Here is a 56,271-nt window from a genome sequence, read left to right on the forward strand (position 1 = left end):
CAGGGACCGTTCAGGCGACGATGTTATTCTCAGGCGCTGCGGATAGTGCCGGCCCCGATGATTTATACCAAAACAGCGGAAATGCGGGAAATATTGCAATCCAGCTGCAGACAATAGCAGGGCAACCTCTGGGTAATGGTAAATCCCTTACCGGAGTCATTATTAATGATGGATACCGTTACCATTTACGGGCAAGAGCCTATAGCCAGGAAGGACGGGTTACTCCTGGTACAGTGAATGCGGTTGTCACGGTCACATTTACATGGCAATAAGCCGCTGTGAGAATCTCTCTGTATGGTATTTAGACATACTGCGCTGATTATTGTTCTGCTGCCTACTTTTATCTGGATACCTCTGGATATTTTCTCGATGTGATGTTTAAAGGTAATGCCATGATATGCGTCTATGTTGAATGTAATGATTATTTTTCCCGTGTTGGGTTGCGTTTTTTACTCCAGAGTATATTTCAGGAATCGATGCTGAATGGGCAACTGATTGCTGTACATGGGATGGATAAACTTGCCGTCGCGGATATCGTTGTTGTAAATTTTGCTCCCGGCGAAGAGTTTATCTGCCACCCGGAGTTTTTATCGTGTCGGCCAGCGCTACTTATTGGTCTGATGGATGAGGTGCGTCGGGAACGAAGAGACATATTACCGTCATGCCTGAGGAATATGGTTTTTGTGCAGAAAACTGACAAGATTAACCGTACCGTAGAAAAGATTAAATATGCCCTCGATAATACCGATGAGGTGGCTCCGGCGCTGAGTGAAAATGTTTGCTGCGGTTGCCGGCACCGGACTTTTTCTCCGCAGCAGAAAATCATCGCTCAGTCGCTCCTGGAAGGCCAGAACGTAAACATGATCGCCAGTGAAATGTCGTTGTGCCATAAAACGGTATCTGCGCATAAACGGACGATCATGGAGAAGTTTAAATTGCGCAATGACCTTGAGTTGTTTCTGTTTATTAAACGTTTGCAGATGTACTATCCTGCGGTTATCTCTGAGTTTCAGCTATAGGTGGGGAGCGGACTAAGATTTTTAGCCCGCTATCATTAAGGATTAACTGAGCTTACCGTGGTTGAGCGTGGTCAATGGCTCGTTGACATCGAAAATCTTGAAGATAACTTCCTCCACGCCCAGCGGTTTCAGGCGGGCGGTGTGTTTTTTGACATACGCCATCGCGGTGTTTTCATCCTCAAACAGGTAGATACCACCGGCCTCCTGATTTGCTGCGCTCTCTGTCCAGACTTTCCAGATGAATCCCGGCTCATGGTTAATAGACTCGGCAAGTTCAACCAGTTGCTCCGACATCTCGGCACCAAACGGACCGTGAAAAGCGAAGTGCAGCTGCAGTAATTTCTTCGACATAGCTCCCTCCTGGGGTAAGACCTGAATCGTGTTGATTGTCGGGTATCCTGACACGTTTTGCGGCTAAAGGCACAAATATGCCGGGCAACATTCAGCCGTTCTGGCGCAACAGCACTTTGCCGATCAAATAAGTGGTTGCCTGGCCGCCGATGTAAACGCGGGAGCCCGCGAGCTGGCAGCGTAAATCCCCGCCGCGCTCAGCGCCCTGATGGGCAAACATCTGTGTCTTTTGCAGTTTTTCCGCCCAGTAAGGGATGAGCATGGTATGCGCCGAACCGGTGACCGGATCTTCCGCGACGGCCTCTCCCGGGCAGAAGAAACGGCTGACAAAATCGTATTCCCCTTCGCCAGGCGCCGTGACGCACACCATTTTATCCAGCGGGATCATGGCGTGGATATCCGGGCGTAATTCCTCAACCTGCCGTTGAGTTTCCAGCACCACCAGGTAATCACGCGCTACGCGCACTTCTTTGTATTCCGTGATGCCTAACCCTTCCAGCAATAGCGCGGGGGGCTCGGTGGGTTCGGTCTCCCAGGCCGGGAAATCCAGCGTCAACCATTCACCGTTGCGCGTTACCGTCAGCGGGCCGACAAAACGGGTATCGAAATGGATAACCGTGTTCGGATAATCAAGATGCTCAAAGATAACGTGCGCGGCCGCCAGTGTGGCATGCCCACACAGATTGATTTCACCGAGCGTAGTGAACCAGCGCAGCTCAAAGCCATCATCAGTGATGACGAAAAACGCGGTCTCTGACTGGTTATGCTGCTGCGCCATTTTCAATAATGTCTCATCAGGTAACCAGTCTGTCAGCGGGCATACCGCGGCGGCGTTACCTGCAAAAGACCTGTCGGCAAAGGCATCTACCATGTAAAAATCAATGTGCTGCATAGCGGAAATCTCTTGTTATTCTCAGGGTAACCCACACTCTACCACGGCCCGGTAACGCGTTTTTTTTAATTTGTATGCACTTTGGGTTATGGGGACAACGCGTACATCCTGATGTTCAGCCGACCGTCAGACACGTTTAAATTAATGAACCCATCTAATAAACCCTAGCTCATTACCCTATCTAATCGAATAAATCACTTTACGTTATGCTTTTTCGGGACAACATCTGAACGCAAACCTGAAGTTTAAGCCGCGATAAAAGAGGTATTCATTCAATGCAAAAACGTTATTTGGGTAAATCCGGACTCGAAGTCTCCGCGCTTGGGTTCGGTTGCATGGGCTTAAGCCACGGCTACGGCCCGGCGACCGATACTCGTCAGGCGATCGAGCTCATTCGCGCTGCGGTTGAACGTGGCGTGACATTCTTCGATACCGCCGAAGTCTATGGCCCTTTCATTAATGAAGAGGTGGTTGGTGAAGCTTTAAAACCGTTTCGTGACCGTGTGGTCATTGCCACCAAGTTTGGTTTTACCTTTGGTACGGACAACAAGCAGCAGGTTTTAAACAGCCGTCCTGAGCATATCCGTGAAGCTGTGGAAGGATCATTACGCCGCCTTAAGACAGATGTCATTGATCTGCTGTATCAACACCGCGTCGACCCTGATGTCCCTGTTGAAGACGTTGCGGGAACCGTCAAAGACCTGATAGCGGAAGGCAAGGTTAAACATTTCGGTCTGTCCGAAGCGGGTGCGCAGACCATACGTCGGGCGCATGCGGTACAACCGGTCACTGCCCTGCAAAGCGAATACTCGATGTGGTGGCGCGAGCCTGAGCGGGAGATCCTGCCGTTGCTGGAGGAGCTGGGCATTGGTTTTGTGCCCTTCAGCCCACTAGGTAAGGGCTTCCTGACCGGAGCGATTAAGCCAGGAACGACGTTTGGCAAGGATGATTACCGAAGCACCGTGCCGCGCTTCGCCGAACAGGCAATTGAGGCCAATGAAAAGCTGGTTTCTTTGTTAGGTGAACTGGCGGCCGGGAAAGGGGTGACGTCTGCGCAAATCGCGCTGGCATGGCTGCTGGCACAAAAACCGTGGATTGCTCCCATCCCTGGCACCACGAAACTACACCGGCTGGAGGAAAACCTGGGGGCTGCCGACATCATCCTTTCGTCGGATGACTTGCGACAGATAACTCGGGCGCTTGAAACGATTAACATTGTCGGCGAACGCTACTCCCCTGAGCACCAGGCTCGCGTGGGCCGTTAATACCGGCACGGGTCCACGGCGAAGGGTGGACCCGTTATTCCGAGTAGCGAAGGGCGTCGATCATCAGCGCAAACGCGGGCGGGTGCTGCTTACGGCTGGGGTAGTAAAGATAATATCCGGGGAAAGAAGGGCACCAGTCCTGCAAAACCTGAATAAGTTCTCCTGACTTTACCCCCTCCTGCACGCTGTCTTCAGGCACGCAGGCGAGACCAAAGCCGGATAAAACCGCATCAATCCTTTCTTCCAGCAGATTAAATGTCAGCTGTCCTTCAACCCGAACCCGTAACGGTTTTCCTTCCCGCTCAAACTCCCAGTGGTAAAGTCCACCGGCGGTTGGCAGGCGCATGTTGATGCACCGATGGTGCTGTAGCTCGTGCGGCGTTTCAGGAACGGGGAACGCGGCAAAATATGACGGTGAGCCCACCACGGCCATTCGCATATCCGGCCCAATCTTCACGGCGATCATATCCTTATCCACGCTTTCGCCCAGACGGACCCCGGCATCAAAGCGCCCCTCAACAATATTGACAAAGCCGTTATCAACCACCAGTTCGAGATTAATTTCCGGATATTCCCGGAGGAAGGGTTTTAGCTTCGGCCACACCAGACTGCGCGCGGCATGCTCCCCGGCAGATAAACGGATATTGCCGGAAGCGATGCCGTTCAGTTGCACCAGCGATTCCAGCTCCTGCTCGAGGGAGGCGATACGGGGTTCAAGGCAGGCAATAATTCTCTCACCGGCTTCTGTAGGCGCAACGCTTCGGGTCGTGCGGGTCAGGAGGCGGATGTTTAGCCTTTCCTCCAGAGCCTTCATCGCATGGCTGAGTGTAGACTGAGAAACACCCAGTTTGCCCGCTGCTTTGGTAAAACTTCGCTCCCTTGCCACCACAAGAAAGATTTGCAGTTCGTTGAAGTTTTCTTTGAGCATCGGCGATTTCCTTATTGAAGCATTCCCTTCAATGCGCACTTATGAAGGGTGTTCATAGACACAATCATTTTAGCCCCATTACTGACAATAATGACAATTGATATTCTGATGGTATCGGAAATAATTCTGAGTTATCAGAGGGTTTATCATGAAAATACTCGTTGCCGGGGCGACAGGAAGTGTTGGTCTTCATGTTGTGAATACCGCTATCGAAATGGGCCATCAGCCCATAGCGCTGGTCAGGAATAAGCACAAAGTAAAATGGCTACCTTGTGGAACGGATGTTTTTTATGGCGATGTTGCAATGCCCGAAACCCTCACCCATTTACCGAAAGATATTGATGCCATTATTTTTACGCTGGGTTCCGATGGTCAGGGACGTATTGGTGCCAGAGCGATAGATTACGGCGGCGTGCGTAATATTTTGCAGATATTCAAGGATACGCCGGTTCGCATCGCCTTAATGACCACCATTGGCGTGACCGAGCGGCTTGGTAGCTGGAATCAACGCACTGAGGTTCATGACTGGAAAAGGCGCGCCGAACGTCTGCTCAGAGCGAGTGGTCACCCCTATACCATCGTCAGACCCGGCTGGTTTGATTACAACAATGAGGATGAGCACAGAATCGTGATGCTGCAGGGCGATCGACGCCATACCGGTACGCCGGAAGATGGCGCGATCTCCCGGGCGCAAATCGCCCGGGTTCTGGTTAGTGCCCTGACCAACGACAAGGCCAAAAATAAAACGTTTGAGCTGGTGGCGATACGCGGCGAAGCACAGCAGGATCTTACTCCACTGTTTGCAGTCCTGCAGAGTGATGATCCACAAAAGAATGATGGAGTTTTAGATACAGACAATATGCCCCTCAGTGAAGAGCCTGAGTGCATTATTAACGAGCTGAACCGGTATTCAAAAAACTTAACGAATCTGATATCGTGAAAATCTCGTCTTATCGCAGCCAGCCTTAATATAAGCGCCCATCCTGGCGGGCCATTAGGTGACTAACCTTGCATATCGAAGCCTGATTTTTGAAAGTCTCGATATACCTCCGGATTAGCGAAGGCCGGGAATTTGGCATTCCGGGCCGCTGATTTTAACGCATCGCAATAGGCTTTATTACCGTTACTGGTTGATATGTTTGAAGCCGTGCCATCCTGTTCAAATTCGATATGCAATCTGCATTTCTTCCCCTTCCAGTTTTGTGGGGCAACAATTTTGGCATTGATTGCTGCTCTGATTGCACGCGCCTGCGCCCCCCATTCATCCTGATCGTCCCAGCGGCCAGAACTGCAGCTTCCAGTTGCCGTGGTCTTATGGCAGCCGGAAGGAGATAACGGTGCACAACCCGCAACCAGGCTGCCCACAACGGCCAGCATAGCGATTTTCTTTACTGTTTTAGACGGTCCCATGTCTTGCTCCCTCTGTCCACGCCTGTGGTATCTATCTTAGTAATAACTGAAGCAGCTGAACTACGATATACACCGTCGCTGCCGCTTGTATTGCCCGAAACCCCCATCTCAGATAGCGCCATTGATGGCGTTCTCTGGTATCAGCTTCTTCAATGGCGGGTTCATCCTGTTTTTTTTTCTTTGTCCTGAATACATCTATTACCCACAGGACGAGAATAACGATAATGATGGTTTTCTGAAGTAAGGGATTGACCACAAAGAGTGACTCCAGTCCGCTCCTGACGAAGGCAGAATAGATGAACCACCTTCACGTAGCTACCACCAAATGTAGGGGGAAAATTAATTTTTGTCCTGACTGGGCTTTGAAGTGAGTCAGGCCTTAGCCGGTTGCTCCGCTGCTGATGTACAGCACAGCACTGCAGTGCAAAACTTTTTATCGGGAGGTATGAGCGAACAGCGGACGTACCATAATCTTATCAGCTAACCTGACGAGCATTCCATTCATCACGGGTGATTTCCCAGAGTTCAGTATCCAGCAATCCGCTTACATACTCTTTCTTTTCAGTCCTGATGAGCCGCATGCCACTGCTCTGTGAAATACGTTTGGAACGGTTATTGAGAGCCGCTTTCGGCGCACGCAACACCGTCTTATGTAAGGAATTAAACCAATAATCTGTAGCTGCATTACAAGCTTCACGCATAAAGCCTTTGCCCTGATACTCCGGAGCTAACCAAAACCCTCGGTTATTATCCTCAACATCATACAGACAGATTAAACCTATCAGGTTGTCAGGCGTTTCACGATGTCTGATAGTCCAGAACCAGGCGATTCCATTTGCTATATCAGGCAAAGCAACGTTATTGACATAATTCTCGGCGCCATTATCCGGGTAGGGCCATGGTACTGATGAGACCATGTACCGAACAATCTCCCAGCGAGGATAGAGCATCTGAATTTGTGAGGCATCTTCTGAGGATAATGGTTTTAACAGTAAGCGTTCTGTATAGAGTATAGGTATTGGCATCCGCGCTTTCCCTTTCTGAGCTTGATGTCTATTACTGTTTTAGCCGTTCAATAGCTGTCTCAATGTATCCTGATGTACAGAGAAAATCCATGCAATTGAAAGTGTAGTTATCAAACGGTCAGGAGCAGCTTTTGGCACGAAGCGGTCATCTGACAGACCTGAAGGTCCGCTGTGAGCGAGGAGCGGACGTCGGTATGAAGTAAACAGACGCCCGTTAATATTACGCGGAAAGATTACTTAACCCGTTTCCCTGTTTCGTCAATGACCTTTTCGCCATCTTCTTTGGTAAAAGCGCTTTTCTGACCTTCAGGTAGAATATCCAGCACAATTTCTGAGGGACGACAAAGACGTGTGCCAAGCGGCGTCACGACAATCGGCCGATTAATCAGGATCGGATGCTGAAGCATAAAATCAATCAACTGCTCATCAGAGTATTTGTCTTCATCAAGCCCTAACTGCTCATAAGGTTCGACGTTCTTACGCAGCAATGCACGTACTGAAATACCCATATCAGAAATCAGTTTGCTAAGCTCATCACGAGTCGGGGGCGTATCGAGATAATAAATAATGGTTGGTTCGTTACCGCTGTTACGGATCATCTCCAGCGTGTTACGTGAGGTGCCACAGGCCGGGTTGTGATAGATGGTAATATTGCTCATATCAATATCTCACTACAAAGTGACAGAGAGCCGCCACGCCAGCGCGGCCAGAGTGACGAAAAGCACGGGCAGGGTCATGATTATGCCGGTGCGGAAGTAATATCCCCAGGTGATGGTCATGTTTTTCTGTGCCAGCACATGAAGCCACAACAGGGTTGCCAGGCTGCCTATCGGGGTGATTTTAGGACCTAAATCACAGCCAATCACATTGGCATAAATCATCGCCTCTCTGACGATGCCGGTCGCAGCACTTCCGTCAATGGACAATGCACCAATAAGCACCGTTGGCATATTATTCATCACAGACGACAGGAACGCTGTCAGGAAGCCGGTACCGAACGTGGCAACCCATAAACCTTTGTCTGCCAGCATATTGAGTACGGCAGAAAGATACTCAGTGAGTCCTGCGTTACGCAGGCCGTAAACGACCAGATACATACCCAGCGAGAAAATCACGATCTGCCAGGGCGCTCCGCGCAGCACTTTCCCGGTATTAATGGCATGGCCACGCTTTGCTACTACGAAAAGAACCGTAGCTCCAACGGCTGCTATCGCGCTAACAGGGATCCCCAACGGCTCCAGAACGAAGAAACCGACCAGCAGTAACAGCAAAACAACCCAGCCCGCCCTGAACGTTTCAGGATCTTTAATCGCACTGGCAGGTATCCTGAGCAGTGAAACGTCATATCTGGCCGGAATATCGCGGCGGAAGAAGAGATGGAGCATGACCAGCGTAGCTGTTATGGCCGCAAGGTTCACAGGGACCATCACGGAGGCGTACTGTGTAAAACCCAGGCCGAAGAAATCCGCCGAGACAATATTCACCAGGTTGGAAACTATCAGCGGCAGGCTGGCGGTATCAGCGATGAATCCTGCAGCCATGACAAAGGCCAGAGTCGTCGCCTGGCTGAACCCCAGTGCGAGCAGCATCGCAATCACTATCGGCGTCAGTATCAGTGCGGCACCGTCATTAGCAAACAGCGCAGCAACAGCAGCACCAAGCAGTACTATCCAGGTAAACAGCAGACGACCGCGCCCGTTACCCCATCGGGAAACGTGCAGTGCGGCCCATTCAAAGAAACCGGACTCATCGAGCAGCAGGCTGATGATGATCACCGCAATGAATGCCGCTGTTGCGTTCCAGACGATATTCCAGACTACGGGGATATCATGAATGTGGATAACCCCCGTTCCCAGCGCCAGTGCGGCTCCGATACTGGCGCTCCAGCCAATGCTGAGTCCTCTGGGCTGCCAGATGACCAGAACCAACGTCAGTATAAATATACTCCCTGCCAAAATCATTACTGGTTCCTTCACATATGGTTATATGTATGTGATATAAATTCTCAGCACGATGTGCAGGCTGATTGTGACAGCCATTTACCCACATCTTCTCTCAGACACTGCCAGGACGTTGTGATCGTCTCAGCCGCCCACGCTGGCATGTGGGGAGACAGGCGGTAGTGAATCCATTTGCCTTCCCGGCGGTCAAGCACCAGCTCTGCCTCACGTAAAATAGCCATATGGCGAGAAATTTTGGGCTGTGACTCAGTCGTGGCCGCGCATATATCGCATACACATAGTTCACCGGACTCCCGGAGAAGCATGACGATAGCAAGGCGGGTTTCATCCGACAGGATTTTAAAAAGCTGAACTGGCTGTAGCATTTTATACTCCGTTCCCTTTATCATTCACATATGATAAATCATATATGTTAATTTTGAAATCACCAAGATATCCCGGAGGAGTAATAATGGAACACTTTCCCGCACTGAACGCAGATTGCTTCGATCAGCAGATTGCTGAACGCCTGCAGCTCCAGGAACCGCCACGTATTCTGATTCTGTATGGCTCGGTAAGAGAGCGTTCCTACAGTCGTTTTGCAGCAGAAGAAGCGGGTCGTCTGCTGACGGCGATGGGGGCGGAAGTCAGGCTGTTTAATCCTTCAGGTTTACCCCTGCCGGATGATGCCCCGGATACGCACCCTAAAGTCATCGAGCTTCGCGGGCTGGTCAGATGGTGTGATGGAATGGTGTGGAGTTCTCCTGAGCGGCATGGGGCAATGAGTGCGGTGATGAAGGCACAGATCGACTGGATCCCGTTAAGTGAAGGCGCGGTTCGCCCTTCGCAGGGCAAAACCCTTGCGGTAATGCAGGTTTGTGGCGGCTCGCAGTCTTTTAATGCCGTGAACCAGATGCGTATTCTTGGGCGCTGGATGAGGATGTTCACTATCCCCAACCAATCATCAGTAGCCAAAGCCTGGCAGGAATTCGATGAAAACGGGCGGATGAAACCTTCGTCCTGGTATGATCGTATCGTCGATGTCACCGAGGAGTTGTTTAAAATCACGCTGCTGCTCAAGGGGCAAACCGGTTATCTTGCCGATCGCTACAGTGAGCGAAAAGAAAGCCATCAGGAGCTTTCATCCCGCGTCAATCAGGACAAAATATAACGTCCTCTCTTATTGTGCTCAAAAACGTCCGCTCCTGGCACAGGGCTGCTGTTGCAGCCCTGACAACCTTAGACTTCAATCGATTCAGATATCTCTAACGCATCATCGACTTCGATGCCCAGATAACGGACTGTGCTTTCCAGTTTCTTATGGCCCAACAGAAGTTGGATCACCCGGAGATTCTTGGTTTTCTTGTATATCAAGTAAGGTTTTGTTCTTCTCATGGAATGTGTGCTGTAAAGCGAAGCTTCGAGACCAAGCTTTTCTACCCACCCATGAAAAATTCGGCTGTATTGTCGGGTTGATATGTGCCGGTTAGTTCCGATCCGAGACCGAAACAAGAAGTCTTTGCTGTGCAAATTGCCAAGCTTTATCAATGCAGCAACAGCTTCTCTTGTCCCTTTGGTTATCTCAAATTGCACAGGGCTACCGGTTTTCTGTTGCAGCACCGTAGCTCTGCTTGAAACCGAGCTACCATATGCAACATCAGATACTTTGAGGCTCACCAGATCGCAGCCTCGTAGCTTACTGTCTAAGGCCATATTGAACAGAGCTAAATCACGCGTTTTACCTTCCAGTTCAAGCCGGATTCGAATCCCCCAGATATGAGATATCTGAAGTGGTCTTTTTTGGCCTATGATACGGTCTTTATTCCACGGTGACGTGTTCATACTCAAATCTCCTGCAATGTGGGAGATTTGAGTATGGTTGTCCCTTATGAGCGAACAGCGGACTTATCCGTACAAGGCTTACCATCCAGAAATGGAAGTTCCCCCAAAAGGAAAACACTCGCAAACCTTCTAGACAACCTTTTCCCGAGCATTTAGCCTGAATTAAAATTTTAATATCTGTCAGGCTAGTTCATTATGAAAAATGATATCAGAACCCTCGACCTTAACCTTCTTAAGGCACTTAATGCGTTACTGGATGAGGGAAGCGTGACTCGGGCTGCACAGCGGCTCTCCCTGACGCAGCCTGCCGTCAGTGGTATGCTTACCCGCTTGCGTGATTATTTTGGCGATCCACTCTTTGTTCGCACCAGTCACGGTATGGTCCCCACTCTGCGGGCCAACGAACTTGCTATGCCGGTAAAACAAATCCTCACCGATATCGCTATCCTGCTGAAACCAATGCAATTTGATCCCATGACGGCGGAACTGACTTATACCATCGTCGCAACGGACTATGCGCTTAAGGCCGTTGTCGTTCCGTTGATGGCTGCGCTGAAACAACGTGCGCCGCATATTAAAATTGCCGTGCGGCCTGTGGACAATGAGCGAATGTATCAGCAGTTGTCTCGGGGCGAAGTGGATCTTGCTTTGGTTACTCCGCAAACAACCCCCGATGACCTGCACGGAAGATCGCTCTATGAAGAAGCGTATGTCTGCGTAGCGCGAAGTCATCATCCTCTGGCAGCGAATTCGGAAATGACGCTCGAACAATTCTGCAAGCAGGAACATATTCTGGTGTCGACAGAAGGTCACTTTACCGGTGTAACAGATGAAGCACTGGCTCAGCTCAATCTGACACGACGAGTGGGCATGTCGGTTAATAGTTTTCAAGTGATACCGGATATATTGCGATTGACCGACATGATTGCCGTTGTGCCTCACCGCATGGTCCTGACTAACAACGATCTCATCATTCTCCCTTTGCCCCTGAAAGTACCTGGTTTTACCAAGAGCATGGCCTGGCATGAACGAACCCATCGTGACCCGGGTCATCAGTGGATTCGTGCTTTATGCGTAGAAGTTAGCCAACACCCTGGCCCCTGATATAATTTATCTTATTAAGAATATAAGTAATGACAATTAGTCTTATAACTCCATTGCGCCAATAATCACTGCCATCACGTTGTTGCCGTAACGGCACACGCAGTGCAATTCACTATCGCAATGGGAGAAATTGATGAACGCGATTAACTGGCCAGAAGGCTTTGTTCCGGGTTTTACCGATAACTTTGTTTCTAATGAAATGATCATCTCAGGTCTGAACGTCAATGATGTCTGGCCGCTACTGAGTCAGCCATTGCTATGGCCGGAATACTATAAAAATTCCGCCGATGTGCGCTTTTATGACAACAAAGGTCCAGAATTGGAAAATGGGGTTCGCTTCTACTTCAGCACGTTTGGTTTCCCAGTTGAAGCTCAGGTTGTGGAGTTTGTTCCACCTTCTGAAGGTAAACCTGCTCGTCTGGCATGGCACGGATGGGCCGGTGAAAAAGATACCGCTCAACGACTCGATGTCCATCATGCGTGGCTACTGGAGGACCTTTCCGGTCACAGGGTCCGTATCCTAACGCAGGAAACACAGAACGGAGTCCCGGCAAAAGATCTGGCAAATACCCGCCCGAACCCAATGCTTAATGGTCATCAGGAATGGCTTGACGGCCTGATTCGAGCAGCAAAGAAATAATAAACCGCTTTCCACAGTCATATCACTGAGGCTGCACTTCCCCGCAGCCTCAAGAATATTTGCCCGTTTGCTATTGCACTTGATTACAGGTAAATCATGTAACCCCCGCAAGTGACACCGCGCGGCCATATCTGTAATGTCCCCTCCTGGCACGAAGCGGACTAGTTATACAAGCAGAAGGTCCGCTGCGAGCGAAGAGCAGACCTTCTGCATCCCTGCTAACATTGGCTCTGAGCAATCGGAATTGAACTTAGCGATTCATTCTGAATTACCGACCACTTTTGCAGCAAGACTGATTTACCGTAACCCATTATCATAATTAGCCCTCCTCAAGGTACAAGCTAGAGGACTAATTTTAATGAAAGCTAGTTCTTGGTGACACTAATAGTTGTTGCAAACGGTGGATACGTTGATGTTGAATGAATTTCAGTATATGAAGCGACAACATTGCCGTTTTCATCTAATTGATTAAAAATATACTCATCATCGTCCCTTCCTTTTTTTGCACCTTTCTACTCCATAGATACCTGAACTAAAGAATGATTATCGGGTACAGCATATTCACGTTTGATGGTATCTGACATAATTTCACCATGAGGTATTTATTTCTGATGTACTGACAGCAAGCTATTTAGTAATGGGGGTAAAGTTAATTTTCCTTTTACCTAACTCTGCCTCCAATTCATCAACATATACAGGCCAGTCTGAGAAATAATCAGTGCCATAATACGCATACCCATTACCAAACTGCTGTGCAGCTTCCTTTTCTGTAGATGTCAGGCCACGATCGCTTTCATAAGCATTTGTAGCTGACTCATGGAATTTAGTTAGAGTTTTATCGCTGAAAGCTTTAAATTTATCTATAGAATTGCTCATGGTTCACATCTCCATATAATATTTAAAAAACACCACAAATAACCCACAATAACCTTACACCTATGGTTATAAAAAATCGAGATTTTTTACACATTTTTTTGATCACTACTGCCTAGCAGTGATGCACAGAGTATTTTCAATACCAATATTTTCAATGTACATCGCAATGATATTGAGTCTACGTTGAGCATCCCGCATGGATCCGTTTGGGAAACGGGCAATAATTCACGGTTGTCTTATTTATTGAACCAGATTACCTGTCGTAATGGGGTCTACTCCCGCGCTATAGACTAACCCTGGCTAGCATTTTTAGCCAATGTCATAAACTAAATGCAATACAGAATGCGCGATAATTTAAATGCGATAACCGCTGATGCAAGATCAATAAATTACTCACCAACGTTGGTAAAAGAATGCGCTTAACGAATGGAAGGGACTTCCCCTGAATATGCACCTGATTAACTCTTGTGCAATCATGAGGTAAACATATCCCCGGAGGGATTCGTTATGACCATTGCCACAATCGGTATTGATCTTGCTAAAAATGTGTTTTCTGTTCATGGTGTTGACCACAATGGCAAATCAGTTCTGGTCAAATCCAGAGTAACCCGTGCAGCTCTTCCCGGACTGATTGCTGATTTGCCTGTGTTATCCCCCAGATATGAGATATCTGAAGTGGTCTTTTTTGGCCGATTATGCGGTCTTTGTTCTACGGTGACTTGTTCATACTCAAATCTCCTGCAATGTGGGGGATTTAATTATGGTTGACCCTAATGAGCGATAAGCGGACATTTTCCTCCAGTCTGGTACATTTATAAATTACATGGTGCAGTTTTCACTGATACTTACAGTGTTAACTTGGTAATAAAGATTGCCACCACTTATTCAAAATGGAATGGGTCATAAAGTTGAATGTGTTTAAATTAATTGGCACATCTTCATTCAACCATGTTCCACCTAAGGTTGAACATGCTCTCGCTCGCTCAGCAGGATACCCATCCCATACTTCAGGATGGGAGCACATCGGCTCAGGAAATGGTTGTCCTCCATGTAATGCCTTAGAACGGTAGTTATATATTTTTTTAAAAGTTGCTGATAACGATTCTTTTCCCCAATCAATTCTTCCTGCTTTTGGCCTCACATGAGGTTCATCTGGAAGGAAATAGAGGCAAAAATCCACAAACTTCTTTGTTGCTCCAAATGAATCTTTAAACTCATTAGCAATAATAGAGATTAAATGTCTAAATTCATTGGTATCCAATTTTTCATATAATTCAGGCTTGGCATGTTTAAATCTATCTTCTTTAGACGCATTGGATTTTGCCCATTGACTGGCCGCGCATTCTAGGGCTGACACCATCAATAGCCAACTCATATTTGGAGATGACTCGCAGATCCATAATGCATTTTGATAGCTTCTGGCTGCTCTAATTAAATGGTTGAAATTCTTTTCACTTAAGAGATGTAAATTGTTAAGTACTTTAAGGTTAGTTATATCAATTTCTTTGATAGCATTAGGAACTATAGGTTTGTTATGTTTAAACTCTAAAACAGGAGGAAAAGAACTCTCCGCTTGGATCCTTCCGAAATCACCTGTGTAGTAATCATAGTGACGAGTAATTGACCCAGCATGAAAACGGACACCAAGCAATAAACTTGAAAGCGCAGCTATTTCATCATTATACCACCCACCATGATAATCCTTTGTATGACTCTGAGAACTAGAAAGGATCATATTGTTTAAGTCACTATACCACTTTGTGCGCACTGTAATTGAAGATGCAACAGTGGATTGTTTGGTTATCCTGGGCAACATATTCAGAAAACAATAAACTGAATCATCATCAACCGCCCCAATTGGTTGACTATCTGAATAGAGAGAAAACTCAGTAATAGACCGTAAGTCACTTCCTTGATGTGCCATCTTTAAGTTTTTGTAAGACAGTAGACTTGCATACATATGATTACTGGGCATTTTCACTTGATAAAATGTTAGTAGATAGTAGGAGAGAATCTAAGGGATTGTGTTTATAAACGCAAACAGTTGAGGAACTCATTCCCCCAAAAGTGAGCAGCTCCCCACAGATTTATGCAGATAGATGGCAACAATGTCCGTTCCTGGCACATTGCGGAAGGGCTAACTGCCCGGAGTAAGTGAGTAACGGATGTTTGCAAGCACTCTTACTGCTGACAATGATCGCATCCAAGATAAGATAGTTGGTGTCACTCAATCTATCCAAGGTACAGGTTCACCAATATAAGTGTGTGTGCAGCAACGACATGTCACCTTAACGTCATCTCTTGTGATTGAAAGGTTTACCTGTTGCAGAATTCCATTCTCATCAACAAACAGACCTGGGTAAAAACTGCTTTCACCAATGCAGACTAGATCCCTTCGCTGATGCTCATGTAGCGCGACCAACCAGAATACCGGCTCGGTGGTATCAAGACGTCCACATACTTCGCTGAATATTTCATTCCACGGCTTGCCAATCTCTTTGATCAGAAAATAAAACAATGGTGTGTAGTCTCGGCCACGCTTCTGTCTGCTATGCATTGTCTCGCGCTTTACCAGTAGCTCATCTCCGACTTTTTTACGATTGCGTTCCCAGCGATACTCAGCACCAGGATTATTAGAATGGTGCCGCGTAGTCGTGTTGACGCTGCGATACAGTTTACGGGACTTATTCAGTTGGTGAGTACGCATAACTCGATCTCGTGCATCCATTATTCTGTGAGTCAGTAACCCCTGCCGGAGCTAGATTCAATAGCTTATGACTGCATAAAAAATGGTCATGTTTATAGGCAGTCTCATTCTGCTGAAATATCTTCCCGCTGACAACTACCAAAAAGTCTGCTCTTGGCACGGCGTGGACGGATTCACTGAGCAGAAAGTCCACTGTGAGCGAAGAGCTGTCATGCTTCCCTATGGAACAGGTTCTCAATGATGGCATCACTTAATAATGAAGGGAAGCAAGCCGAATCATAACAGGAAAGCCCATTATACACGTGTATAATGGGCTTTCCTGTTATGACATGGCGAACTTAGCTGGAGGTCCGCAGTGAGCGAAGAGCGGAAGTTGCCATTATTCTTACATCTGAGCACTATATGACTTAAATTTTGATCAATAGATCAACTGGAAGCAGGTCACCACCTGCCAATGTTGCAGGTGATGAATTAATATATTATTAACAATACTTTATTGACTAAGGTATTTTTGAAAGTTCAACTTCAAAAGTTGAACTTTTAATTTTTAGAACATGGTCAACACTTTTATATAGTTGTCGCAATTTACTTACTGCGTTTGTGTCAACCCCTGACCAAGAATACGACTGGGTAAGGTTGATGAAAATTGCCTCGGAGTAAAAAGACTTCTTATTTTGATCTAGGGAGTTCATTCTTTCAATGATAATTTCCAAAAGATATGTTTTCTGTTTCTTCTGCAATTTGTCTGAAGTAATAATCAGACGCATCATTACCCCCAAGGTAATAGACGCATGATACTCTGGAGATTGCTTTATTTCATCCGTTGTCCAGCCATTATAGCAAAGGTATTCAGTTGCACCTACCCATGTATTGCAATTATGAATTAATTCATATATTAGATAATCAAATCGCGTGGGGAATTCTCTATTTATATCTATATCTTCTGATGTTTCATGGCTCTCAATGATTCCCTCAAGAAAATAACGATAGTACATGAGCCACATATGATCTTTTGAACGTTTGAATATGGCTGTTGATATCATGACATCGAAAAACACCAATCCAACGAAGATTGGGCATTCCCAGCGCTCATCGCTACTTGAAAAATAATTATCCGGTTGATTGTAAAAGTTAGAATTTCCTTTCTGCTTCTTTATATAGCTAACTACGTAATCACCTACAGGTTTCCATATTCCTATACTTATCGCCGTACGAATGTCATTTAAATAAAAATTAAGCAAGGCGTTACTCTCGTCGAGTGCATACTCCCCGGTATGTGAGCGATTTTGATTATCGCGCAGTTCCCTATACATAATGCTGTTTGGGTTGCATATTAAATAAGTAAAGAAATTTGTGTTATATTCATCCCTATCCCTAAACCATAAACAGGTAGCCTTCATTGCTATGTGAGGGTGAGTATCAATTAAATAATGGACGAAGGGTTTTGATTTTAGAAGTTTAGAGATATTTAATTGAATGGTTTCCTGATTTTTGTCTTCACAAGGGAAAAGCTTTGACAGAAATCTTCTGCTTTTTTTGAATCGTATTTTTTTTACTTTTTCCTTATCTATTATCATGGAAAATAACGAAGGGTTTAAGAAATTATGCACGCGAACATACCATTTTTTATTACTAATTATATCGAACAACTGCTCATGGTATTTATCAAAAAGATATCCAAGTTGTTCCATTTTTTTTGCGCGCATATACTTTTCTGAAACGCGGATCCAATTAGTAAGGTTTGCTTTTGGTATTCTTTTACCTAGGATCTTAAACCCAAAAACTGCAATTATAATGCAAAGGCAAGTAAAAGCCAATGTATCTTCGTTAAAACCTAGCACCCATGGGATCGGTTTTATCGGGAATATGCTTAGCAAAACCTTGGAATATATAACCACCAAAATTGTCGATATAAAAAAAATAATAAATATAATATTAAGTTTAGATAGACGTAATTTTAAATCAACTCGTCTCTCATCTGTTAAGAGAGTGTACCAGGCAATAAGTATGGCGAAGACTGCTAGTAAACCATTGGCACCCATTATAACCTCTGAATTAAGCTACATTTAAAGATTCATGATTTTTTAAAACTAGATGCTTATTGTAACAAATTCTGGTCGTTCACATCAGAATTATCTGCAGCATCCTGCACCATTAGTTTTAGTACTTCGCTGATACCTTCAACGTCCGCTCCTGGCATAGAGCCGACATACACTTCAAAAAAAGAACCCCGTATTTACGGGGTTCTGTCATTCAGTTCACAACGATGCGCCGTTGCTGGAGATCCGTTAGCAGATACCGCGACAGGTCGGTGAGGGCAGGGACCAGATGGCTGATGGCGCTCAGGGTATGGGCAATCTCCTGCGGTGAGGTGACTTCAGCAGTGGTTTTTGCGTTGCTGAGCACATTGCTCAGGACGGAAAGGCAGTGGCACAGGCCGTTGCGGCTTTCGTCGCAGCAGTACATTAGCGTCAGGCAGTCTTCATCGCTCATGTCATCAAAGCTGATGCCGGCAAGTGCGCCCGCCATCATGGAGTAGTGGATGTCTGAAGCAGGGAGTAAATCCGGGCAGGCTTCTGTGGTAGTATCGGCGTTAGCCATGGCATTACCTCGTTTAATGGTGTGGTCAGAGACCCGGTATGTGTTGCTGCACTGCCGGGTTTCGTTTTTTATTGCATAACACTGCGTCAATGCGGTGTAATTACAACATGACCATACTACGGATTTTGTAATTACAATGTCAACTGAAAAAAGTAAAACCGATCAGTATCAAATCAGACTGTCACATGAGTTCCGTGCTCAGCTGGAGGAGCAAGCTCGCATCGATGGCGATAAAACGCTGGCGACATGGCTGAAACGGATCCTGCGCAAAGAGCTGCACTCTCGCGGCATCGAGCCGAAGGGATAAACCACGCCCAAAGAGACTTCATTACTGCACCTTCCTTATGCGCTTGCGGTCCCAATCGTTATATAGTTGAATGCATAACGAATTGGCGCATGAAAGAGAGTCTCTATGAACCTGTATATGTTTTATGTCGGCGGGAATGCCGGAAAATCTAACATCGAAGTCCATGACATTCAGTTTGTGGCGGCCCGTGAGCCGCAAGAAGCCTGGCCTGCGCTAAGAGAAGCGTGGTTCGGCGATAGCGATAAGATTCATATCGATGGCTACCGCCGCGTGACGTGGGTTGATGGCCATGCGGTTACGCTCTCAGCGGAACCACCTGCATCAGCAAACCGGTTATTTTTTGTGAACGTCGGCGGCTACCGGCCCGATACGCTGGCAGAGTTACACGAATTTGACCTCTTTGTGGCAGAAGACGCGCAGCAGGCGAAGCAAAAAGCGCTACAAACCCTGCTGTGCGGCACTTCGCAGCAGCATAAAGACAACCTCAAAGACGTTGACGACTGCCTGCTGCTGGAAAAGGTGGGGGAGTTGTTCATTCATTTAACACCCTGTGCAACAGGGCAGCGTGATGAGCCAGAGTGGCAGGGGTATCAGCCGATTGGTGAATAACACCGGCGATGCCGTAAAGCCTGCTAACAGGCAGGGATGATGTGATAATCTACGCCAATCACTTTTTCACAGGTAATCCCGGCAATGGCTCTGATCCCTAAAAACTACGCGCGGCTGGAAAGCGGCTACCGCGAGAAGGCACTCAAAATCTATCCATGGGTATGCGGACGCTGCGCTCGCGAGTTTGTGTACTCAAACCTGCGTGAGTTAACCGTTCACCATATCGATCACGATCATACCAATAACCCGGAGGATGGCAGCAACTGGGAGCTTCTGTGCCTGTACTGCCATGACCACGAGCACTCGAAGTACACCGAGGCGGATCAATACGGTACAACCGTGGTTGCGGGTGAAGATGCACAAAAAGATGTGGGTGCCGCCACCTATAATCCCTTTGCCGATTTACAGGCGATGTTGAATAAGAAGAAGTAAATAAGGTCTGCCAGCCTCGTAATATTGAGCCGAGCAATTTACCCCTGTCTGAGCCTGCTTTCACGCAGGCTTTTGCTTTTATTTATGTGTTTAATGTTCCGGGTTTTTTATTATTCCAGGTTGAACATGTTAAACATTCCTAAAACATCCAGTGTAAATGCTTATCAATTGCTTTTTGAGTGGTGCATTATAATATTGCACTCCGTCGCCATGAAGGCGAACGGTCAGGAAAATACACTCAGTTAATTAAGGGAATTATATGAAACTTTCTACTGTTGTTGCATCTGCTGTACTGGCTGGTTTTAGCTTTGCGGCGAATGCGTCTGCGATTGATAACGTTGCCGTCTATGCGACCGAGAAAGCCAACGGCTCGATGTTCGTTGCAGGGAAAAGTGCATTTACTAAAACCTTTGATGTGACGATTGCTAACCTGTCCTCCGAAGAGGTGGACCTGTCCAGACTGTGCCTGAAAGCGTATACCGCGGATAACAAAGTGTTCAAGCTGGATACCGTTGATGAAACGCTCACCGAGGGTAAGCTGAAGGAAGGTAAACCGGTGAAGGGTATCGCGGTCTTTGCATCTGAAAAAGAAGATGTGATGAAAGCGGGGCTTATCAAGCTTACCGCTGACTGCAAATAATCGTAAGTCAGGGGCAGGCGTTTAGCCAGCCCCTGCCTGTTTACTGCACCTGCCAGACTCCCGTCGCGGCGGCTGCGGTGGTGTAGCGATTAAAATCGCGCGGTGCGCGGCCAAGCCCACGCTGCACGCCGTCGGTCAGCCGGGCGTTGCGCCCGTCCAGTACGGTGCTGAAGAGATAATCCAGCAGCGCCACCAGGTCTGCAGGCAGCTGCGCTTCACGCAGGTATGCCACATAATCTTCTACCGGTACCGGCTGATAGTGGATCTCACGCCCGCTCGCGGCGGCGATACGTGCGACGGCCTGCCTGAAGGTCAGCAGCTCCGGCCCGGTCAGTTCATACAGCGCGTTGCGATGCCCCGGCTGGGTGAGGGCGGCGATCGCCACTTCGGCAATATCATCCGCATCCACGAACGGCTCCGGGATCTCATCCGGCGGCAGCACTACGGTGCCTTCCAGCAGCGAATCCAGAATAAAACTCTCGCTGAAGTTCTGCATAAACCAGCTGGCGCGCAGCACCGTCCAGTCGGCACCGCTTTGCTGCACCACCTGTTCTGCCTGCTGTGCTTCCTCTTCTCCGCGCCCGCTCAGCAGCACGATTTTCTCCACGCCGCCGTCCACCGCCTGGCGACAAAACGCCTCGACGGTGGCCACCGCCCCCGGCACCGCCAGGTCGGGCTGATAGCTGAGATACACCTTTTTGACTCCCGCGAGGGCGGCAGGCCAGCTGGCGCTGTCTTCCCAGTCGAACGGAATGGCGGCGCCACGATGCCCCGGGCGCACTGCGAAGCCTGACTGCTGCAAACCTTCCACCACGCGACGACCTGTTTTGCCGGTGGCACCCAGAACCAGAATCGGTGAAGCACTTTCGTTACTGTTCATACCGTCTCTCCAGATGTGAGCATTGCTCATGTTTTTAAAATATGATAAACACTCATATTACTGTCAAGGTGGTTTTTGGCCGGGTGAGGGGATGCTGATGAATGACAAGCAAAAAAAAATTACGCCGCTGAGGCGTAAGCCCAGCCAGACGCGCAGCCGCGAGAAGGTGAAGCTTATTCTCGAATGCGCGGTGGCGCTGATTGCGCGTCAGGGCAGCGATGCGATGCGCATGAGCGAAGTGGCGCAGAACGCCGGGATCTCCATCGGCGCGCTGTATCAGTACTTTCCTGATAAAACCGCGATCGTGCGGATGCTGGCGCAGCGCTATAACCAGGAAGCACGGGTGTGCATTGAGCAGGGGCTGGCGCAGGCCGAAACGCTGCCGCAGCTGATGGCCGCGTTTAATACTCTCATCGACGAATATTACGCGCTGTTTATCGCCGAACCGGTGATGCGTGACATCTGGGCGGCAACCCAGACCAGCCAGGCACTGCGGGAAGAAGAGGTGGCGGAGAGCCGTTTAAACGGGGCGCTGCTGGCGGCGGCGATCCTGCGCCTGCGGCCTGAGGCCCGCCGCGAACAGGTGGAGCAGGACGCCTTCCTGCTGATGCACCTCGGCGAAGCGACCATGCGTCTTGCGGTCAGCACCGGCCCGCAGGAGGGACAGACGCTGGTGGAAAGCTATAAGCGAATGGCAGAAACGATGCTGGCGGAAACCGGAAGGTAACCGCCAGCGGTGAGATTATCCCACCTGAATCGGCGCGGTGGCCTCAAACAGCCACGGGCGCGCGCTGCTCTCCACGCGCGGCGAGAGGGTTTCCCGCACCTGCAGGTGATAGTCGTTGATCCAGTGCTTCTCCTGAGAGTTCAACAGGTTGAAATCAACCTGGCTTAAGTCAATCGGGATAAGCGTCAGCGACGCAAAGCGGCAGAATCCCGGGCGTGAGGCGACAATCTCTACCTGGTTTTCAATGCGGATCCCGTACTGATCTGCCAGGTAATAGCCCGGTTCGATGGTCATGATATTACCGGCGGTGAGCGGCCACGGACTGACCTTCTTCGCAATACGCTGCGGGCCTTCGTGGATAAGCAGCTGATGCCCCACGCCGTGCCCGGTACCGTGGTCGAAATCGAGACCCAGCTCCCACAGCGGGCGGCGGGCGAAGGCGTCAAGCTGGTGGCCCTGCGTACCGTCCGGGAACTGCAGGGTGATGAGCGACAGGAAGCCCTTCAGCACCGCGGTATAGTGCAGACGGCGCTGCGGCTCCTGCGGGCCATAGGCCAGCGTACGGGTGGCGTCGGTGGTGCCGTTGCTGTACTGGCCGCCGGAGTCGTTCAGGTAGAAGTTAGCGCTGGTGATGGCGGCGTTGGTGGCTTCGCTTGAGTGGTAGTGGCACATAGCCGCGTTGCTCGCGGAGGCGGAAATAGTGCCGAAGCTCTGCTCGATAAACCCTTCCTGCTGTTCACGAAACGCCAGCTGTCTGGCCTGGGCTTCAAGCTCGGTCAGCGGGTTGCCCGCGGCTTCACGGGCCGGAACCTCATGCGCCAGCCAGGCCAGAAAATTCACCCACGCCGCGCCGTCTTTACGGTGGCTGTCGCGATAGCCTTCCAGCTCAACGTCGTTTTTGTGCGCCTTGATGAAGGTCACCGGGTCGTGCTGCCAGATAACGCTGCCGCCGTGTTCTTCCACCGCAAAGCGCAGGGCCACCGGCGAGTAGTCGGTATCAAGGCAGATATGTTTACCACGGGCGAGGGCGCTGAGGCGCGGCACAAAGTTGTCCATCGGCAGGATAGTGAGCGACGCGAGCAGGCTTTGCGGCAGGTTCGTGGTTTTTTCTTCGTTGACGAACCACTCCACGTCGCCGTTGCGGCCGAGCAGCGCGAAGGAGAGCGTCACCGGGCTATGGGTGATATCCGCGCCGCGAATGTTCAGCAGCCAGGCAATGTTGTCCGGCTGGGTGATGGCGAGGTAGTCTGCACCGCTCTGCTCAAGCTCCACCGCGACCCGGGCGCGTTTGGCACTGCTGCTTTCGCCGCTGATGCTGTCCGGCATCAGGCGGAATGGGGCCTTTGGCGGTGCCGGGCGGTCGTGCCAGATGGCGTTGAACGGGCACTCGGCCAGCGGAACCAGCTCGCAGTGGGTCTCTTTCAGCCCTTCATACTGGCTGTTGACCATTAGCATCGGGTCAAAGGCAATGCGGCTACCGGCAGGCACGAGGGTGTTGAGAAGCGCTTCCAGCGGCTCATTATGCAGATGGTGGATCTCCCAGGCGCTTAAATCCACCTCATTGCGCACCTGTACCTGATAGCGGCCATCAACAAAAATCAGCGCTTTGTCGCGCAGCACCAGCGCCTGCCCGGCAGAGCCGGTGAAACCGGTAAGCCAGGCCAGACACTCGTCGTGCGGCGCGCTGTACTCACTTTGAAACGCATCGGCGCGGGGAACAATCATCCCGTCCAGATTCTGTGCCTGTAGCAGAGAACGCAGGGCGGAGAGCGGGCTCGTTGTTGTCATTATTTCTCCAGTGGATCAGCGGAACGGTGGTTCGTTAAAGGTACGTAATTTACGGGAATGCAGGCGTTCACCCTCGGCGCGCAGCAGATCGATGGCACGAATGCCAATCTGCAGGTGCTCGGAAATCGCGCCTTCATAGAAACGGTTAGCCTGGCCCGGGAGCTTAATCTCCCCGTGCAGCGGCTTATCAGAGACGCACAGCAGGGTGCCGTAGGGGACGCGGAAGCGATAACCCTGAGCGGCGATGGTGGCGCTTTCCATATCGATTGCCACCGCGCGGCTCAGGTTAAAGCGCAGCGCCGAGGCCGAGTAGCGCAGCTCCCAGTTGCGATCGTCGGTGGTCACCACGGTGCCGGTGCGCAGACGTTGTTTGACCTCTTCGCCCGGCATGCCGCTGACCTGTTTGGTGGCGTCGTACAGCGCGCGCTGCACTTCGGCGATGCTCGGAATCGGGATATCCGGCGGCAGTACGGCATCCAGTACGTGGTCGTCGCGCAGATACGCGTGCGCCAGCACGTAATCGCCAATCATCTGGCTCTCACGCAGGCCGCCGCAGTGGCCAATCATCAGCCAGACGTCCGGGCGCAGCACCGCCAGATGGTCACAGATCGTTTTCGCGTTCGCCGGACCCACGCCGATGTTAACCAGAGTGATACCCTGACCGTCTTTGGTGATGAGGTGCCAGGCGGGCATCTGGTGTTTCTTCCACGCCAGATCGGAAATCGCCTGTTCGGGGGCTTCGGTTTCAGCGGTTATCCAGATCCCTCCGGCGCAGGAAAGCGCAATGTACGGACTCTCCGGATCGAGGATTTGGTTACAGCCCCAGCGCACGAACTCGTCGACGTAGCGGGTGTAGTTGGTGAACAGTACGAACGGCTGGAAATGCTCGACCGGCGTGCCGGTATAGTGGCGCAGGCGCGCCAGCGAGAAATCAACGCGGCGGGCATCAAAATGCGACAACGGATAGAACTCACCTGGATGGAACAGGCCATCCGCCGTTTCATCACCAATCTGTGAGAGTTCGGTGGTCGGGAAATGGCGGGTCAGCCCGGCGCTCATCGAGCGGTCAAGGGCCAGCGTTGAGCCATCAATCACATACGGGTAGGGGATCTCGTGCTGAGAAAGTCCGACGGAAATGTGCGCGCCGTAGTCCTGGTACAGCAGGTTTAACTGCTCAGCGAGATAGGCGCGAAACAGCGCAGGGTGGGTGATGGTCGTGGTGTAGCACCCGGCGTGGGTGAAGCGGGCGAAGGCACGGGTTTTTTGCGCGCTGCCGGCGGAGCCATCCCAGGAGACGGAGAGCTCAGGGTAGACAAACAAACCGCGGGCGCGGGCGTCGGCGTCCGGCAGGGTGCTGTGATTAATGTAGTCGCCGATGGCGCTACGCAGCGCACTGACCGATTTATCATACAGCGCTTCGAGTTGTTCCAGCGCTTGCTCAGGGGTCAGACTGGCACCCAATGTGTTCATCATTCACTCCTTGTTTTCAGCTGTGCTGCTCTACCGATAGTATGTCAGCGGCGGGCGAAACAAAAGCTGAGAGAAGGAAGAATCAGAAAAGGCGAATCAGCCCGACAGAGGAGGTTATCGGGCCTGAAAAGTGAGTGGGAATTATTGCTCTGGCGCGGTTTCTGCCAGGTTTGTTTTCTCTTTTTCCAGCAGCCGTGAAGCCAGTACGCCGGACATCATCGAGCCGTTGACGTTAAGCGCGGTACGCGCCATATCCACCACCGGTTCAATGGCGATAAAAATCCCCACCAGCGCCACCGGGAAGTTGAGCGTCGAGAGCACAATCAGCGCGGCAAAAGTACCGCCACCGCCGACGCCCGCCACGCCAATCGAGCCCAGCGCAATGGCGGGCAGCATGGCGGCTAGGAAGGTGAGAGACAGCGGATCGATACCAATAGTCGGCGCAATCATCGCCACCATCACCGCCGGATAGATCCCCGCACAGCCGTTCTGCCCCATGCTGGAGCCAAACGATGCGGCGATATTGGCAATGGTATTTGGCACCCCGCATTTTTCCTGGGCGGCGATCGCCAGCGGAATAGACGCGGCGCTGCTGCGGGAGACAAACGCAAAGGTCAGCGCGGGCCACACGGTTTTGTAATACTGCACCGGGTTCTTCCCGGCGAGGATCAGCAGAATGCCGTGGACAATAAACATCATCAGCACCGCCAGGTAGCAGGCACCGATAAAGCCGAGCAGGCTGGCGAACTGCTCCAGGCGATAGGTGGAGAACACCTTCGCCATCAGCGCCATTACCCCGTACGGCGTTAACGCAATGACGATGCGCACCATTTTCATCACCCAGAACTGCACCGCGTTGATCCCGGCGCTCAGTCTGGCCCCTTCTTCCGGCGCCTCTTTTTTCACCTTCAGCAGTGCGACGCCCGCAAGCAGGGTAAAGATGACGATCCCGATAACCGAAACGCTGCGCGCCCCGGTCAGATCAAGGAACACGTTGGTCGGGATAAGCGAGGTAATCAGCTTCGGCAGCGATACCGCCCCGGTTTTAGCAACATCATCGGCGGTGAGCGTTGACTGTAAATGCGCAAACGCGCTGGCATCAAGGCCGATGGTGTGGGCGGTCAGCAGGCCGATAAACCCGGCCACCATCACCAGGCACAGCATACAGCCCACGATGGTCAGCGACATTTTGCCGATCCCGGCGCTGTTTTCGAGCTTGTTAATAGCGGAGAGAATCGAAATAAAGATAAGCGGGATCGCGACCAGTTTCAGCAGATTCACATAGCCGTTGCCGACAACGCTGTACCACTCAATAACCGACTGGTTGTGCTCCATCGGCAGCAGATGCAGAGAAAGCCCCAGCAGGGCACCGAGGAAAATGGCGATAAAAACGCTTTTTGAGAGAGACGCGCTGCGCTTGTCGATTTTGTAAACGCCGTAGCAGCAAACAAGGAAGACCGCGATATACGCGAGAGTGATGAACATAGATGTAGCCTCTTGCCCCATTCAGCACCTGAAATGCCGGAAAGAGATTGTTTTCATTGAAGTAAACCTGAGCTGCAAACCAGCGTCAGAACCGCCAGGGATTATAAGGCGTTAAATTTCAATTCACTATCAATAGCAGGGATATTATGCGGAAAATTGTAACGAAGGGCGCATTTTCGGAGGCTAATAGCAAGCCGCATGGCGGGTAAGGGCACCTGTTACCTGTCACCACCTCCCCACGTTTATGCGGGCCGTCACGCAAAGCGATGAGTCGTTTTCAGCTTCTGTCATCAATGGCTGGAATGCGCTATCCATTTGCCAAAAATGCCACATGCATTTCCTCAGTCGAGTCGTCATTATCCCTGCTATCGATTTGCATCTATATAGCTTGTGATCTATATTATCGGGAGGGCTTGTGTGGGAGATTAAAACTACGGATTGGTTTGACGGTTGGTTTAGTGCGCTTTGTGCAACCGATCGGACTTGTGTACTGGCGGCATTACTTGTATTGCGCGAAAAGGGACCTGGATTGCCCAGACCTTATGCCGATACGCTCAAAGGTTCCCGCTACGGCAACATGAAAGAGTTGCGTGTTCAAAGCCGGGGCGATCCGATACGAGTATTTTTTGCCTTCGATCCCTATCGGACCGGTATTTTGCTTTGTGCTGGTAACAAGGCCGGTAATGAAAAACGTTTTTATGACCAGATGATCCCGCTTGCCGACCGGGAATTTACAGATTATCTGAATACGTTAGTTGACCAGGAGTAACACAATGGGCAGAACGCTCGAACAGCTTCTTGTGGATGAAAAACCGGATGTCGTGGCCGATGCACAGGCGATGGCGGTGGACATGCTGCTCAACATCCATCTTGCCGAACTGCGAGAGAAAGTGCAGAAAACGCAGGTAGAAATGGCGGAAACCTTAGGTATCCGGCAGCCTACCGTCGCCAGCATGGAAAAACCGGGGCGCGATCTAAAACTGTCTACGCTCAAACGCTACGTTGAGGCAGCAGGCGGTAAGCTACGCCTTGACGTGGAGTTGCCGGACGGCTCTCACTACGGCTTTGCTTTATAAATACGCGAGAATAGAAAAATCCCGCTTAAATTTCTCTAAGCGGGTTTCTGTGGCCGTCGGCTTAGTGCCAGACGTGGGCAATGATGCTGGTTATGTGTGGAAAGTCAAAGCTACCTGAAGGCAGCTTTGATAAAGCGAAAGCAGCAATACTATAAATTCGTTTTTATTAGATAGTGCCTTTGTGAGCCTATTTTAGGGAAGTCAGGTAATGACATTTGAAGTATGTAACCCTGTTTTTCATAAAAAGGGAGAGCCTGGAAGCTAAAGGTATCTACAAGTCCATGAACACATCCTTTCCGCAAACCTTCTTTTTCAGCCATATCCATAAGTTTGCTACCCAAACCGCTGCTCCTTGCAGATTCACTTACCCAAAGATAGTCGATGCAGAGCCACGGACCTTTTCTGTCAGCAATTAACCCGCCTACCATTTCACCGCTTTCGTTTCTGCAGTAGACCCCAAGCTGCCCATTTTTACTAAAATCGATGAACTGAGCATTGTAGCTTCTTAATCCGGTTAATAGTTCTTCTTTATCATATTCAGTAACTTGATGTGTGATTTGAATGTCCATACATATCCAATTGAACAAGTTTGCATCTGGAACTTAATGTTATAAATAAGTTAATAAAATATTTCAATGGAAGGTTTGTATTTAATTCTGGGGGGCAGGTCACGTCCGCTTCTCGCTCTCAGGTGATCTTACAACACTTCAACAGTTCGGCGTCATGTCGAAGCAGAAGTAGCTTACATCATGCTGTATTTACATATGAGATGCAGGCATATTTCACAGCTAATTTCATACATTACTTGCATGATTAATTTATACTATTGTAATATTCATCACTTGAATATCGTTTCTCAATTTTTGCTTTGTAATAATAACTTCCTATTAACTTATCGTTTAACTAAACGCCCCTCTGAGCATAAAATAAATAACAACAAGGAAAAATGTGAATATTTATATAAATGAAGAAAACATTGAAGACATTCTACAAGTAGAACACGTTATCACTGAAGCATTTGGCTCAAGGGAGGAAGCTGACCTGGTCAGCGCATTGCGCGATGATTCTGGCTGGATACCGGCTCTTTCTTTGGTTGCAAAAGATGAAAAGGGCAATATTGTCGGACACGCACTGTGTACACGATCAAGCATTGGTACACATCCTTCCCTGACGCTCGCACCTGTTGCAGTTCTTCCTGAGCACCAAGGAAAGGGCATTGGTTGCGACCTTATTAAGGCATGCATTGATATCGGCAGGAAGATGGGGGAAAAAACGATGACTGTTCTTGGGCATCCGGGCTATTACCCACGTTTTGGCTTTGAACAAGCTTCAATATACGGAGTAACTTGTAGTCTGAGCGCGGGCCCTGATGAAGCAAAAATGATAATGGCTTTGGACGAAACCCCAATCCCTGGCGGGGAGATGGGATTTTGCAAACCGATGTCCGATGCAGTTAAGGCGTATCAGCCACACGATGAGTAACCATCTGTATACATTCAGCTTTAAAACTGCCGTTCAATTTGAGCGGCATTTGTAACTTGCACAGCTTTAGCCCCCATTCTTCAGGCTGACAAATATAACGTAAGACCATCGTTCAACGTAGATAACTTCCGCTCTTCGCTCGTAGCGGGCTTAGCTGTCCTTCTACCCGACAGCTAAGCGCTATGAACGGACGTCGTTCAAATCCCATTGCATTAATACATTCGCTGCCGTGAGTGGTCAGCCATGATTTCCGGCGAAGGCCAGTCCTTCATCTTCCCATCCCGTCAGTCCTCCAATCATTATCTTTACCGGCAGGCCAAGCTGAGCCAGCTTCAGTGCGGCCCGGTCAGCGCCGTTGCAGTGTGGCCCGGCGCAGTAGACGACAAACAGCGTCTCTTTTGGCCATTTATTCATCGTCTCTGCGGTGATCATTTTGTGTGGTAAATGAATGGCGTTGGGAAGATGGCGACGGGTAAAGGTTTCCTCGCTGCCAACAACATGCAGCAGTACGAAATCCATTTCCCCTGCATTCATGGCGGCGTTGACATCAGAGCAGTCTGTTTCGGTGCTAAGGCGGCGGGAAAAATGGTCGATCGCTTCAGAAGCACTGGCGGTAGGGGTTGCTGTTACTGTACTCATGGTATTCCTTCTCGTGGTGGTCTGGTGTAGTGTGTTACGTCTTATCTCACCAGATATCCGCTAACTCCACCGCCGCCAACCATGACAGAAATCGCCAGGATTGTGACAACAGCTTCCCGCCCACTGGTCGTCGTTCTGGCTTACGACGGACTATGTACCTTTGAATTTGGCGTTGCCGTAGAGATCTTCGGTCTGCCACGTCCTGAACTGAGGGAAAACTGGTATCGCTTCGCTGTCGCTTCTATTGATGAAGGCGAATTGCGGGCCACTGGCGGGATCAGAGTGGTGGTGGATGGTGGGTATGAGTTACTGGAACAGGCGGATATGCTGGTCGTCCCCGGTTGGCGCGGAGTACAAACCCCGGTACCTGAAGCACTTTGTATTGCGCTGTGCCAGGCTCACCAACGCGGTTGCCGCATTATGTCTATCTGCTCAGGCGTATTTGTCCTTGCCGCCGCGGGTTTGTTGAACGGACGAAAGGCAACAACACACTGGCGGTATACCGAAGCGCTACAGCAGCGTTACCCGGAAATCGACGTCGTGAATGATGTGCTGTACGTCGGTGATGACAATTTGATGACATCCGCGGGCAGCGCTGCCGGTATCGACCTTTGTCTGCACGCCGTGCGCTGTGACTACGGCCTGGAAATCGCCAATAACGTGGCGCGCCGACTGGTTATCCAGCTTCATCGTGATGGCGATCAGTCGCAGCAGATAGCGCATCCTGTCGCCCGCGCTCGGGAAAGCCGGCGTCTGGGTTTATTGTTTGACTGGCTGCAAACACATATCGCCGAGCCGCATACCTTAGAAACCATGGCGAATCGAGCAGGTATGAGTCCGCGTACCTTGCAGCGCCGTTTTCAGGAAGCTACGGGGCTGACCCCAGCCCAATGGTTGCTTGAGGAACGCCTTAAGCGTGTGCAGCTGGCATTAAGAAGTAGCCGCCTGAGTATTGAACACATTGCAGAACAAAACGGGTTTGGTACCGCGGGCACACTCCGGCATCACTTCCAGAAACGATTTACCCTCAGCCCGCAAGCCTGGCGCAAACAGTTCAGGTCAGAGTGTTAACTCACTGAGTCTGGGATCCTGCGCTCTTGTCCGGCGGATAATGCCATCTTAAGGTTTTCTTCATCTTATTGAACCCCTCGGTTGCGGTTCAGGATTTTTATTGCAGCAATGTTGCCATTCGCCCTATTTCACACTGTTGTGTGGAAATTAAAATCATTATCATTATAACTATCATGTCGATGTGCTTTAATCCGCTCGCTACGCATTCAGGTGTTATGTAATCATTTCTATAAAGGATTAACGTATGAAGTTTGGTTTATCATCCCTTTGCTCCATTGCGGTGCTGACCTCATCTGTTTTGTTAACACCGTTCGCGAGTGCCGCGGACAGCAGCGGTGGGCTTGTGGTTTACAACGCCCAGCATGAAAATCTGGTGAAGTCATGGGTCGACGGCTTCACTAAAGAAACCGGCATCAAAGTGACGCTGCGTAACGGCGGCGACAGCGAGCTGGGCAACGCTCTGGTGCAGGAGGGCAGCGCGTCACCCGCTGACGTTTTCCTGACCGAGAACTCACCGGCGATGGTGCTGGTGGATAATGCAAAACTGTTTGCCCCGCTGGATCAAGCGACCCTGGACCAGGTGGCTCCGGCATTTCGCCCGCAGCACGGGCGCTGGATTGGTATCGCGGCGCGTAGCACGGTCTTCGTCTATAACCCTGCGAAACTGAACGAATCTCAGCTGCCAAAATCGTTGATGGATCTGGCGAAGCCAGAGTGGAAAGGGCGCTGGGCGGCCTCTCCATCCGGTGCGGATTTCCAGGCTATCGTTAGCGCAATGCTGGCGCTGAAAGGCGAGCAGGCGACGCTGGAATGGCTGAAAGCGATGAAAACTAACTCTGTCGCCTATAAAGGCAACAGCACGGTGATGAAAGCGGTGAACGCGGGTCAGATTGATGGCGGGGTGATTTACCACTACTACCGCTTTGTTGACCAGGCGAAAACCGGTGAAAACAGCAAAAACACCCAGCTGCACTACTTCAAACACCAGGATCCTGGCGCTTTCGTCAGCATTTCCGGTGGCGGCGTGCTGGCTTCCAGCAAGCATCAGCAGCAGGCGCAGGCCTTCGTGAAGTACATCACCAGCAAAGCCGGGCAGGACAGTCTGCGTACCAACGATGCATTTGAATATGCGGTAGGCGTGAATGCGGCGTCTAACCCGAAACTGGTTCCACTGAAGGACCTGGACGCGCCAAAAGTTGAGCCTTCAACACTCAATAACAAAAAAGTCATTGATTTGATGACGCAAGCTGGCCTTCTTTAATTGATGTAGTGGTGAGTGCCTGATGTCAGTAGTCAATATTACCCACGCGCCTGGCGTTCGGCGGCGTGGGGTGCAGCGCCGCCCGGCGTTGACGATGATTTTACTTGCGATACTGTTCTCGCTGTTCTCGCTGATCCCACCCGTCTTTGTGGTGGTAATGGGGTTTGACACCGGCTGGGAAACGGCCAGGGCACTCATTTTCCGCCCGCGTGTTGCTGAGCTTCTCAGCAACACGCTGCTGTTGGTGATTATTTCCGTTCCGCTCTGTGTGCTGGTTGGCGTTATGCTGGCCTGGCTTACCGAAAGAACGACCCTTGCCGGACGCCGCGTCTGGTCGGTTCTGGCCGTCGTGCCGCTGGCGATCCCAGCCTTTGTGCAAAGCTATGCCTGGGTCAGCGCGGTGCCATCCCTTCACGGTTTAGGCGCCGGGGTTTTTCTCTCGGTACTGGCCTATTACCCATTTATTTATCTCCCTGTCTCTGCGGTATTGCGCCGCCTCGACCCGACGCTGGAAGATGTCGCTGCGTCGTTAGGCACGCCGCCGTGGGCGGTCTTTTTTCGTATCGTCCTGCCGCAGCTGAAGCTGGCTGTCTGGGGCGGTGCCCTGCTGGTCACACTGCATCTGCTGGCCGAATACGGCCTGTATGCGATGATCCGCTTTGATACTTTCACCACCGCTATTTACGATCAGTTCCAGTCAACCTTCAGCGGCCCGGCGGCGAATATGCTGGCGGGCGTACTGGCGCTCTGTTGCCTGGTGTTCCTGACGCTTGAAGGGACCACGCGCGGTAAAGCGCGTTATGCCCGCGTGGGCTCGGGGTCGCCCCGCGAGCAGCACCGTCTGCAACTGAACCTGCCGCTGAGCGTGGTGGGGCAGCTTTTCTCGCTGGCGGTGCTGATGCTGGCATTAGTCGTGCCGCTGGCGGTGCTGTGTCGCTGGCTATGGCTGGGCGGCGTTGCAAACTGGGCGCATGCCGATCTCTGGCTGTCATTGCGCCAGACCATCATGCTGGCCTCCGGCGGCGCGTTGCTGATTATCCTGGCGGGGATCCCGGTCACCTGGCTGACGGTGCGTTATCCGCGTCCGCTGTTCCGTGCGCTTGAGGCATGTAACTACTTCACCAGTTCGCTGCCGGGGATTGTGGTGGCACTGTCGCTGGTGACGGTGACCATCCACTACTTGCGTCCGGTTTATCAAACGGAGTTCACCCTCTTTCTGGCCTATCTGCTGATGTTTATGCCGCGCGGCCTGGTGAATCTGCGCGCAGGTATCGCTCAGGCGCCCCTGGAGCTGGAAAATGTTGCCCGTAGTTTGGGTAAAACCCAGGCTGGCGCCATCTGGGGGATCACGATGCGTCTGGCCGCGCCAGGCGTGGCCGCCGGCGGTGCGCTGGTGTTCCTCGGCATTACCAACGAACTCACGGCTACGCTGCTGCTTTCACCGCTGGGAACCAGAACGCTCTCCACCGGATTCTGGGCGCTGACCAGTGAAATCGATTATGTCGCCGCGGCGCCTTACGCACTGTTGATGGTGCTTATCTCGCTGCCGCTGACCGGACTTCTGTATGTGCAGTCGCAAAAATTAGCGGGCCTGTAAGATGATTGAATTAACGAATATTTCCAAAAAATTTGGCCAGACGTCGGTGCTGGAAAATCTGAATCTCACGGTGATGCCGTCGTCCCGCACGGTGATCGTCGGGCCTTCCGGTTCGGGTAAGACCACCTTGCTGCGCATCCTCGCCGGGTTTGAATCACCGGACAGCGGGAAAATCATTCTTAATGGCAGAACGCTGTTTGACGAGCACACCTTTATTCCGGCGCATCAGCGTGGGATCGGCTTTGTGCCGCAGGAAGGGGGGCTGTTCCCGCATATGAAAGTGGGCGACAACATTGCCTACGGTCTGAAGGGAACAAAACAGGAAAACCAGCGCCGGGTGGCGGAGCTGATGGATCTGGTCTCCCTGCGTCATGAACTGGCGGGTCACTGGCCGCATGAGATCTCCGGCGGTCAGCAGCAACGCGTGGCGCTGGCCCGCGCGCTGGCGCAAGAGCCGGCGCTGATGCTGCTGGATGAACCCTTCTCTGCGCTGGACACCGGGCTGCGCGCCGCCACGCGCAAAGCCACGGCAGATTTGCTGGACGAAGCGGGGGTGGCGTCGATTCTGGTCACCCACGACCAGCAGGAGGCACTCTCCTTTGCCAGCCAGATTGCGGTTATTCGTGAAGGACGTTTTGCCCAGGTTGGCTCGCCGATGGAGGTTTATTCACAGCCGGTGGATGAAGCCACGGCGCTATTTCTCGGCGATGCGCTGATTTTCCGGGCGCAGGTGAGCGGTGGGGTGGCGAACTGCGAGCTGGGAACCCTCCCGGTGGATAACCCTGCCGCCCTGGGTGAAAAACGTATCATGCTGCGCCCTGAACAGGTGGTGATTGCGCCCTGCAAGCCCGGCGGCGATCCGACCCAGGCCGTGACCATCACCGATGTCGATTTCACCGGATACCTGTCAACGCTGACACTCGCCTCCCCGGCGTGGCCAGGGGGGCTGCAGGTGAAAACGGTCAGCCAGCAAAGATGGCAGGTGAATATGGCGGTGGTGCTGAGGGTAGAGGGTTCTGCTTGTGTGTTAGGCGGTTAATGACCGGTTACATCCGTACGCCAGTGTTTTGTCCGCTTCGTGCCAGGAGCGGACTGTTAAGTGCACGGGAAGTCTTCGAGTATGTTAATTATCAAATCGAGTGGGAAGATGATTTCATTGGTCTGTCTGAGCTCTTCTAAGCTCCACCAGTAGTGATCGCTGATGACTTCTTTTTCGTTGTTACTCCAACCTGAGCGGTCAATTTCTGATTTATCCGTAGTTATAATAAAGAAACGTTCTTCCGCAAGAACGTTCTCACCACTTGGTAGCACCATAGGGAAGGTTCTGGAGGCTATTTGTGGTCCTGTAGTTCTTCTTGTCAGGCCCGTTTCTTCAAATAATTCACGTAACGCCGCCTGCTCAAAAGACTCCTTGTGCTCGAGTCCTCCCCCTGGCGTTGCCCAGTATGTTTTTCCTTCCAGAGCATCATCTTTATGGCAGAATCTAAAGAGCAGAACGTGATTTTCAGGTGAAAGGACTATCAATCGAGAGGCTGGACGAGTACGCATGTAATCCCTCTTAAATAAAATTTAAGTCATCATTTCGGATTTTCCAATAAACATAGATTGCAGTCTACAAGTGCACATTGAGAATACCTTTTCTTACCACGTCAACTGCGCTTATCGTCCGCTCCTCGCTCGAAGCAGACCCAATGACCACGTAGCCTGTCCGTTGCGTGCCAGGAGCAGACTGTCAATCATACAATCGAACAGCAAGAAACGAGATATTTGTATATTGTGGTTATAAGGAAATGATGAGCTGTAACCTGGGATAACGTTCCAACCATTGCTTTGCAGTGACCCGTTGTTTAAAAGAGTCCATCTTTTCACGTTCAAATGCAGGAGTCGGTCGTAAACGCAGTTCAAATAAGTCATAAAGTCCATAAGGTGCAGTGATATCGAGACCTTCCTTCCCCAATCTGACAGCTACGGCCGTAGCTGTTTCAGGCCAGTGCAGTAGAGCATTTCCCGTTGAGGTATAGGGATGATCACCATTACGTTGATGCATTCTGGCTTGATTCTTCACCGACCAGTCTAACGAAGGTAATTGTTGCCTAAGCCTGTCTTCCAGGTAGCGATCATGGTCTGGGCTACAGTGCTCACAGTCAAACCAGACGACATCTACATCACCAGAAACAGGACTTAACCCATACCCATGTAAGTGATCCCAAACAGCGTCTCGTACAAATCCCGCTCCAATCCAACCATCATTGAGTTCCAGTTCTCGAACTGCATATAGGATCTTCATTCTTACAGGGTCATCTGACAATATTTTCTGCAATGACGTTTGGTATTTCATTCGTACCCCTGTTGGAAACAGTAATTCACTGCGGAAAATATTATCAGCATCCTCATGTCCATGTCCGCTCCTCGCTTACAGCGGACATCCTACTTCTGAATCTGCTCTGTCCGCTCCGTATCAGGAGCGGACGTTATGCTAATCGATGATCAGATGCTTCGGCTGGATCTTACGCTTAGCCAGTTTCTTTTGCAGAATGATAACGATAATGGGGAACCCTGATGCGGAAATTGCGCATACCGCCAGCAACGTGTTCATATTTTGTGGTGCAATGACATGTCCAGGTAACAGAAAAGCGGACAGGAAAAATGCAACCGTTGTAACCAGATACATGATTGATGTCTGTAGTGAAGAGAATCCCGCCCGTTGCCCGTCATCAGGAAACTGAATGATCAGCGCCGAAGAGGACACCAGACGACTGTAAGATGCAGCAAGAAATACAGTAATAAATAGCCCCGCATGCGGATAGCCCAGAATGGGGATTAACAAACTCAGTATAAAGACGATGGTTGACCCGGTAGCCAGAGTCAAAGCAGAGCAACGGGAAGTTAACGCGCCTGTCATTTTTGTAGATAGGTACCCCGTCACGCCCCCGGCGAAGAACAGCCAGGGCAACAGCTCTTGAGACGCGCCCAGCTGCTGGGTCATTAATGGTACCAGAACAGGAATGACCAGCATCGGGCTAAACTGCACCAGCGCATTACCGGAAGCGAACAGCAACGTATCAACGTCGAGAGGCAGTGCGTGGGGGGTATCGAAAGAGACCGGGTCCTGAGGGATGATGGAAACAATCAGTGGCAATGCCAAAAGGCACAGGGTACTGATTAACCACAAAGCGACATGCCAGCCGTAATGAGCACACAAAAATAATATCGTGGGCATGCCGACAATACTTACCATCGAAAATGATGCAATGATCGTCGCCAGCATTCTTCCGCGCAGGTTAGCCGGTGCGTGGTTTATTAATATACTGATACCCACCCCCATTGTTGTGCCTCCGACTAATCCCGCACAGAATCGTAGCGTAAGCAGAAGGCTAAAGCTGGAAGTGAATGTCGTCAAAAGCGTCAGCAGGCCGAGTAGTGCCATATTGGCGATTAGAAAACGTTTCTTGTTGAAACGAGCAATCCAGTAAAAGGCGATAATTCCCGACAGGACCGCCCCGGAGGTGTACATGCCGGATACGTAGCCTGAGAATGATACGGGAACGGCGAAGTCTGCTGCCATAAATGCAAAAACAGGGTTGAACATCATATATTCCAGTGCATTTGTGAACTGGATAAAAGCCATGACAACGGCTATCCGGATGAGGACTTTAGGGGTAAACGTGGTTGTGACCAGTGGCATAGTAAGCAACCTGTGGATGAAAGATACCCGAGTTTAACCGCTATCAATGCTGTTCATTAGATGGTAAAAATGGCACTTATTATTATCATTTATGGGATAGTTCATGCGACCGGCACTTGATTTTAATACCCTGAAAGTGTTCATTGCTGTGGTTGAAAGAGAAAGTTTTGTTGGGGCATCGAAAGTCCTTGAAATGCCGACATCAAACGTGAGTCGTTGTATTGCTCAGTTAGAAGACAAACTGAACCTTCAGCTTATAGAGCGCAGTACCCGACATATGAAACTCACCCAGGCGGGACACCTGCTCTATACCCGGGCGAAGCCATTACTGGAGGCGCTTGAGCAGACTGAAACAGAATTAACGCTGCGGCAAATGCAGCTCAAGGGCCCATTGCGTCTTTGTATTCCAAGTGAAATAGGTCCTGCATTGCTGGGTTCTGTTTTCGCCGATTTCGCCTGCCAGTACCCGGATCTGGAAATAAGCTGTGTCACAAATTTGTCTGGTTTTGAATCCCTGAGAGATGATCTGGATTTAGCTATTATTGTTAGTCGTGGTCAGATGGATGACAGTGACTACATAGCCCGTCATCTGGTGACTATTCCTTGCACCATCGTTGCAGCCCCCTCCGTGATTCAGCGCTATGGCATCCCTTCTCGTATACAGCAATTTGAGGAATTACCCTGTATTACAACGGTCAGTGCACTTAAAGGTGCCCCCTGGCAGTTTGTGAATAAAAAGGGGGGATTCGAGACGATTAAGGTTAAAGGGCATTATCGGGTCAACAGCGGAGAGATGGCGGGGCGAGCGGCGGTAGCAGGAGTCGGCTTTGCCATTCTATCGAAACAAGCCTGCCAGCCTTACATTAACGATGGAAGGTTAATCGAGGTTGAGTTTGAGCAATCGCCAGCCCCCTTGCAATTGTTTGCCCTTTATTCTAATCGGCGTTATTTGCCCGCTAAAACACGAGCGCTGATTGATTTCATCCAGCAGACATTGAGCAATACGTCGTTAGCCACATAAGGCGGCATGGAATGGCCACAGAGAAGGGCGCCATAAGAAATAGATATTAGACAAAGAAATTGACGCTTGTTTTTATGTTAACCATAGCCCGCCAATTTCTCTGAGAACCCTCATGTTTACAATTAAAATCGACGATCTCTCGCATCCGGCAGTACAGGCGTTAGTGGCCTATCATATTTCCGGCATGCTGGAACAGTCTCCGCCAGAAAGCAGTCATGCGCTGGATGTTCAAAAACTGCGCGATCCGGCGGTGATATTCTGGTCAGCATGGGAAGGTGAACAGCTCGCGGGAATTGGTGCACTGAAGATGCTCGACGATCGGCACGGTGAGCTGAAATCAATGCGTACCGCGCCAGATTTTTTACGTCGTGGTGTCGCAAACCAGTTTTTATTGCATATCATGCAGGTTGCGCATGCTAACGGCCTGCAGCGTCTGAGTTTAGAAACGGGGACACAACCAGGGTTTGCTGCCTGCCATCAACTTTATCTCAAGCACGGTTTCGTTGACTGCGAGCCGTTTGCCGAGTATCAGCCCGATCCAAACAGCCGTTTTATGACCCTGGTTTTACGTGAGCAGGATAAGCTTTCATAACTGATGCAGAGAGTCTGTATGACGACGGCACAGAACGCAGAACAGCAAAAAGCCCGCTTAAGTTTCCTTAAGCGGGCTTTTCTAAATATGGCTCCTCTGACTGGACTCGAACCAGTGACATACGGATTAACAGTCCGCCGTTCTACCGACTGAACTACAGAGGAATCGTGTGAACGGGGCGCATATTATCGATGACGCCCCCCTTTGTCAAAGGCCGAATGCGCGCTTTTGTACTGACTGCTGACTATTTCAGCAAAAAGCATGCAATGGCTGGTTTTTTCACCATTTTGCACCCGCCTGGTGCAGGAATACCTCCAGTGGGGCATAGCGGAAGACTAATACTTCACCCCGAAATCATCAGAATCCCTAATTCCCGGCACCTGCGGCATGTTGGCAAAGCTGGCAAGCATATTGCAAAACCCCTGCACACCGCTTCTGGTGGCACCGCAAACTCGCACAGGGGGCAAAATGAACTTAAGACGACTGAAGTACTTCGTGAAAATCGTCGATATCGGTAGTCTGACTCAGGCCGCAGAAGTGCTGCACATCGCGCAGCCTGCGCTGAGCCAGCAGGTGGCAACCCTTGAGGGTGAAATGAACCAGCAGTTGCTCATCCGTACCAAGCGCGGCGTCACGCCAACCGATGCCGGGAAAATCCTCTACACCCATGCGCGCACTATTCTTCGCCAGTGCGAGCAGGCGCAGCTGGCGGTAGGGAACGTTGGTCAGACCCTCAGCGGGCAGGTGTCGATTGGTCTGGCGCCTGGCACGGCGGCCTCGTCCATCACCATGCCGCTGCTGCAGGCGGTGCGCAAAGAGCTGCCGGAGGTACTGGTCTATTTACATGAAAACAGCGGTGCTGCGCTCAACGATAAACTGCTCTGCGGCCAGCTGGATATGGCGGTGCTGTACGACCGTGCGCCGATGGCGGGGATCGTCAGCCAGCCGCTGCTGAAAGAGGATTTATATCTTGTCGGCACCCGCGATTGCCCGGGACCGAGCGTCGATTTAGTGGCGGTCGCGGAGCTTAATCTGTTCCTGCCGCGCGACTACAGTGCGGTGCGCGCCCGCGTTGACGAGGCGTTTTCGCTGCGCCGGCTGACGGCAAAAGTGACCGGCGAGATTGAATCGCTATCGACGCTGACGGCGGCCATTGCCAGCGGAATGGGCGTGACGGTACTTCCGGAGTCTGCTGCCCGGGCCCTGTGTGCCGCCGCTAACGGCTGGATGGCGCGGATCACCACGCCGTCGATGAACCTGCCGCTGTCGCTCAATATGTCGGCGCGCGGGCAGTTAACGCCGCAGGCGCAGGCGGTGAAGGAAATTCTGCTGTCGCTGGTCAGCCGCCCGCAGCTCGAGAACCGCGAACTGCTGCTTGCCAGCTAGGCTATATTCCACAACGGAATAAGATGCTGGTTTTTATTATTTGTTCGCCGGGAGCGCAGACTTTAACAATAGCGGTATGTCTGATGGTCCCGGAGGAAAGGTGAATTTCCAGCAACTTAAAATAATCCGCGAGGCAGCGCGGCAGGATTACAACCTGACAGAAGTCGCCAACATGCTCTATACGTCGCAGTCCGGCGTCAGCCGTCACATCCGCGAGCTGGAAGAGGAGCTGGGGATTGAGATTTTCATCCGTCGCGGCAAGCGGCTGCTGGGGATGACCGAGCCGGGTAAAGCGCTGCTGGTGATTGCCGAACGTATCCTCAACGAGGCGAGCAACGTGCGCCGCCTGGCGGATCTGTTCACCAACGACGCCAGCGGCGTGCTGACCATCGCCACTACCCATACCCAGGCGCGCTATAGTCTGCCGCCGGTTATCAAGGCTTTTCGCGAACTTTACAGCGACGTGCGTCTGGAGCTTATCCAGGGCACGCCGCAGGAGATTGAAACCCTGCTGCGTAACGGCGGAGCCGATATCGGCATCGCCAGCGAGCGGCTCAGCAACGATCCGCTGCTGGCGGCGTTCCCGTGGTTTCGCTGGTCGCACAGCCTGCTGGTGCCGGAGCACCATCCGCTGACGCAGGCCAATCCGCTGACGCTTGAAGCCATCGCCCGCTGGCCGTTGATTACCTACCGCCAGGGGATAACCGGTCGTTCGCGCATCGACGAGGCCTTTAATCGTAAAGGGCTGGTGGCGGATATCGTGCTGAGCGCCCAGGACTCCGATGTGATTAAAACCTACGTGGAGCTGGGGCTGGGGATTGGTCTGGTGGCGGAACAGTCCGCCGACGAGCAGGAAACCGGCACGTTTACCCGTCTCGACACCCGGCATTTATTCGATGCCAACACCGTCTGGCTGGGGCTAAAACGCGGTCAGTTACAACGTAACTATGTCTGGCGCTTTATCGAACTGTGCAACGCCGGGCTGTCGCTTGAGGAGATTAAACGTCAGGCGATGGAGACGGATGAGACGGTGATTGATTATCAGATTTAAACAAAAGCCTGCCGTTGAGCAGGCTTTTTTGTCGCTACTCCTGCGCCGCATCATGCTGTTGATACACATGCTGGCGCGTATATTGAATAACAATCGGCGACAGTATCGCCAGCGCAATCACGTTCGGTATCACCATCAGGCCGTTAAAGGTATCGGCCATATTCCATATCAGGTCGACCCTGAAAACGGAGGAGGCAAAGAGGGCAAAAACCATCAGAAACTGGAAGATCCGCAGCGCCCGCATCGAGCCGAACAGGTAGCGCACGTTGGTTTCGGCGTAGTAGTACCAGCCTATTATTGTTGAGAAGGCGAAGAACATCAGCGAGATAGAAATAAATACCCCGCCCCAGTAGCCAAAAATGAGTTCATAAGCGTACTGCGTTACCGCAATCCCGGTGCCGTTTTTGCCCATGAAATTTAAAAACTCCGAGATGGGCAGGCCGTTGAGGTTGAGCATTTTCAGGCCGGTACTGATGATGGCAAGCCCGGTCAGGGTCACGATAACGCAGACGGTGAAAACGCCGGTCATGGCGATAAGCGCCTGGTCTTCCGGGTTTTTCACCTTGGCCACCGCGTGCGCGTGCGGCGTTGACCCCATCCCCGCCTCGTTGGAAAAGAGACCACGGGCAATACCGAAACGGGCAGCCTGCTGAATGGAAACCCCCACGGCGCCACCGAGCGCCGCCTGCGGGTTAAACGCGGCGACAAAAATCAGATGCAGCGCCGGGAAGATGTAATCGTAGTTAATCACCAGAATCAGCACCGCGCCGATGATATACACCGAGGCCTTCAGCGGAACCAGCTTCTCGTTCAGCGCCGCGATATAGTGCAGACCGCCGATCACGACCAGCCCGACCAGGATGGCGATAGCAAGGCCCACCACCCAGTTGCTGATACCGAACGACAGGTGGAAGGCGTTAGCGATGGAGTTAGACTGCACCATATTGCCGACCAGTCCCAGCGCCAGAATATTTAGCACCGCGAAAATCGCCGCCAGCCATTTGCAGTTGAGCCCTTTCTCAATGTAGTAAGCCGGGCCGCCAACGGCCTGGCCGTTGCGATCGGTGGTTTTATATTTTTGCGCCAGAATGGCTTCGGCATAGATGGTGGACATGCCGAGGAAGGAAGATACCCACATCCAGAAAATAGCGCCAGGGCCACCGGCCATAATTGCCGTTGCCGGGCCGGCGAGGTTACCGGTCCCGACCTGGCCCGCCACGGCGGTCGCTATCGCCTGGAAAGAACTCATTCCCGCCTTGCCCGCCTTTTCGCCGGAAAGCGATACGCCGCGAAATAGCATCAAGATCCCGGTTTTAAAGCGCAGGATCTGAATGCATTTCAGCTTCACGGTGTAATAGATACCAATGCCGCAGAGCAGGATAATTAACAGGTAATCCCATAGTATTTTATTCAGAACGTTCACAATGACTTCAAGCGAGTGCATAGGGAAATCTCCGAGTCAGGTTTACGAGTCATGCAGACGATTTTTCCTGACAGCGTTTTCTCTCAGGCGCGAAGAGCAGAGTCTCTGCATCCTGAGGAAACAGGTCGCATGCTTTTTATGCTGAAGGATGACTAACGATGAGAGGTAATAGCGTATGACAGGGGAATATACCCGGAGCAGTGCAGGTGTTATCAGGACCGTTCCACAGTCCGTCGATTTCGGTCATTTATTGCTGTAAATATGGCCCGCCCGAATGGTGATATTCAAAGTTTTTCCCCTTGAAGAGATGGCAATAGTGTTAACAAACATAGCGCAGGATAAAGTGTTACGACTGTGATCGTTTTCATATTTATACTTTTACTCGCCACGGCGCGAGAGAAAGTGGATAAGTTTAATTAATCATTACTGGCAACTAACTGGTTATTACTGAGTTTTAATCAGAAATTATTGGCAACATTCTAATTATTTGAATTTGAAGTGTGTTATCCGTTTGTAGAGTCGATTTGGCCGGTTGTTCACCAATGTGTAACATCCGCAGGGTTTCTCAACGTCTGTCCGTGATCCCTCTCACAAGATTTTACGGATTATTTATTCTAATGCGATAGTTGTGTGGCGATCACAAAAATCACACCCGCATTAACCTATTTTAATGGCGTACCAAATATGACTGAACCTAACCGCGACTTTCATTCAGGAGCGTACGCCATGTTATATTTCTTCACATTCAGAGCCGCCAGACTTTATCGTTGACCTCTCTCTTTCTGCTGCGGCGCAGCATGTCATCCAGTGTTACTCCGGCGAGTTTTTCTCTGGAAAAATAGTTACGCCAAAAATTTAATAATGACATCGCTTACTTCCGTCGTCCGTCACTGGACTGGCTGCGCCGTGCCCACGTTTTTCATTCACCTCTTTCCCGTGAGGGAGCATTGCTATGAATAATAATGAATACGATGTGCTTATTATCGGCGGCGGCCCCGGTGGATTAAGCGCCGCGCTTTATTCTGCCCGAGCCAGATTAAAAACAGCGGTGGTTGAGGAAAAACGCAAGCCAGGCGGGCAATGTGCAACCACCTCTGAGCTGGAAAACTATCCGGGAATAATAAAAGACAGCGGTTCGGCGCTGATGGATAAATTTGCAGAGCACGCTTGCCACTTCGGCGCGGAGATAATCCGCGGCCGCGTACAGTCGCTGACCCTGAGCGATGACGGGATGCATAAAACTGTGCAACTGAAAGACGGCACAACGCTCACGGCGAAAAGCGTGATTATTGCGACAGGCACCCGTCCGCGCGTGCTGGGTATCACCGGTGAAAAAGAGTTTGCCGGGCGCGGGGTATCGTACTGCGCGACCTGCGATGCGGATTTCTATACCGAGCTTGACGTGGTGGTGGTGGGTTCCGGCAACACGGCGGTGGAAGAGTCCGTTTTCCTGACCCGCTACGTCAACTCGCTCACCATGGTGGTTATTCACGATGAAGGCCACCTTGATGCCGACCGGATCGCCCGCGAGCAGGCCTTCGCCAATGACAAAATCACTTTCCTCTGGAACAGCACCGTAACCGCGATCGTTGGCGATGACCTGGTGGAAGCCGTCGATATCAAAAACGTCAAAACCGGCGAATGTTCACGCCTGCCCACCAATGGGGTGTTTATGTTTGTCGGCACCGTACCGCAAACCGACTGGCTGGCGCCGCTGAAAGACGCGCTGCCGCTCAACAACGCGGGCTATATCGAGGTGAACGCTCAGCAGGAGACGCGGCTTCCCGGCGTGTTTGCCGTAGGCGATGTGTGCAATAAGTTCCTGCGCCAGGTGGTCACCGCCGCCGGAGACGGCGCTTCTGCCGCCGTGGCGGCCAGCCAGTATCTCGAACAGGAGGCCTTCTGGCAGCAGCATGTGCTTGATAACGAGGCCAAAACCCTGGTGCTGTTCTGGTCGCCCACCGCGCCGCAGAGCGTTCAGCTGATGACCCAGCTTGAGCACGAAGCCAGCACGCATCCTGACTGGCGCTTTGTGCCGGTCGATTCCTACAAAAACCAGCGGCTGGCGGTGCGCTACGGCGTGACCGAGCTGCCGACGCTGCTGTGCCTGCAGGATGGCGCAGAAGTGCGGCGACTCAGGCAGCCCGATGAATCGTTAACTGAGGCCATTTTTGCGGAGTAAAACCGATGATTGAACTCAATAAAGACAATTTCGACGCCGCCATCGCCCAGGGCGTGGTGCTGGTGGATTTCTGGAGCGAAAGCTGTGAGCGCTGCATGGAGCTGATGCCGGAAATCCATCAACTGGCTGACGCCTATTGCGGAAAAGTGACGTTCTGCAGCCTGAATATTCAGGGCAACCGTCGGCTGGCGATGGCGCAAAAGGTGATGGGGCTACCGTCGATTGTTATCTGGCGTAACGGTGAGCGGGTGGCGCACCTGAGCGGTGAAACGCTCGATAGCGAACAGATTCGTGAGGCGCTGGAAGCCCAGCTGCACAGCGTGGCGTAAAGCATTTTTTTACCCTAAGGAGGGCGTTATGGATCTCAGCAGTAAAAAAATCATCATTCTCGGCGACAGGGATGGTGTGCCTGGCCCCGCAATAGAGGAGTGCATGCGCTCCGCCGGGGCAGAGGTGGTGTTCAGCACAACCGAGTGTTTTGTCTGAACAAGCGCCGGAGCGATGGACCTCGAAAATCAGCGCCGCGTGCTCGCATTGACAGAAAAATATCCACCGAAGGACCTGATTGTGGTTCTCGGGGGATCGGAAGCCGAAGCTTCCGGCCTGGCATGTGAGACCGTGACTAACGGCGATCCGACTTTCGCAGGACCTCTGGCCGGAGTCCAGTTGGGACTCCAGTGTTATCACATCGTCGAAGACGAGATGAAGCAGGCGGTTGATGCAGAAGTGTATCAGCAGCAGGTAGGCATGATGGAGATGGTGCTGGATGTTGAAGCCATTTCCGGGGAAGTGCGCCAATACCGTGAGAGCTACTGTCATTACCTGAATCAGTGATTGAGTCTCCGGCCAGTCATGGCCGGAGGTATCTCAAGGAGGAACTATGGGAAAAGCAGTGATACGGCAGACAGGCTATGTCCTGGCGCATGCCCCGGATGTGTTGATGTGGCAGGGTGCAGCCGCACAGCAAACCCGTCGGCAACACCCGGATGAGCCCTGGCTCGCCGCCATTCCTGACCACCTCAGGACCTTTGACCAGGCGGTGAACTACCCGCCGAACCAGTGTTACATCGGCAATATCAGCCCCGGCGAGCTCGAGGCTATCCCCAGACCCTGGCTACAGTCCGACTACCGTGGCAGCGCCAGCGCCCCCTGGGGGGAAATCTACAGTGAAACCATCCTCTATGCGCTGCTGTGCTACGTGGATGCGTTTGAATTAACCGCCTGGCAGGCGTCGTTCGTCAGTGAAATGCAAAACCAGCTCAGCGACCATCCGAAGCTCTCGCAGCGCGCGCTGCTGGAGAAGGTGGTGACGATGAGCGATGAGGCGCTGGCCCAGCAGGTGGCTGAACATGCTGAACCGCTATGGATCGGCAAGCGGCTGGTGGGCTGTGTGAAAGCGGCCCACGACCTGGATATCAATCTCTCCGCGCATGTGATGCTGGAAAATCTGGTCACCAAAGCCAGTGCGGTACTGGCGGGCTGGCAGTTTTCCGACAGCCAGCTGGCGCAGGTGGAGTACGTGATTGAGTGCTCCGAAGAGGCGATTGGCGATGTTAACCAACGCGGCGGCGGTAACCTCGCGAAGGCGGTGGCGGAAAGTTTGCGCTGCAGCCAGGCGACGGGCATCGATATGCGCGGTTTTTGCGCCGGTCCGGTGCATGCGCTGGTGAATGCGGCGGCGCTGGTGCAAAGCGGCGTCTATAAGAACGTGCTGGTGCTGGCGGGTGGCTCCGTCGCCAAGCTCGGAATGAACGGACGCGACCACATCAAGCACGGTCTGCCGCTGCTGGAAGATATGCTCGGCGGTTTTGCGCTGCTGATTAGCGAAGACGATGGCGTCAGTCCGCTGGTGAATACCCACGTGACCGGGCGACACACGGTGGGTACCGGCTCTTCGCCGCAGGCGGTGATGGCCTCGCTTATCTCGCAGCCGTTGAAAGCTGCAGGGATGACGACCGCCGATGTCGATAAGTTCAGCGTCGAGCTGCAGAACCCTGAAATCACCCAACCCGCCGGGGCGGGCAACGTGCCGGAATCGAACTACAAGATGATTGCGGCATTGAGCGTGATGGAAGGGTGGCTGGAACGCAGCGAGCTTGCTGCATTTGTCGCGAAACACGGAATGCCGGGATTTGCACCCACGCAGGGACATATTCCCTCCGGGATACCGTTTATCGGCCACGGTCTGCGCGCCATCGCCGATAAGTCGATTAACAACTTTATGGTGGTCGGCAAGGGCAGCCTGTTCCTCGGGCGCATGACCAGTCAGTTTGATGGCATCAGCGTGCTGGTCGAGCGTAATCCGGGCAAACAGGTACCTGCATCGCAGGAAGAAAACGCGTTCGGCAACGCCGCGTTGAGACCGAGAATTGCCTTTACCGCGCTGGGCAGCGAGCTGCCCGTCGACGTGCTGCTGGCGGCGGCAGAGCAGGCGGTGGATGCGCTGATCCCGGTCATTATCGGCCCCGTCGGGCTGCCCGGTTACCCGCATCTTCCGGCGGAGAGTCTGGCGGCGGCGCAGCGGATCATGGAGCAACAGCTGGCGTCCGGCGAGGTGGAGGGGGCGGTTACGCTGCACTACAACTTCCCGCTCGGCGTGGCGACGGTGGCGCAGGTGTTTTCTGCGGCAACCGGCCGTCAGATGGTGCTGGCAAGCACCACCGGCAGTAGCGATATCCACCCGCCGGTGGCGATGATGCGCAACGCGGTGGCGGGCCTGGCAATGGCGGATGCGCTGGGCATTCGTGAGGCGAGCGTCGGGATCCTCAACACCGACGGCGCGACCTCAGCGAAGCGCCTGCTGGAACGGCTGCGCGACGCGGGGTACCCGCTTCGTTTCGCCAGCTCCGGGCGTGCCGACGGCGGGGCGCTGATGCGCGGTAACGATCTTATCCGCGCGACGCCGGACGTCATGGTCTGCGACACGCTGACCGGCAACCTGCTGATCAAACTCTTCAGCGCCGGTCAAAGCGGCGGTGAGACGGAGACGCTCGGCAGCGGTTACGGCATTGGCCTTGGGGCCGATCAGAAAACGGCGATTGGCATTATTTCCCGTGCCAGCGGCCCGGCGACTATCAGCAACGCGCTGCGCTTCTGTGCGCTGATGGCGAAGCGGCAGCTTATGAGCTGCTGGCAGCATCGCTGGAAGCAGGCCTGCGCCTGCGGCATCGACGAAATACTCCGCGAGGGAACGCCTGGCGTTGCGCCGCAGAGTGCGCCAACGGAAGCGGTAAGCCCGCCGAAAACGGTGCTCGACGATGAGATCCACGGCATCGATATCCTGCAGCTGGAGGACGCGAAGCTGTGCCTGTGGCAGGCCGGGATATATGCCGAAACGGGTATGGGGTGCACCGGCCCGGTGTTGATGATTAACCAGCAGCAGCGTGCCGAAGCACTGACGCACCTGCAATCGTATTTGAACTAAGGAGCCAGCCATGAAACTGGAACTTGGCGAAATTCACATTCAAGGGTTCTCGTTTGCGGAGGTGTCGTCGCTCAAGGGCGGCCACCTGCAGCTCAGCAAAAGCGAACTGGAGCAGTACATTCGCTCGCTTCATCCACAGATAACCGAAGTAGAGACAGCGATCGTCAATCCCGGCGATTCTGTGCGCATTATGCCGGTGAAAGACGTGATTGAACCGCGTTGCAAACTGGACGGCGGCTGCTGCTTCCCCGGCTTTAACCCCGGTGAAGAAGAGATTGTCGGCAGCGGTAAAACCCTTGCTCTGAAGGGAATTGCCGTGGTGACCACCGGGAAAGTAGTGGGATTCCAGGAGGGGATCATCGATATGAGCGGCCCGGGGGCAGATTACAGCCCTTACTCCGCGCTGCGTAACCTGGTGCTGCGCATTGAGGTGGACGAACACTGCAACCAGTATCAGCACGAAGAGGTGCTGCGCCGGGTCGGGCTGATGACCGCCCGCTGGGTGGCAGACCAGGTCAAAACCACACCCGCCGAAAGCGTGGCGCATTTTGAAACCCTGCCGCTTGCCGAACAGCTGGCGCAGCACCCGGATCTGCCGTCGGTAGGCTACGTCTACATGCTGCAAAGCCAGGGGCTGCTGCACGATAGCTGGTACTACGGCATCGATGTGAAAAAAATGGTGCCGACGCTGATGTTCCCGACGGAGGCGATGGACGGGGCGATTGTCAGCGGCAACTGCGTTTCTGCCTGCGATAAGAACACCACCTGGAGCCACCAGAACAACCCGGTGATTCAGGCGCTCTATCGCCGTCACGGGAAAGATCTCAACTTTATTGGCGTGATCCTCACCAATGAGAACGTGACCCTCAGCGACAAAGTGCGTTCATCCAATATGGTCGCTAAGCTCGCCGAACAGATGCAGCTCGAAGGGGCGATTATCACTGAGGAAGGGTTCGGTAACCCGGATGCGGACTTAATGATGAACTGCTGCAAGCTCGAGGCCAAAGGCATTCGGACGGTGCTGCTCACCGATGAGTACGCCGGACGCGGCGGCGAGAGTCAGTCGCTGGCGGATGCACATCCGGCGGCGGATGCGGTGGTGACGGCCGGAAACGCCAATGCGCTTATCACACTGCCGCCGATGCAGCGGGTGATTGGCCATCCGGTGTATGCCGACATGATAGCGGGCGGCTTTGACGGCAGCCTGCATGAAGACGGCAGCATTACTGTTGAGCTACAGGCCATCACTGGCGCCACCAGTGAACTGGGGGTTCATACCCTCTCGGCGCATAGCGGATAAGGAGCACGCAAATGAGTTTACGGATCCTGCATTACCTGAACCAGTTCTTTGGTCAAAAGGGCGGGGAAGATGCAGCAGGCTATCTGCCTGAGACGCATCAGGGCCCCGTCGGGGTAGGTTTACAGCTGGAGAAGATGCTGGACGGCGGTGGAAGCATCGTTTCAACCATTATCTGCGGTGACAGCTATTTCAACGAAAACAACGAGGCCTGCAAACAGTACGTGCGCGAGGTGCTGCAGGAGGTACGCCCGGATATGGTCGTTGCCGGGCCAGCCTTTAACGCCGGACGCTACGGGATGGCCTGTGGCCAGGTGGCACAGGTGGCCGCCGAGATGGATATTCCGGTTATCAGCGGCATCTACCCGGAAAACCCCGGCTATGAGCTGTATCGCTCGTGGATGTACGCCGTCGAAACCGGCAACTCCGCCGCCAGTATGCGTACCGCACTGCCGGCGATGGTGGCGTTGATTAAGCGGTTTATCGCGACCCACGGCAACCCCGGACTGCCGGAAGAAGCCGGTTATCTGCCGCGCGGTGTGCGTATCAACCATTTCGAGAAACAATCCGGCGCCGAGCGTGCCGCCGATATGCTGGTCAGCAAGTTGAAGGGGGAAGCGTTCCGCACCGAATATCCGATGCCGGTGTTTGACCGCGTCGACCCGCAGCCACCGGTGGTGGATATGTCGCAGGCCACCATTGCGCTGGTGACCTCGGGCGGGGTGGTACCGAAGGGCAACCCGGATCACATCGAGTCGTCGAGCGCTTCCCGCTACGGTGAATACTCTCTGGAGGGCATTAACGCGCTGAGCGCCGCAAGTCACCAGACCGCGCACGGTGGTTACGATCCGGTCGCCTGTAATGACGATCCGAACCGCGTGCTACCGGTTGACGTGATGCGCGACCTCGAACGTGAGGGGGTGATTGGCAGACTGTACTCGCACTACTACGCCACGGTGGGTAACGGCACGTCCGTTGCCAACGCCCGCAAATATGGTGCGGATATCGCCATGAAGCTGCAAAAAGCCGGAGTGACCGCCGCCATCCTCACCTCGACATGAGGCACTTGTACTCGTTGCGGCGCAACGATGGTGAAGGAAATTGAAAAAGTGATGCCGGTGGTGCATATCGCGACCGTGGTACCGATCTCACTGACCGTAGGGGCTAACCGTATTGTTCCTGCTGTGGCAATCCCGCATCCGCTGGGGAACCCGCTGCTGGAGCCTGTGGATGAGAAACAGCTTCGTCGTAAACTGGTGGAAAAAGCGCTGCAGGCGCTGCAAACCCCGGTGACGGAGCAGACGGTGTTTTAAAACCTGTGCGCCGGCCTGCGGGTCGGCGCCGTAAAAACGGCGGGCAAAGGTGATGGCAAAACGGCTGATTGTGACCAATAACCCGGTGGTTGCGGCGCGCTACGCCGGGCATTCGCTCAGCTGGCAGGCTAACTATTTGCAGGTTCTGCTGGCGGCACGCGACGCGATTCATCAGGGGCAGAAGCTGCTGATGCACCCGGAAAGCGGCAGCGTAAAGCCGGGGCAGACCCCGTATCGCTCGCTGCTGCTCGATGGGAAAACGTCGGCGCTGGATCTGCGCTCGCTTGAGATGATTGAAAACGCGCTGGCGCGTTACCGCCACTTCTCCGGTACCGGAAGGCCGCTGTCGGCCTGGTCGGAACAGATAAAGTGTGATTTTCAACTGATTGATTTGAGTCTGCTGCGTGAGGCTTTGCAGGCCACGGATAAATACGCGCTGACAGAGGGGTAACGCTATTTCCTTATGGAAGTTGATGGGGCCCGGTGGTCCCCACGGTCTTCAAAACCGTCGTCAGCTTATCGGCTGAGGCAGGTTCGACTCCTGCCGCTTCCGCCACATTTTGGTATTCCTTTCATCTGTGACCAGGAGGGAAAGCACATCATGCACGCAGTCATTGGTACCGCCGGACACGTCGATCACGGTAAATCTGCGCTGATCCAGGCGCTGACAGGTATTCACCCTTCGCATCTTCCCCAGGAGTTCGCCCGCGGCATGACCATCGATTTAGGCTTTGCCTGTCTGCGCAGCCCGGACGGCGATGAGATTGGCATGATTGACGTTCCCGGGCATGAACGCTTCTTACGCAACATGCTGAGCAGCCTGTGGGGGCTGGATCTGGTGCTGTTCGTGGTGGCGGCAGATGAGGGGTGGTCACCGTTGAGCCAGGAGCACCTGCGGGTGATAAGCGCGCTCGGCCTGCGGCAAATCGTGGTGGCGATTAACAAATGCGACCTGGTTGATGAGGCGCGGATAGCCGAGGTTGAGGAGGAGATCCTCGAACACTTTCTCTGCGAGTGCGACATGCTGCCGGATATCTGGCGGGTGAGCGCCAGAAGCGGGGAAGGGGTGCAAGCGCTGCGCCAGGGGCTGCTGGCGCGGGTGCGCACGCTGGCAACGGCCAGTGCGCTGACCGCAGGACCACATTTGTACATCGACCGGGTTTTTTCCGTGAACGGCATTGGCACCACCGTGACCGGTACGCTGCGCGGTGAAGGTATCGACGTGGGCGACGTGCTGCGCCTCTATCCTGGCAATCAGCTGGTGAAAGTAAAATCTATTCAGAGCTACCACCGCGCCCGCGAGCGGGCACAGCCCTGCAGCCGGGTGGCGATGAGTTTTCGACAGCTGAAAAAAGAGTCGGTAGCGCGCGGCGATTGCCTGGCAAAACCGGAGGCCGGGATCTCCGGCAGCCGAGAGTGGGTGGTGCAACTTCTCCCGGGAAGCCAGCTCCCCAAAAAACAGTGTGAACTGGAAATCGCCCTCGGTACCTCTCATGCGCAGGTGCGCTGTTACTCGCTCGCCGACGGTCAGCTCGCCCGCCTGCTGCTTTCAAAGCCGCTGCCGGTGTTCTGGGGACAGACGGTTTTGCTGATGACCCCGGGTGGCAGCCGGATGGTGGGCGCCGGGCGAGTCGTGTGGAGCGGGGCGCTCAACCGCGAGCAGCGGCCACGGCTTATTGCCACGCTTCGGGGGGCGCCGGACGGCGACCTGGCCAGTCTGCACTGCCGCGTACAGCTGGCGGTGAAGGGCTACGTGCGCGGCAGTGATGCGCTGACGCCGCCAGCGGCCTGTCATGTGCTTGAAGGCTGGTGGCTGGCGGAACATTACCTGCTTCTCGCCTTAGCTCGCCTCAACCTTATCCTCCAGCATGCCACTTCGGCGTTAACGCAGGACGAGCTGGCGGTGCGCGGGAATATGCCGCCGGATATGGTGAGTGCACTCGTCCACGAACAGTGTGCGGCAAAGTGCTGGCAGTTGAGCCCGGAGGGGGTTTCTCTCTATGGCGCGAGCTTCAGCCAGCTTAACCACGAACAACAGGAGCTGCTGGACGAAATCAGCACCGCGGGCAGGCTGTGCTTCTCAGCGATGCAGCACGAGCGCCCGCGCCTGAAGCAACAGCTCAAAGCGTTGATGGAGAAAAAATACATTGTGCCGATGGACGACAAGCTGTTTATCGCCCGCGAGCACTACCAGACGCTGCTGGAAGACATTTTCTGTGAATCTAATCCTGGTGAACTACTGTCGATTGCCGATGTCCGGCAACGAACGGGACTTGCCAGAAAACAGCTGATCCCTCTGCTCAACAGAATGGAGCGGGACGGTTGGGTCCGGCGGGAAGGCGATCTTCGTCGGGTGCGAAAAAGTATGTTGGCTGAGGCTTAAACCTTGCCTTTGGGGGCCGGAGTTGAAAATTTAATCCTGAGAGTCTGATAACACAGGCTCTTACGCGCAAACGAGGAAACTCATATGTTAATTGGCATACCGAAAGAGATAAAAAACAACGAATGTCGGGTCGCGATGACGCCTGCGGGCGTCGCGACGCTGGTGAAGCACGGGCATTCCGTGATCGTCGAACAGCAGGCTGGCCTTGGCGCTGGCTTTGCGGATGAAGAGTATGCGCGCGCGGGCGCATCGCTCGCCACGGCGGAGAAAGCCTGGGCCGCTGAGATGGTGATGAAGGTCAAAGAGCCTCAGCCCGATGAGTTTAAATACTTCCGTGAAGGGCTGGTGCTGTTCACCTATCTGCACCTGGCCTGCGAGAAAGCGCTAACCAAAGCGCTGGTCGATAACAAAGTTGTCGGTATTGCCTATGAGACCATTGAGCTTGCGGACCATAGCCTGCCGCTGCTTGAGCCGATGAGTGAGATTGCCGGCAAGATGTCGGTGCAGGTGGGGGCCAATATCCTGTTCAAACATATGCAGGGTCGGGGGATCCTGCTCGGTGGCGTCAGCGGCGTGGAGAAAGGAACGGTAACCATCATCGGCGGCGGCTTTGCCGGAACCAACGCCGCGCGCATCGCCATCGGCCTTGGCGCGAAGGTGAATATTCTCGACACCAACCCACGGCGGCTGAGAGAGCTGGTGGATATCTTCGGCGACTCGGTGACGACGGTGATGTCGAATGAAGAGAATATCCGTAAATGCGTGACGGAGTCAGACATGGTGGTCGGCGCGGTGCTGATCCACGGTGCGCTGGCGCCGCATCTGGTTTCCGCAGAGATGGTGCAGCAGATGCGCCCCGGCGCGGTGATTGTGGATATTGCTATCGATCAGGGTGGGATCTTCGAAACCATCGACCGTGTGACCACCCACGATGCGCCGGTTTACGAGAAATTCGGCATTGTGCACTATGCCGTCGCAAACATGCCCGGCGCCGTGCCGCGCACCTCAACCCAGGCGCTGACCAACGTCACTACCCGCTATGCGCTGACCATCGCTAACCACGGCTATCAGCAGGCCTGCCTGAACGACCCGGCGTTGCTGAAGGGCATTAACACGCTGAACGGTTTTGTCACCTACGGCGCCGTCGCCGAGGCGCTGGGGTATCCGTACTGCCCGGCACAGACGCTGTTGCAGTAGGGGAGAGAGAAATTCGTAGGGAAAAGCCTGCTGAGGAGCAGGCTTTTTGTATTTAACCCATTTTAAAAGCAAAACCTGAATATTGATGCGCTACCGCTGACTTCCCCTTGGCGCAGAGCAGTTACGGAATCTGCGCCGCATTTTGTGTATCTGATTTGTCATATTCCTTTGAGCCGCAAAGACGGTTTTCTATTATCGACCCATTCTGCTGCGAGCCTGTTGGTGCCATGGCCATACTGGTTCGGGCTTTCGTCCTGCTTCACTACGTTAAGGAAAACTACCACCATGCATCTGATTGAAAATTGCACACCCAGGCCTCAAGATGTTATATTAAAATATAATATCTGGAGGTGTTCTATGTATACCACTCGTCTGAAAAAGGTTGGAGGATCCGTCATGCTGGCGGTCCCTCCCGCTGTACTAAAAACGCTGTCGCTGTCGACGGACAGTGAGGTCAGCCTGACCATTGATAACGGCTGTCTGATTATTGAACCTCAGAAGCGGCCTCATTATTCGCTGCAAGAACTGCTGGCGCAGTGCGATCCGCAGGCTGAATTGAATGAAGAGGATCGGGCATGGGTTGATGCTCCGGCGGCGGGTAAGGAGATCCTGTAAATGGAGAGAGGGGAAATCTGGCTCGTGACGCTTGATCCGACGAGCGGACATGAGCAAAGCGGGAAGCGCCCGGTACTTATCGTTTCTCCCGCCGCGTTTAACCAACTCACCCGATTACCCGTTGTGGTTCCCGTTACCAGCGGTGGTAGCTTCGCCCGTACAGCGGGTTTTACCGTTTCTCTCGAAGGGGTAGGCAGTAAAACAACAGGGGTTATTCGTTGCGATCAGCCGAGAACCATCGATATGGAAGCCCGGCACGGTAAGCGTCTGGAATGTATACCTGAAGCTGTTGTTAATGAGGTGTTGGCCCGTCTGGAGGCGATACTGAGCTGAGAGTGAGGAGAAACCGAAGCAAGATATCAGTGTCAGGAAGCAGAAAAGCAAAAAGCCTGCTCGAAAGCAGGCTTTTCTAAATTTGGCTCCTCTGACTGGACTCGAACCAGTGACATACGGATTAACAGTCCGCCGTTCTACCGACTGAACTACAGAGGAATCGTGTGAACGGGGCGAATACTAATGGCTCCCCATTTTTGTGTCAACACTAAAATTAACATACTGATTCAATTGCATGAATTTAGCGCAGGGCGCTGTTTTAGTGTACTACGGGCGAATCGTTATCTTCATACAGCCCATTGTCA

At 52.6% G+C, this 56,271-nt stretch carries 60 protein-coding genes, 3 tRNA genes and 1 pseudogene (2 of these 64 only partly in view); 36 read left to right on the plus strand and 28 right to left on the minus strand.

What is annotated here, in order from left to right:
• On the plus strand, positions 1-272 hold the 3' portion of the coding sequence (locus C7387_RS02745) for a fimbrial protein (protein ID WP_006820684.1). 247 nt of this gene lie to the left of the window's left edge; 272 of the gene's 519 nt are visible here — the last part of the coding sequence; its start codon lies off the left edge, out of view; the stop codon is at positions 270-272.
• 102 nt (positions 273-374) lie between these two features.
• A complete protein-coding gene (locus tag C7387_RS02750) occupies positions 375-1,019 on the plus strand; it encodes a helix-turn-helix transcriptional regulator (protein ID WP_120815989.1) in 645 nt (214 codons plus the stop codon).
• A 42-nt stretch (positions 1,020-1,061) separates the two neighbouring features.
• On the opposite strand, the gene C7387_RS02755 is transcribed toward C7387_RS02750, so the two are convergent.
• Together C7387_RS02755 and C7387_RS02760 are read right to left on the minus strand one after the other, a co-directional pair.
• Positions 1,062-1,370 (minus strand): monooxygenase, encoded by a 309-nt coding sequence (locus tag C7387_RS02755; RefSeq protein WP_038256605.1) that lies wholly within the window; start codon positions 1,368-1,370, stop codon positions 1,062-1,064.
• Between the two features lie 91 nt (positions 1,371-1,461).
• Positions 1,462-2,262: a PhzF family phenazine biosynthesis protein gene (locus tag C7387_RS02760; RefSeq protein ID WP_120815990.1), complete on the minus strand. Its 801-nt coding sequence runs from the start codon at positions 2,260-2,262 to the stop codon at positions 1,462-1,464.
• 275 nt (positions 2,263-2,537) lie between these two features.
• Between C7387_RS02760 and C7387_RS02765 the strand changes: the two genes are divergently transcribed.
• Positions 2,538-3,527 carry an aldo/keto reductase gene (locus C7387_RS02765; RefSeq protein ID WP_120815991.1) on the plus strand — a complete coding sequence of 330 codons (990 nt, stop codon included), beginning with the start codon at positions 2,538-2,540 and terminating at the stop codon, positions 3,525-3,527.
• 34 nt (positions 3,528-3,561) lie between these two features.
• Here the strand turns inward: C7387_RS02765 and C7387_RS02770 are convergent, their stop codons facing one another.
• Positions 3,562-4,455 (minus strand): LysR family transcriptional regulator, encoded by an 894-nt coding sequence (locus C7387_RS02770; RefSeq protein ID WP_134436849.1) that lies wholly within the window; start codon positions 4,453-4,455, stop codon positions 3,562-3,564.
• A gap of 148 nt (positions 4,456-4,603) precedes the next feature.
• Between C7387_RS02770 and C7387_RS02775 the strand changes: the two genes are divergently transcribed.
• On the plus strand, positions 4,604-5,395 hold the full coding sequence (locus C7387_RS02775; protein WP_120815993.1) for an SDR family oxidoreductase: 792 nt from the start codon (positions 4,604-4,606) through the stop codon (positions 5,393-5,395).
• A gap of 62 nt (positions 5,396-5,457) precedes the next feature.
• Here the strand turns inward: C7387_RS02775 and C7387_RS02780 are convergent, their stop codons facing one another.
• The 6 genes from C7387_RS02780 to C7387_RS02805 form a co-directional block, all read right to left on the minus strand.
• Positions 5,458-5,865 carry a cell envelope integrity TolA C-terminal domain-containing protein gene (locus tag C7387_RS02780; protein WP_120815994.1) on the minus strand — a complete coding sequence of 136 codons (408 nt, stop codon included), beginning with the start codon at positions 5,863-5,865 and terminating at the stop codon, positions 5,458-5,460.
• A gap of 31 nt (positions 5,866-5,896) precedes the next feature.
• Positions 5,897-6,121, minus strand: a complete 225-nt coding sequence (locus tag C7387_RS23305; RefSeq protein WP_038256618.1) for a hypothetical protein — start codon at positions 6,119-6,121, stop codon at positions 5,897-5,899.
• Between the two features lie 220 nt (positions 6,122-6,341).
• Positions 6,342-6,890, minus strand: coding sequence for a GNAT family N-acetyltransferase (locus C7387_RS02790; protein ID WP_120815995.1), 549 nt, complete (start codon positions 6,888-6,890; stop codon positions 6,342-6,344).
• A gap of 233 nt (positions 6,891-7,123) precedes the next feature.
• The gene (gene arsC, locus C7387_RS02795; RefSeq protein WP_120815996.1) at positions 7,124-7,549 is read right to left on the minus strand and encodes a glutaredoxin-dependent arsenate reductase; all 426 of its coding nucleotides are present in this window, start codon (positions 7,547-7,549) and stop codon (positions 7,124-7,126) included.
• Between the two features lie 12 nt (positions 7,550-7,561).
• The gene (locus tag C7387_RS02800; RefSeq protein ID WP_120815997.1) at positions 7,562-8,851 is read right to left on the minus strand and encodes an arsenic transporter; all 1,290 of its coding nucleotides are present in this window, start codon (positions 8,849-8,851) and stop codon (positions 7,562-7,564) included.
• A 44-nt stretch (positions 8,852-8,895) separates the two neighbouring features.
• Positions 8,896-9,216 carry a transcriptional regulator gene (locus C7387_RS02805; protein WP_006818636.1) on the minus strand — a complete coding sequence of 107 codons (321 nt, stop codon included), beginning with the start codon at positions 9,214-9,216 and terminating at the stop codon, positions 8,896-8,898.
• An 86-nt stretch (positions 9,217-9,302) separates the two neighbouring features.
• Here C7387_RS02805 and arsH point away from each other — a divergent pair, with 86 nt between their 5' ends.
• Positions 9,303-10,001: an arsenical resistance protein ArsH gene (gene arsH, locus C7387_RS02810; protein WP_120815998.1), complete on the plus strand. Its 699-nt coding sequence runs from the start codon at positions 9,303-9,305 to the stop codon at positions 9,999-10,001.
• 68 nt (positions 10,002-10,069) lie between these two features.
• Here the strand turns inward: arsH and C7387_RS02815 are convergent, their stop codons facing one another.
• The gene (locus C7387_RS02815; RefSeq protein ID WP_024906933.1) at positions 10,070-10,672 is read right to left on the minus strand and encodes a site-specific integrase; all 603 of its coding nucleotides are present in this window, start codon (positions 10,670-10,672) and stop codon (positions 10,070-10,072) included.
• 195 nt (positions 10,673-10,867) lie between these two features.
• Here C7387_RS02815 and C7387_RS02820 point away from each other — a divergent pair, with 195 nt between their 5' ends.
• Both C7387_RS02820 and C7387_RS02825 read left to right on the plus strand, forming a co-directional pair.
• Entirely contained in the window at positions 10,868-11,776 is a 909-nt protein-coding gene (locus tag C7387_RS02820; protein ID WP_006820649.1) for a LysR family transcriptional regulator, read from the plus strand.
• 133 nt (positions 11,777-11,909) lie between these two features.
• Positions 11,910-12,416: an SRPBCC family protein gene (locus C7387_RS02825; protein ID WP_006820650.1), complete on the plus strand. Its 507-nt coding sequence runs from the start codon at positions 11,910-11,912 to the stop codon at positions 12,414-12,416.
• 627 nt (positions 12,417-13,043) lie between these two features.
• On the opposite strand, the gene C7387_RS02835 is transcribed toward C7387_RS02825, so the two are convergent.
• Positions 13,044-13,292 carry a hypothetical protein gene (locus tag C7387_RS02835; RefSeq protein WP_120815999.1) on the minus strand — a complete coding sequence of 83 codons (249 nt, stop codon included), beginning with the start codon at positions 13,290-13,292 and terminating at the stop codon, positions 13,044-13,046.
• A gap of 507 nt (positions 13,293-13,799) precedes the next feature.
• Here C7387_RS02835 and C7387_RS02840 point away from each other — a divergent pair.
• A pseudogene (locus tag C7387_RS02840) lies at positions 13,800-13,937 on the plus strand (IS110 family transposase); the annotation flags it as partial.
• Positions 13,938-14,145: 208 nt separating this feature from the next.
• Here C7387_RS02840 and C7387_RS02850 read toward each other — a convergent pair.
• From C7387_RS02850 to C7387_RS02865, 4 genes are all read right to left on the minus strand, one after another.
• A complete protein-coding gene (locus C7387_RS02850; protein ID WP_244922333.1) occupies positions 14,146-15,216 on the minus strand; it encodes a hypothetical protein in 1,071 nt (356 codons plus the stop codon).
• 303 nt (positions 15,217-15,519) lie between these two features.
• Complete coding sequence (locus C7387_RS23075; protein ID WP_120816714.1) at positions 15,520-15,999, minus strand: hypothetical protein; 480 nt, start codon at positions 15,997-15,999, stop codon at positions 15,520-15,522.
• Positions 16,000-16,499: 500 nt separating this feature from the next.
• Complete coding sequence (locus C7387_RS02860) at positions 16,500-18,041, minus strand: hypothetical protein (RefSeq protein ID WP_120816001.1); 1,542 nt, start codon at positions 18,039-18,041, stop codon at positions 16,500-16,502.
• A gap of 211 nt (positions 18,042-18,252) precedes the next feature.
• Positions 18,253-18,600 (minus strand): hypothetical protein, encoded by a 348-nt coding sequence (locus C7387_RS02865; protein WP_006820669.1) that lies wholly within the window; start codon positions 18,598-18,600, stop codon positions 18,253-18,255.
• Between the two features lie 136 nt (positions 18,601-18,736).
• Between C7387_RS02865 and C7387_RS22980 the strand changes: the two genes are divergently transcribed.
• The 4 genes from C7387_RS22980 to C7387_RS02880 all read left to right on the plus strand — a co-directional run bounded on the left by C7387_RS22980 (position 18,737) and on the right by C7387_RS02880 (position 20,588).
• The gene (locus C7387_RS22980) at positions 18,737-18,907 is read left to right on the plus strand and encodes a hypothetical protein (protein WP_006820668.1); all 171 of its coding nucleotides are present in this window, start codon (positions 18,737-18,739) and stop codon (positions 18,905-18,907) included.
• Between the two features lie 105 nt (positions 18,908-19,012).
• Positions 19,013-19,516 carry a DUF1543 domain-containing protein gene (locus C7387_RS02870; RefSeq protein ID WP_120816002.1) on the plus strand — a complete coding sequence of 168 codons (504 nt, stop codon included), beginning with the start codon at positions 19,013-19,015 and terminating at the stop codon, positions 19,514-19,516.
• Between the two features lie 84 nt (positions 19,517-19,600).
• Positions 19,601-19,948: an HNH nuclease YajD gene (gene yajD, locus C7387_RS02875; RefSeq protein ID WP_006820666.1), complete on the plus strand. Its 348-nt coding sequence runs from the start codon at positions 19,601-19,603 to the stop codon at positions 19,946-19,948.
• 259 nt (positions 19,949-20,207) lie between these two features.
• The gene (locus C7387_RS02880; RefSeq protein ID WP_120816003.1) at positions 20,208-20,588 is read left to right on the plus strand and encodes a DUF4354 family protein; all 381 of its coding nucleotides are present in this window, start codon (positions 20,208-20,210) and stop codon (positions 20,586-20,588) included.
• Positions 20,589-20,628: 40 nt separating this feature from the next.
• On the opposite strand, the gene C7387_RS02885 is transcribed toward C7387_RS02880, so the two are convergent.
• Positions 20,629-21,468, minus strand: a complete 840-nt coding sequence (locus tag C7387_RS02885; protein ID WP_040903709.1) for an NmrA family NAD(P)-binding protein — start codon at positions 21,466-21,468, stop codon at positions 20,629-20,631.
• Positions 21,469-21,565: 97 nt separating this feature from the next.
• Here C7387_RS02885 and C7387_RS02890 point away from each other — a divergent pair, with 97 nt between their 5' ends.
• Positions 21,566-22,195, plus strand: a complete 630-nt coding sequence (locus tag C7387_RS02890) for a TetR/AcrR family transcriptional regulator (protein WP_120816715.1) — start codon at positions 21,566-21,568, stop codon at positions 22,193-22,195.
• A gap of 15 nt (positions 22,196-22,210) precedes the next feature.
• On the opposite strand, the gene C7387_RS02895 is transcribed toward C7387_RS02890, so the two are convergent.
• From C7387_RS02895 to C7387_RS02905, 3 genes are all read right to left on the minus strand, one after another.
• Entirely contained in the window at positions 22,211-23,983 is a 1,773-nt protein-coding gene (locus C7387_RS02895; RefSeq protein WP_120816004.1) for an aminopeptidase P family protein, read from the minus strand.
• A gap of 15 nt (positions 23,984-23,998) precedes the next feature.
• Positions 23,999-25,453: an AMP nucleosidase gene (locus C7387_RS02900; RefSeq protein WP_038256631.1), complete on the minus strand. Its 1,455-nt coding sequence runs from the start codon at positions 25,451-25,453 to the stop codon at positions 23,999-24,001.
• 141 nt (positions 25,454-25,594) lie between these two features.
• Positions 25,595-26,938 carry a cation:dicarboxylate symporter family transporter gene (locus C7387_RS02905; RefSeq protein WP_038256633.1) on the minus strand — a complete coding sequence of 448 codons (1,344 nt, stop codon included), beginning with the start codon at positions 26,936-26,938 and terminating at the stop codon, positions 25,595-25,597.
• 415 nt (positions 26,939-27,353) lie between these two features.
• Between C7387_RS02905 and C7387_RS02910 the strand changes: the two genes are divergently transcribed.
• Entirely contained in the window at positions 27,354-27,707 is a 354-nt protein-coding gene (locus tag C7387_RS02910) for a type II toxin-antitoxin system RelE/ParE family toxin (RefSeq protein WP_038256634.1), read from the plus strand.
• A gap of 4 nt (positions 27,708-27,711) precedes the next feature.
• A complete protein-coding gene (locus C7387_RS02915) occupies positions 27,712-28,014 on the plus strand; it encodes a helix-turn-helix domain-containing protein (RefSeq protein ID WP_006820658.1) in 303 nt (100 codons plus the stop codon).
• A 149-nt stretch (positions 28,015-28,163) separates the two neighbouring features.
• Here C7387_RS02915 and C7387_RS02920 read toward each other — a convergent pair whose 3' ends face one another.
• A complete protein-coding gene (locus tag C7387_RS02920) occupies positions 28,164-28,583 on the minus strand; it encodes a GNAT family N-acetyltransferase (RefSeq protein ID WP_120816005.1) in 420 nt (139 codons plus the stop codon).
• Positions 28,584-28,962: 379 nt separating this feature from the next.
• Here C7387_RS02920 and C7387_RS02925 point away from each other — a divergent pair, with 379 nt between their 5' ends.
• A complete protein-coding gene (locus tag C7387_RS02925) occupies positions 28,963-29,496 on the plus strand; it encodes a GNAT family N-acetyltransferase (protein ID WP_120816006.1) in 534 nt (177 codons plus the stop codon).
• A 237-nt stretch (positions 29,497-29,733) separates the two neighbouring features.
• On the opposite strand, the gene C7387_RS02930 is transcribed toward C7387_RS02925, so the two are convergent.
• Positions 29,734-30,135 carry a rhodanese-like domain-containing protein gene (locus C7387_RS02930; RefSeq protein WP_120816007.1) on the minus strand — a complete coding sequence of 134 codons (402 nt, stop codon included), beginning with the start codon at positions 30,133-30,135 and terminating at the stop codon, positions 29,734-29,736.
• Positions 30,136-30,216: 81 nt separating this feature from the next.
• On the opposite strand from C7387_RS02930, the gene ftrA reads away from it, so the two are divergent.
• The 4 genes from ftrA (at position 30,217) to C7387_RS02950 (ending at position 35,103) form a co-directional block, all read left to right on the plus strand.
• The gene (gene ftrA, locus C7387_RS02935) at positions 30,217-31,206 is read left to right on the plus strand and encodes a transcriptional regulator FtrA (protein ID WP_120816008.1); all 990 of its coding nucleotides are present in this window, start codon (positions 30,217-30,219) and stop codon (positions 31,204-31,206) included.
• A 244-nt stretch (positions 31,207-31,450) separates the two neighbouring features.
• Positions 31,451-32,467 (plus strand): iron ABC transporter substrate-binding protein, encoded by a 1,017-nt coding sequence (locus C7387_RS02940; RefSeq protein ID WP_120816009.1) that lies wholly within the window; start codon positions 31,451-31,453, stop codon positions 32,465-32,467.
• 94 nt (positions 32,468-32,561) lie between these two features.
• Positions 32,562-34,064 (plus strand): ABC transporter permease, encoded by a 1,503-nt coding sequence (locus C7387_RS02945; RefSeq protein ID WP_120816010.1) that lies wholly within the window; start codon positions 32,562-32,564, stop codon positions 34,062-34,064.
• A 1-nt stretch (position 34,065) separates the two neighbouring features.
• Positions 34,066-35,103, plus strand: a complete 1,038-nt coding sequence (locus C7387_RS02950) for an ABC transporter ATP-binding protein (protein WP_120816011.1) — start codon at positions 34,066-34,068, stop codon at positions 35,101-35,103.
• A gap of 56 nt (positions 35,104-35,159) precedes the next feature.
• Here C7387_RS02950 and C7387_RS02955 read toward each other — a convergent pair whose 3' ends face one another.
• From C7387_RS02955 to C7387_RS02965, 3 genes are all read right to left on the minus strand, one after another.
• Positions 35,160-35,612: an NUDIX hydrolase gene (locus tag C7387_RS02955; protein WP_120816012.1), complete on the minus strand. Its 453-nt coding sequence runs from the start codon at positions 35,610-35,612 to the stop codon at positions 35,160-35,162.
• 232 nt (positions 35,613-35,844) lie between these two features.
• Positions 35,845-36,402 (minus strand): nucleotidyltransferase family protein, encoded by a 558-nt coding sequence (locus tag C7387_RS02960; protein WP_120816013.1) that lies wholly within the window; start codon positions 36,400-36,402, stop codon positions 35,845-35,847.
• Positions 36,403-36,540: 138 nt separating this feature from the next.
• Entirely contained in the window at positions 36,541-37,749 is a 1,209-nt protein-coding gene (locus tag C7387_RS02965; RefSeq protein WP_120816014.1) for an MFS transporter, read from the minus strand.
• Positions 37,750-37,852: 103 nt separating this feature from the next.
• On the opposite strand from C7387_RS02965, the gene C7387_RS02970 reads away from it, so the two are divergent.
• Both C7387_RS02970 and C7387_RS02975 read left to right on the plus strand, forming a co-directional pair.
• Positions 37,853-38,770 (plus strand): LysR family transcriptional regulator, encoded by a 918-nt coding sequence (locus C7387_RS02970; protein ID WP_120816015.1) that lies wholly within the window; start codon positions 37,853-37,855, stop codon positions 38,768-38,770.
• A 112-nt stretch (positions 38,771-38,882) separates the two neighbouring features.
• Positions 38,883-39,362 (plus strand): GNAT family N-acetyltransferase, encoded by a 480-nt coding sequence (locus tag C7387_RS02975; RefSeq protein ID WP_120816016.1) that lies wholly within the window; start codon positions 38,883-38,885, stop codon positions 39,360-39,362.
• Between the two features lie 88 nt (positions 39,363-39,450).
• On the opposite strand, the gene C7387_RS02980 is transcribed toward C7387_RS02975, so the two are convergent.
• A tRNA-Asn gene (locus tag C7387_RS02980) sits at positions 39,451-39,526 on the minus strand.
• A 304-nt stretch (positions 39,527-39,830) separates the two neighbouring features.
• Here C7387_RS02980 and nac point away from each other — a divergent pair.
• The gene (nac, locus tag C7387_RS02985; RefSeq protein ID WP_038256666.1) at positions 39,831-40,748 is read left to right on the plus strand and encodes a nitrogen assimilation transcriptional regulator NAC; all 918 of its coding nucleotides are present in this window, start codon (positions 39,831-39,833) and stop codon (positions 40,746-40,748) included.
• Between the two features lie 100 nt (positions 40,749-40,848).
• On the plus strand, positions 40,849-41,799 hold the full coding sequence (gene cbl, locus C7387_RS02990; RefSeq protein WP_038256668.1) for an HTH-type transcriptional regulator Cbl: 951 nt from the start codon (positions 40,849-40,851) through the stop codon (positions 41,797-41,799).
• A 34-nt stretch (positions 41,800-41,833) separates the two neighbouring features.
• Here the strand turns inward: cbl and C7387_RS02995 are convergent, their stop codons facing one another.
• A complete protein-coding gene (locus tag C7387_RS02995; RefSeq protein WP_006820629.1) occupies positions 41,834-43,243 on the minus strand; it encodes an alanine/glycine:cation symporter family protein in 1,410 nt (469 codons plus the stop codon).
• A gap of 931 nt (positions 43,244-44,174) precedes the next feature.
• On the opposite strand from C7387_RS02995, the gene C7387_RS03000 reads away from it, so the two are divergent.
• The 12 genes from C7387_RS03000 (at position 44,175) to C7387_RS03050 (ending at position 55,966) form a co-directional block, all read left to right on the plus strand.
• The gene (locus C7387_RS03000; protein WP_120816017.1) at positions 44,175-45,404 is read left to right on the plus strand and encodes an FAD-dependent oxidoreductase; all 1,230 of its coding nucleotides are present in this window, start codon (positions 44,175-44,177) and stop codon (positions 45,402-45,404) included.
• Between the two features lie 5 nt (positions 45,405-45,409).
• Entirely contained in the window at positions 45,410-45,733 is a 324-nt protein-coding gene (locus tag C7387_RS03005) for a thioredoxin family protein (RefSeq protein ID WP_120816018.1), read from the plus strand.
• A 28-nt stretch (positions 45,734-45,761) separates the two neighbouring features.
• The gene (gene grdA, locus C7387_RS03010; RefSeq protein WP_081874665.1) at positions 45,762-46,238 is read left to right on the plus strand and encodes a glycine/sarcosine/betaine reductase complex selenoprotein A; all 477 of its coding nucleotides are present in this window, start codon (positions 45,762-45,764) and stop codon (positions 46,236-46,238) included.
• A gap of 46 nt (positions 46,239-46,284) precedes the next feature.
• Positions 46,285-48,828: a glycine/sarcosine/betaine reductase complex component C subunit beta gene (gene grdC / locus C7387_RS23080; RefSeq protein WP_120816019.1), complete on the plus strand. Its 2,544-nt coding sequence runs from the start codon at positions 46,285-46,287 to the stop codon at positions 48,826-48,828.
• A 10-nt stretch (positions 48,829-48,838) separates the two neighbouring features.
• The gene (locus C7387_RS03020; protein ID WP_120816020.1) at positions 48,839-50,128 is read left to right on the plus strand and encodes a glycine/sarcosine/betaine reductase component B subunit; all 1,290 of its coding nucleotides are present in this window, start codon (positions 48,839-48,841) and stop codon (positions 50,126-50,128) included.
• Positions 50,129-50,139: 11 nt separating this feature from the next.
• The gene (locus tag C7387_RS03025; protein WP_120816021.1) at positions 50,140-51,438 is read left to right on the plus strand and encodes a glycine/betaine/sarcosine/D-proline family reductase selenoprotein B; all 1,299 of its coding nucleotides are present in this window, start codon (positions 50,140-50,142) and stop codon (positions 51,436-51,438) included.
• A 52-nt stretch (positions 51,439-51,490) separates the two neighbouring features.
• On the plus strand, positions 51,491-51,889 hold the full coding sequence (locus C7387_RS03030; RefSeq protein ID WP_006820619.1) for a GrdX family protein: 399 nt from the start codon (positions 51,491-51,493) through the stop codon (positions 51,887-51,889).
• 14 nt (positions 51,890-51,903) lie between these two features.
• Positions 51,904-51,994, plus strand: a tRNA-Sec gene (locus C7387_RS22950).
• A 45-nt stretch (positions 51,995-52,039) separates the two neighbouring features.
• Positions 52,040-53,821 carry a selenocysteine-specific translation elongation factor gene (gene selB, locus C7387_RS03035; RefSeq protein WP_120816022.1) on the plus strand — a complete coding sequence of 594 codons (1,782 nt, stop codon included), beginning with the start codon at positions 52,040-52,042 and terminating at the stop codon, positions 53,819-53,821.
• 84 nt (positions 53,822-53,905) lie between these two features.
• Entirely contained in the window at positions 53,906-55,018 is a 1,113-nt protein-coding gene (gene ald, locus C7387_RS03040) for an alanine dehydrogenase (protein ID WP_120816023.1), read from the plus strand.
• Positions 55,019-55,375: 357 nt separating this feature from the next.
• On the plus strand, positions 55,376-55,633 hold the full coding sequence (locus C7387_RS03045) for an AbrB/MazE/SpoVT family DNA-binding domain-containing protein (protein WP_006820609.1): 258 nt from the start codon (positions 55,376-55,378) through the stop codon (positions 55,631-55,633).
• Positions 55,634-55,966 carry a type II toxin-antitoxin system PemK/MazF family toxin gene (locus C7387_RS03050; RefSeq protein ID WP_120816024.1) on the plus strand — a complete coding sequence of 111 codons (333 nt, stop codon included), beginning with the start codon at positions 55,634-55,636 and terminating at the stop codon, positions 55,964-55,966.
• Positions 55,967-56,049: 83 nt separating this feature from the next.
• On the opposite strand, the gene C7387_RS03055 is transcribed toward C7387_RS03050, so the two are convergent.
• Positions 56,050-56,125 (minus strand) — tRNA-Asn (locus C7387_RS03055).
• A 100-nt stretch (positions 56,126-56,225) separates the two neighbouring features.
• On the minus strand, positions 56,226-56,271 hold the end of the coding sequence (mtfA, locus tag C7387_RS03060; RefSeq protein WP_120816025.1) for a DgsA anti-repressor MtfA. The gene runs 752 nt beyond the window's last position; the window shows 46 of its 798 coding nt (coding positions 753-798); its start codon lies beyond the right edge, outside the window; it ends in the stop codon at positions 56,226-56,228.

It is taken from the genome of Yokenella regensburgei, assembly GCF_003634235.1.
GTDB lineage: Bacteria > Pseudomonadota > Gammaproteobacteria > Enterobacterales > Enterobacteriaceae > Yokenella > Yokenella regensburgei.

Coding starts and splice junctions, on each gene's coding strand:
- C7387_RS02765 (WP_120815991.1), top strand. CDS start 2,538: ATGCAAAAACGTTATTTGGGTAAATCCGGACTCGAAGTCTCCGCGCTT.
- C7387_RS03050 (WP_120816024.1), top strand. CDS start 55,634: ATGGAGAGAGGGGAAATCTGGCTCGTGACGCTTGATCCGACGAGCGGA.
- C7387_RS02815 (WP_024906933.1), bottom strand. CDS start 10,672: ATGAACACGTCACCGTGGAATAAAGACCGTATCATAGGCCAAAAAAGA.
- C7387_RS02870 (WP_120816002.1), top strand. CDS start 19,013: ATGAACCTGTATATGTTTTATGTCGGCGGGAATGCCGGAAAATCTAAC.
- C7387_RS02890 (WP_120816715.1), top strand. CDS start 21,566: ATGAATGACAAGCAAAAAAAAATTACGCCGCTGAGGCGTAAGCCCAGC.
- C7387_RS02880 (WP_120816003.1), top strand. CDS start 20,208: ATGAAACTTTCTACTGTTGTTGCATCTGCTGTACTGGCTGGTTTTAGC.
- C7387_RS02905 (WP_038256633.1), bottom strand. CDS start 26,938: ATGTTCATCACTCTCGCGTATATCGCGGTCTTCCTTGTTTGCTGCTAC.
- C7387_RS02885 (WP_040903709.1), bottom strand. CDS start 21,468: ATGAACAGTAACGAAAGTGCTTCACCGATTCTGGTTCTGGGTGCCACC.
- C7387_RS23075 (WP_120816714.1), bottom strand. CDS start 15,999: ATGCGTACTCACCAACTGAATAAGTCCCGTAAACTGTATCGCAGCGTC.
- ald (WP_120816023.1), top strand. CDS start 53,906: ATGTTAATTGGCATACCGAAAGAGATAAAAAACAACGAATGTCGGGTC.
- ftrA (WP_120816008.1), top strand. CDS start 30,217: ATGACAGAAATCGCCAGGATTGTGACAACAGCTTCCCGCCCACTGGTC.
- selB (WP_120816022.1), top strand. CDS start 52,040: ATGCACGCAGTCATTGGTACCGCCGGACACGTCGATCACGGTAAATCT.
- C7387_RS02920 (WP_120816005.1), bottom strand. CDS start 28,583: ATGGACATTCAAATCACACATCAAGTTACTGAATATGATAAAGAAGAA.
- C7387_RS02895 (WP_120816004.1), bottom strand. CDS start 23,983: ATGACAACAACGAGCCCGCTCTCCGCCCTGCGTTCTCTGCTACAGGCA.
- C7387_RS02965 (WP_120816014.1), bottom strand. CDS start 37,749: ATGCCACTGGTCACAACCACGTTTACCCCTAAAGTCCTCATCCGGATA.
- C7387_RS02800 (WP_120815997.1), bottom strand. CDS start 8,851: ATGATTTTGGCAGGGAGTATATTTATACTGACGTTGGTTCTGGTCATC.
- C7387_RS02755 (WP_038256605.1), bottom strand. CDS start 1,370: ATGTCGAAGAAATTACTGCAGCTGCACTTCGCTTTTCACGGTCCGTTT.
- C7387_RS02940 (WP_120816009.1), top strand. CDS start 31,451: ATGAAGTTTGGTTTATCATCCCTTTGCTCCATTGCGGTGCTGACCTCA.
- C7387_RS02995 (WP_006820629.1), bottom strand. CDS start 43,243: ATGCACTCGCTTGAAGTCATTGTGAACGTTCTGAATAAAATACTATGG.
- C7387_RS02805 (WP_006818636.1), bottom strand. CDS start 9,216: ATGCTACAGCCAGTTCAGCTTTTTAAAATCCTGTCGGATGAAACCCGC.
- C7387_RS02860 (WP_120816001.1), bottom strand. CDS start 18,041: ATGGGTGCCAATGGTTTACTAGCAGTCTTCGCCATACTTATTGCCTGG.
- yajD (WP_006820666.1), top strand. CDS start 19,601: ATGGCTCTGATCCCTAAAAACTACGCGCGGCTGGAAAGCGGCTACCGC.
- C7387_RS03045 (WP_006820609.1), top strand. CDS start 55,376: ATGTATACCACTCGTCTGAAAAAGGTTGGAGGATCCGTCATGCTGGCG.
- C7387_RS02825 (WP_006820650.1), top strand. CDS start 11,910: ATGAACGCGATTAACTGGCCAGAAGGCTTTGTTCCGGGTTTTACCGAT.
- C7387_RS02950 (WP_120816011.1), top strand. CDS start 34,066: ATGATTGAATTAACGAATATTTCCAAAAAATTTGGCCAGACGTCGGTG.
- C7387_RS02770 (WP_134436849.1), bottom strand. CDS start 4,455: ATGCTCAAAGAAAACTTCAACGAACTGCAAATCTTTCTTGTGGTGGCA.
- C7387_RS03030 (WP_006820619.1), top strand. CDS start 51,491: ATGGCAAAACGGCTGATTGTGACCAATAACCCGGTGGTTGCGGCGCGC.
- C7387_RS02775 (WP_120815993.1), top strand. CDS start 4,604: ATGAAAATACTCGTTGCCGGGGCGACAGGAAGTGTTGGTCTTCATGTT.
- C7387_RS02945 (WP_120816010.1), top strand. CDS start 32,562: ATGATTTTACTTGCGATACTGTTCTCGCTGTTCTCGCTGATCCCACCC.
- C7387_RS02960 (WP_120816013.1), bottom strand. CDS start 36,402: ATGAAATACCAAACGTCATTGCAGAAAATATTGTCAGATGACCCTGTA.
- C7387_RS02975 (WP_120816016.1), top strand. CDS start 38,883: ATGTTTACAATTAAAATCGACGATCTCTCGCATCCGGCAGTACAGGCG.
- C7387_RS03000 (WP_120816017.1), top strand. CDS start 44,175: ATGAATAATAATGAATACGATGTGCTTATTATCGGCGGCGGCCCCGGT.
- C7387_RS02900 (WP_038256631.1), bottom strand. CDS start 25,453: ATGAACACATTGGGTGCCAGTCTGACCCCTGAGCAAGCGCTGGAACAA.
- C7387_RS02790 (WP_120815995.1), bottom strand. CDS start 6,890: ATGCCAATACCTATACTCTATACAGAACGCTTACTGTTAAAACCATTA.
- nac (WP_038256666.1), top strand. CDS start 39,831: ATGAACTTAAGACGACTGAAGTACTTCGTGAAAATCGTCGATATCGGT.
- C7387_RS02930 (WP_120816007.1), bottom strand. CDS start 30,135: ATGAGTACAGTAACAGCAACCCCTACCGCCAGTGCTTCTGAAGCGATC.
- C7387_RS03005 (WP_120816018.1), top strand. CDS start 45,410: ATGATTGAACTCAATAAAGACAATTTCGACGCCGCCATCGCCCAGGGC.
- arsC (WP_120815996.1), bottom strand. CDS start 7,549: ATGAGCAATATTACCATCTATCACAACCCGGCCTGTGGCACCTCACGT.
- C7387_RS02835 (WP_120815999.1), bottom strand. CDS start 13,292: ATGAGCAATTCTATAGATAAATTTAAAGCTTTCAGCGATAAAACTCTA.
- C7387_RS02850 (WP_244922333.1), bottom strand. CDS start 15,216: ATGGCACATCAAGGAAGTGACTTACGGTCTATTACTGAGTTTTCTCTC.
- arsH (WP_120815998.1), top strand. CDS start 9,303: ATGGAACACTTTCCCGCACTGAACGCAGATTGCTTCGATCAGCAGATT.
- C7387_RS03020 (WP_120816020.1), top strand. CDS start 48,839: ATGAAACTGGAACTTGGCGAAATTCACATTCAAGGGTTCTCGTTTGCG.
- C7387_RS02750 (WP_120815989.1), top strand. CDS start 375: ATGTTTAAAGGTAATGCCATGATATGCGTCTATGTTGAATGTAATGAT.
- C7387_RS02865 (WP_006820669.1), bottom strand. CDS start 18,600: ATGGCTAACGCCGATACTACCACAGAAGCCTGCCCGGATTTACTCCCT.
- C7387_RS02760 (WP_120815990.1), bottom strand. CDS start 2,262: ATGCAGCACATTGATTTTTACATGGTAGATGCCTTTGCCGACAGGTCT.
- C7387_RS02970 (WP_120816015.1), top strand. CDS start 37,853: ATGCGACCGGCACTTGATTTTAATACCCTGAAAGTGTTCATTGCTGTG.
- C7387_RS02820 (WP_006820649.1), top strand. CDS start 10,868: ATGAAAAATGATATCAGAACCCTCGACCTTAACCTTCTTAAGGCACTT.
- C7387_RS02780 (WP_120815994.1), bottom strand. CDS start 5,865: ATGGGACCGTCTAAAACAGTAAAGAAAATCGCTATGCTGGCCGTTGTG.
- C7387_RS22980 (WP_006820668.1), top strand. CDS start 18,737: ATGTCAACTGAAAAAAGTAAAACCGATCAGTATCAAATCAGACTGTCA.
- grdC (WP_120816019.1), top strand. CDS start 46,285: ATGGGAAAAGCAGTGATACGGCAGACAGGCTATGTCCTGGCGCATGCC.
- C7387_RS02915 (WP_006820658.1), top strand. CDS start 27,712: ATGGGCAGAACGCTCGAACAGCTTCTTGTGGATGAAAAACCGGATGTC.
- C7387_RS02955 (WP_120816012.1), bottom strand. CDS start 35,612: ATGCGTACTCGTCCAGCCTCTCGATTGATAGTCCTTTCACCTGAAAAT.